Origin of the sequence: Geobacillus sp. YHL (assembly GCF_022341265.1) — a bacterium.
GTDB classification, from domain to species: domain Bacteria; phylum Bacillota; class Bacilli; order Bacillales; family Anoxybacillaceae; genus Geobacillus; species Geobacillus thermoleovorans.
The window spans coordinates 1-57,259 of sequence record NZ_JAEIGB010000010.1 but is presented as its reverse complement, the minus strand read 5'-3'; the positions used below and the strand labels follow the sequence as shown (position 1 = coordinate 57,259).

Here is a 57,259-nt window from a genome sequence, read left to right as displayed (position 1 = left end):
CGTCGGATTTTACATAACAGCATCCGTTCTCGATGAGGACGACGCTGTCTTCTGCTGACATCTCCTTCTTTGCCAGCAACGCTTGGCCAACGATGCTCTGTTGCGCCGCAAAGCGGAACACCGCCTGGCGGTCGCGGGCGGCGATCCAGTGCGCGCTCGCATGGCAAAACAGGCAATCGCCATCAAATAAGATGACAGGATGCATCACGTTCCCTCCATTGACCGGCTGTCGACCGGCTCGATGCAGGCGATCACGTCGTTTTTCGACGAGTTGACCAGCGGCGCCACTTCGTACATGCGCATCTCGCCGCTCGGATACGGCAACAACAACGATTTCAAATACTCGCTGTCATCCAAGCGCGGATCAAGCCAGTCGTCATGCCGCTCGGGAGGCAACATGACCGGCATCCGGTCGTGAATGGGGGCGATGAGCTCGTTCGCCTTTGTCGTGATGATCGCGCACGTCTCAATCGGATCGCTCGCTCCCTCCCAGCGCTCCCACAATCCAGCGAACGCAAATGGCTCGCCCGTTTTGAGGGTGAACCGGTACGGCACTTTTTTCGTTCCTTCCTTTTTCCACTCGTAAAACCCGTCAGCTAAAATGAGGCAGCGCCGCCGCTTGAACGCATGGCGAAAACTCGCCTTTTCATCGACCGTTTCCGCCCGGGCGTTGATCATCTTGGCGCCGATGCGGGCATCTTTCGCCCAAAACGGCACAAGCCCCCAGCGCATCATTTTCCCGACTCTTTCTCCCCCCTCGGCGACGATGGTCAACACATCTTGACCCGGAGCGATGTTGAACCGGGGCGCGAGCAGGCCTTGATAACGGAAACGAAACAGCGTCTGCAATGTTTCCGAATCAGCGGTTAACGTAAACCGGCCACACACAGCATTCACTCCTTGACCAGTTGGCCGATGCCATCTTGATCCTCTATTGCATCCATTATAATACAAAAAGCGGCCGAACACGAATCGCAGCCGTCTCTAGGAAGCAGTCTTTTCCAATGAGCGCAAAAACACCAACACCCGTTCTACATACTCATCGCTGTAGAGAGAAAAACTTTTCACATGATCCGCTTTGTCCGTCAGCCATAGCTGAAACGCATCCGGATGGGTTTTGTACAGTTTTACGCTTTCTTCATACGGAATCGAACGGTCGTCTTTGCTGTGAATGAACAAAATCGGCCTCGGCGCGACACGATCGACGGCATGGATGGGCGAAGACACGCCTAGATCCAAATCGGCCAGCGCCGGAACGATCGCCAAAATCAAATACGTAAACGGCACGTTCGGCAGATGCGTCCATACCGGCATATTGGCTCGCAAATACGATTCGAGGTCGCTGAACGGGCTGTCCGCAATCACCCCGCGCACGTCATTGTCTTCTGCCGCCGCCAAGATCGATGTCGCCGCTCCCATCGAAACGCCGTATAAGGCGACTGGCTCGCGATAGTGCCGCTTCGCGTAATCGATGACGCCAAGCAGATCGTCTTTCTCTTTGACGCCGATCGTAATCATATCGCCTTCCGACTCACCGCTCGCACGAAAGTCAAACAAGATGACGCGGTACCCGTCGTCAACAAGCCGCTTGGCGAGCGGCAAAAACGGCACGTTTTTCTGAATCCGGTTGCCGGCATACCCATGGGCAAAAATGACCGTCATCTTCGCCGCTCCTTTAGGCGGAATGATCCAGCCTTCGAGCGCCGTTTTCCCATCTTTGCTTGTAAATGTCGCACTTTCATACGCCATGCCATAGTCTTTCGGCGTCATGGTAATCGGCTCGCGCGGTTTATGCGTCAGCTGCCAGCCGACATAAACGGACAAACCGACGCAGGCGAGCACCCCCAACATCACGACGCCAATGGCCGCCGAAATCCACACGCGCCGTTTCGTCCGGCGCGGCGTGCGCACCAATTCCATGCGCATTTCCCCCTCTCGCTTTTCCCTTTTCTTTCATCCTACTTGTTCCATTGCTCATTTGGCAATCAAAAAAAGAGATGTCCGCCCAACACGAACATCCCTTTCGCTCACGGCCCGCTTCATGCCGCCAATTTACGAATGGGCAAGCGGGGCAGACGCTCCTTTACATCTGACGATCAAGTCAAACTCACGCACCGACGTCATGCGTTCATCGACGAGCCCGCGCTCCCACACATGACGCACAAACAGCTCGGCGATCCGCTGATTCCGATCGTTTTCCTGCCCACGCTCAAGAGCAATAACGCTCAAATACAAATCGCACATCCGATTGGCGATCGCCTTCGCGTGGAACGTTTGCACGTCTTCCGATTGGCCGTCCAGATGGGCGAGCGCTGACACCAATTCCTTCAACCCTTCTTCAACCGGGCGGGCAAGCGGCTTGACTTCGGCCGTCAACCGCTCAACCTTCTCCTTCATCTCTGTGATGAACCGCTCGTGAATGCGGTATTTGCGCATCAAACGCAGCACCTCGAGCGCCAAAATATTCGCCGTTCCCTCCCAAACGGTCAGCACTTGGGCGTCACGAAGCAGGCGCGGGGTGACAAAATCTTCAATATACCCGTTGCCTCCATGCAGTTCAATCGCCTCATGGCTGAACGCGATCGCCTCTTCTGCGGTGCGCATCTTAAGGAGCGCAATCAGAAGCCTGAGCCATGCTTTCTCCGCCTCGCTCGCTTCATGCGGCGCGGCCATGACGCGGTCAAACAAGGCGATCATGTCAAAGCAGGCGCTCGTTTCCACTTCCTGTCTCGCTGTCAAATTGGCGAGCGTCCCGCGCACCATCGGGTAATTCGTCAACACATGACCAAAGGCCGTGCGCCGCTCGGCGTATTGTTTCGCCTCTTCAAGCGCCCGCTTCATGATGCCGACGGAAGCAACCGCATTGCAGACGCGCGAGAGATTAAGCGCTTCCATCATATAGTAGAAGCCTTTCCGCGGATCGCCGACCACATACGCCTCGGCCCCGTCAAACACGACTTCGGCCGACGGCACGGCGCGCACTCCTAACTTATCTTTCAGGCGGCGAATCGAGATGCCGTTTAACGTCCCATCTTCTTTGCGCCACGGGACAAGGAACAAGCTCAGCCCTTTCGTCCCCGGCCCGCTCCCGTCGATGCGCGCCAATACGAGCGCCACGCCGCAGCGGCCGGCATTGCTGGCAAAATATTTTTCCCCATATAGTTTATAATGGTCGCCGCACGGCACAGCACGCACCGCGTTGGCGCCAACGTCCGACCCTCCTTGGCGCTCGGTTAAAAACGTCGCCCCTTCGTACAACTCGACTTCCCCGGTGGAGATGACATGGGGCAAATACGTCGCCTTCAGCTTTTCATCGGCAAAATGCTCGAGCACATAGGCGGTCGCCATCGTCAGCGTCACCGGGCAGTAAAACCCAGGCTCTGCTTGGGATAAGATATACCCTTGGGCATATGAATAAACATAGTTTCCTTTTCTTCCAAGCTCGGGAATCGGTTTGTGCACATAACCGACAATGCCCGTTTCGTACGTCTGTTTTGCCGTCTGCACGTATCCTTCGTTTACCCATACTTCGGAAATGTCGTTCCCAAACCGGTCGTACTTGATGAGGCGCGGCTGCCCTTCGCGGTCGGTGTGCACGGCGCGGCGGTCGACGTCCGTCAAGCAAAATTCGTAAAACGACGCGAGCTTTTCTTCCGCATACCGATACAATTCGTCATCCAAATGCCGTTTCAAATTCGCCAGCAAATTCGGATCGACTTCATAAAGCGGTTTCATCGTCTCTCCCCTTTCCCCTCTTCTTATCGTCCCTGTGCTCCCTGCGCCGTCGTCTCCCGCGTCCGCAGCACTTGTTTCAACACTTTTCCCGTCGCATTGCGCGGCAGTTCAGCGATCGCCTCATACAGACGCGGAATTTTATAGTCAGCCAGCTTGTCAGATAGGAAACGCTTGCACTCTTCCGCAAGCGGTTCGAGCGGTTGGCTCAATACAACAAACGCTTTTGCCGTTTCGCCCCACTCCGGATGCGGCACGCCGATCACGGCAACATCGGCGATCGCCGGATGCGTTCGCAGCACATCTTCGACTTCCTTTGGATAAATGTTGACACCGCCGGAAATGATGACATCTTTTTTCCGGTCGACGATCCAAATGTAGCCGTCTTCATCGCGGCGCGCCAAATCGCCGGTGTACAGCCAGCCGTCTTTGATCACCTCGTTCGTTTTTTCTTCGTCCTTGTAGTATCCTTTCATGATGCTCTCCCCGCGCAGCACGATCTCCCCGACCTCGCCGGGCGCAACTTCCTGTCCGTTCTCATCGACGAGGGCCACCTCGCAATGAAGAGCGGCATCTCGGCCGACGCTCCCCGCTTTTTCGCCATGCTCCTCAGGAGACAAGTACGTCCCGTTCGGGCCGGCTTCGGTCAAACCGTATAAACACATCATCCGCCCAGCGCCAAACCGGCTGGCGACAAACTTCACTTCCTCACGCGACAGCGGAGCCCCGCCGTACATCCAGCAACGGACCGAAGAAAGGTCGTATTCGTCAAACCGCGGATGCTTCGCCGTCAACAAATACGCCACTGGCGCGCCGAAAAAGTGGGTGATCTTATGGCGCTCAACGAGTTCAAGCAACGCATCCGGGGAAAACGCAGGCGCTAGGACATGGGTCGCACCGACGTACGTGCCGCCTATGAAAAACAAATGAAGCGGCGCTGAGTGGCTGAGCGGCATGAGATGCAGCAGGCGGCTTTGACGGTCGATTTTCGTTTCGATCACGATCATGTCCGCAACCGTGATCACATTGCGATGCGTGAACAACACCCCTTTCGGCCGCCCCGTTGTCCCCGATGTATACAAAATCGTCGCCTCATCATCCTCTTTGGTTGGGCAGACAATCTCTTCTAGATCACCCGAATCGATCAACTCCTCGAGCGACAGCCAGCCGCCTTCCGCCTTCCCGGTCTTCACCCAGATCACATCGCTTCCGCCGACGAGCGGGGCGAGCACTTGATGCACCAAATCGTGGGCGATGAGCGCCTTCGCCTCGCTATGGCTGAGAATGTACTGCACCTCAGCCGCCGTCAGACGGGCGTTGAACGGCACAACAACCGCACCAAGGCGCAAAACGGCAAAGTACGAAACGGCAAACTCCTTGGTATTGGGCATATACAGCGCGACTTTATCGCCGCGTCCGACGCCAAGCCGCGCGAGCGCTGACGCCAGACGGTTGACCGTTCGGTTGACTTCGGCGTAGGAAAGCTCCGTTTCCCCATCGATAATCGCCGGCTTGTCGGGAAATTTCCTCGCATTGCGGGCAAGCAGCTCTGAAATGTTCATCCACCTGATTCCTCCCACTCTCGCAGTCTCCTTTCAAAATCAGAAAGCAGCGCTTCCATCTCCGCCTTCAGCTGCAGCAAATCCTCAATCCGCTCGTTCACCTCCTTCAATTTCCGCCGCCCGTATTCGACCGTTTTTTCCAGCTGTTTCTTCCCCGTTCGGTCCTCATCAAACAGCGAAATCATCTCATGAATCTCGTCAAGCGAAAAGCCGAACCGTTTGCCGCGCAAAATGAGCTTGAGCTTCGCCCGCTCCTTTTTCGTGTACAGCCGCTGCCCTGACTCGGTCCGAATCGGGGAAAGCAATCCGCGTTCTTCATAATAGCGGATCGTCCGGGTGCTCACATCAAACTCGTGCGCCAAATCGGAAATGGTGAAATAGTGCATAGCCATCCCTTTTCTAGAAGTAATATTCTGAATTTTATTTTAATTGACGTTGACGTAAAAGTCAACGAGCAGGAATACAAAGAAGCGGGAGTACGGCCTTCCATTATAGGATGAACATTTTGCCCAAACAACGCTTCCCCTTCAGCCAAAAGCAACGAGTCCGGCAAAAACGGCCGCTTTTTTACGAGCCTTCTAAGTTCATGCGCAACCTAACACGTCTCAAACCATCTGCACAAGCCGGCCACGAACGATGCGCCGCTCGTCACCCCCGCTGACCGACCACTGTCGAGATGCAGGCGAAACAGTGATTGACCAAAGAAAAAAAGCCCTCGTCTAAGAAGGCTTTTCCTCTCACCCGCCCGCTCCCGTATAAAAGCGCAAGGCAAACCGCCAAAAGCGGCGGGAAGCCCATAAAAAGAGCATAGCCACAGCCAAAGCCGCCAGCACCGCAGCCATGCTCCATTTCCCAAGCAGCGCCAAAGCCGGCGTATTGGTGATCAACACCGCCGGCAGAACGTACGTAATCACGAAGCGCACCGCGCCGCGGTACATGCTGCCCGGGAAGCGGGCCGTATCAAAAAACGAATCGAAAATAAACGACAAATCATCAATGCGCACCACCCAAAACGACGTCGTCATGAGCATCATCCATAACGAATAAATAAGCAAGAGTGACGCGGTCATCACGACGAAAAACATCAAGACGTCCGCCGCCGACGGCACGTAGCGTTCGACATACAAGCCGTAGCCGATGACGCCAAAGCCAAGCGCCACATCGATCAACCGCCAAAAGACAAGGTGGCGGAAGCTGACGTAAAACATGCTGTCGACCGGTTTCGTCAAAATATAATCGAGCGTGCCGCGCCGGACATGCTCAAGCAAACGCGGCATGTTCGGCCGAAGCGCGAAATCGATCCATCCGCGCAGCGTATTAAAAACGCCGAGCAGCACAAGCACTTCCCCATACGTCCAGCCGCCTAACCGGTCCGTCTGATAAAAAAAGATATGGATCGTAAGCAGGGCGATGCCGAGGCCAAAAAAGCTGGCGATGAAATTGCCGAAAAATTCGCTTCGATATTCCAATTCCTCAACCAAACAAGCACGGAAAAACTCGCGGAACACCCGCCCATACCGCCGCATATTCACCCACCTACCGCCTGGTTTTTTCGCATTCCTGCTTTCCAAAGCCACTGCACCCCCGCGACAAACACGGCCATCCACCCGACCGCCACCGCAAAGCCGCGCGCCAACTCTCCTCCATCCGCCGCCCCGGTGGCGATTTCAATCGGAAAACTGATCATATAGCGGAACGGCAGCCATTCGCTCCATTCGCGAAGCGCCGGCGGCAAAAACTCAAGCGGCGCAATTCTGCCCGATAAAAACAACGAAATGACATCGATCACGCCGTACACCGCCGCCACCTTTGTGACCCAAAACGCGAGCAGCCCGCACGAGTAGCTCAACAAAAACCGAAGCGCCGCACCCAATACGACCGCCGCCAAAAACAGCACCGCTTGCCCTGCCGTCATATGCGGGCGAAGCGGCGGCCAAAACACCGCCCCCACCAGCCAAACCGGCGCTAAAATGACGGCAAACAGCCATTTGTAAACGATGTTTTCCGCAATCGCCCAATGGATCGGATGAACCGGCCTAAGCAGCAAATTCGAAAACGTCCCTTCGCGAATTTCACGGTCGAGCTCCCATACATCCCACGCGCTCGTCATCCGCTCGACAAAAATGACCGCCATAAAATAGAACAGAAACGACTCGCTCTCTTCCGGATGAATGTTCATCCAGACAAACATCGTAATGAGCGGCTGCGTGATGGCGCCCGTCATCCAGACGAACGTCGCAAGCCGATACGCAAGCATTTCGATGTATTTCATCCGCAATAGGGCGATATATTTGCGAATCATACGTGTTCCTCCCAAAACGCGCGCGCAATCACTTCCTCAAGCGGCGGGTCTTCGATGTTGATGTCGCGGACATCAAACCGTTCCAATAACCGCGCTGCTGTCTCCGCCGCTGTCTCGCGCGCCACCCTGAGCACAATCGTTCCTTCTTCGATTTCCGCGACTTCGCCGTACTCGCTCCAATCGACATTCGGCAGCCGCGAAAACCTGACCTCAAGCCGCTTATACGGAGCCAGCTTCTCCGTCAGCACCGACAAATCCCCGTCGTAAATCAATCGACCGTAGTTAATGATCATCACCCGGTCGCAAAGCGCCGCGACATCCCCCATGTAATGCGACGTCAACAAAATCGTCGTCTCGTGCTCCCGATTGTAGTCGACGATAAAGCGGCGCACGTTTTCCTGCGTATGAACGTCAAGCCCGATCGTCGGCTCATCCAAAAACAACACGTGCGGCCGATGCAAAAGCGCCGCCGCCAGCTCGCAGCGCATCCGCTGCCCAAGCGACAAGCTGCGCGTCGGCTTGTCAAGAAGCGGCGCCAAGTCGAGCAGCTCCGTCAATTCCTCGAGCGTTTGGCGGAACGACCGATCGTCGATGTCATAAATCGCTTTATTGACCAAAAACGTCTCCATCGGCGGAATGTCCCAAATGAGCTGGCTTTTTTGCCCCATCACCAAGCTCATCATTTTTTTAAACTCCGGCTTTTGCTCAAACGGCACAAACCCGCCGACCGTGATCTCCCCTGACGTCGGATGCAAGAGGCCGGCCAACATTTTCATCGTCGTCGTTTTCCCCGCCCCGTTTGGCCCTAAAAAGCCGACGATTTCCCCTTTCTCAATCGTAAACGAAACGTCCTTCACCGCCTCAATGACGCGATAGTCGCGCCGCCATAAATGACGCACCGCCTCAAGCCATCCCGCATCGCGGCGATGGACGCGGAACGATTTATGCAAATGGCTGACACGGATCACAGTGCCCATCCTCCAATAGTGTACTGTTGACATTCTTTTGTTATATCACATCGAGGGGGCGCGCCGCAAAGAAAAACATTTCGCCATCTTTTCTCTATCGTTCCCATCTTTCGTCATGTATAATAGAGAGAGAATCGAACGAGAAAGGGGATTGTCGAATGGGGGACATTACAAATGAAATGATTTGGCAAGCCATTAAAGAACTTGCGGAGCAGCTGCAACAAACGAACGGACAAGTGCAGCAACTGGGCCAACAAGTCCAACACCTTAACAGCCAAGTGCAGCAGCTGAACCACCAAGTACAGCAAACTCATGAGCAAGTCGACCAGCTCGCCAAACAAGTGCAACAAACGAATGAACAACTCAGCCAATTAAGCCAGCAAGTGGCCGACATGGACAAACGGCTCACCGATGTCGCCAACGGCCAAAACATTTTGGTCGAAGAGCTGTTTGAAAACAAAAAGGAGATCAAGCGCGTCAAAACGGCGCTCAATATGTACTAGACGTCAGTCCGCTCCATTTCGTTGATCTCTTCGACGTTTAACGCTTGTTCCATATCCTGTGTGAACATAGCCATCATCAAACAACATCCCCCTGCTTACGTCATACTAAAACTCCGAATCATCGTCGCCGCAAATGAAGCCCGGAAGGTTCTCCTAAACGGATCTTCCGGACTTTCTCATCATGAAAACGGACACGGTCTCGTCTCATCAGCCCAGCATCTCTTTCACCGTCGTTCGCTCCTCAATCACCGATGGATTTCCAAACTAGCCTAGTCCGCTTGCTTTCTTCCATGCCCCCGACTCCTCTACTTATAATTCACTAATACATAGAAAGGTTGTTATTAAGCGTCACCACTTAATAACAACCTTTCGCACGCTTCCAAAAAGGGACTTCAGCTTATCTGTGTCTTTGCCGCCAGTGTCTTCGCCAACTCAATGAAAAAATCAAGCGCCTCCGGATTGGCCATCGAGCCCGGGTTGACCGCCTTTTCGAGCGGGAAGCCTAAGAGCAGCTTGCGGATCGGAATCTCCATTTTCTTGCCGTTTAGCGTTTTCGGAATTTGCTTCACCTCGTAAATTTCATCTGGAACAAAGCGCGGCGAGACGTGTTGCCGAATCGATTGGCGGATGCGTTCTTTCAGCTCGTCATCGAGCACTGCGCCCGGCTTGAGGACGACAAACAGCGGCATGAACGATTGCTTGCCCATCATTTCCAAGTCAACCACAAGACTCTCGAGCACCCCGTCGACCGCTTCGACCGCACGGTAAATTTCGCTCGTGCCCATGCGGACGCCGGCGCGGTTGATCGTCGAGTCGGAGCGTCCGTAAATGACGCATCCCCCTTGTTCGTCAATTTTAATCCAGTCGCCGTGCTTCCAGACGCCCGGGTACGTGTCAAAATAGCTGTTCCGATATCGCTCGCCGTCCGGGTCGTTCCAGAAAAAGAGCGGCATCGACGGCATTGGTTTTGTGATGACAAGTTCGCCGACTTCATTGACAAGCGGCCAACCGTTTTCGTCAAATGCCTGCACATCCGCGCCCAACGCGCGGCACGAGAGGACGCCGGCGCGCACCGGCAAAATGGGGGAGCCGACGACAAACGCGGTGCACACATCCGTTCCCCCGCTGCATGACGCTAGACAAATATCGTCCTTGACGTTTTCATACACCCATGCGAACCCTTCGACCGTCAGCGGCGAACCGGTCGAGAGCACGGCCTCGAGCTTTGACAAGTCATATTGCTCTTTTGGCTTCAGGCCGAGCTTCATGCAGATGTTGATAAACGCCGCGCTTGTGCCAAAATGGGTGATGCCCGCCTTTTCGGCCAAATCCCATAAGACGTTGCCATCTGGATACGTCGGGCTGCCGTCATAGAGCACGATGGTCGACCCGGCCAGCAGTCCGCCGATCAAAAAGTTCCACATCATCCATCCAGTCGTCGTAAACCAGAAAAACGTGCTGTCTTTCGTCAAGTTTTCTGAAATCGTCAATGCTTTCAAATGTTCAAGCAAAATGCCGCCATGCCCCTGGACGATCGGCTTCGGCAAACCGGTCGTTCCCGAGGAATACAAAATCCAAAGCGGATGACGAAACGGAACGTCTTCATAGACGAGTTCCGCCTTGTCCGCCACGACATCATCCCACAGCACGACGCCCTCATCCGGTGCTTCCATCTGCCCGCGCCAATACGGAAGCAGCACCGTCTTTTTCAATGACGGCAATTTGGCGCGCAATTCGGATACGACCGGCATTTTGTCAAATTCTTTGCCGTTGTATTGGCAGCCGTCGACGGCAAACAAGACAGTCGGCTCGATTTGCGCGAACCGGTCAATGACGCTGCCAGCGCCAAAATCCGGCGAGCAGCTTGACCAAATGGCGCCGATCGAGGCGCACGCCAAAAACGCCATCACCGTCTCGGGGATATTCGGCATATAAGCGACGACGCGGTCGCCGCGCTTCACTCCCATCGCTCGCAATGCTTTGGCGATCGCCGCCGTTTTTTCGCCGAGCTCCTGCCAGGACACTTCCCGGTACGGCACGCGCTCTGAACGGAAAATGATGGCCGGGCGGTCGGCGCGCGCATGCCGGAAAATATGTTTCGCATAGTTGAGCGCAGCGCCTGGAAACCACTCCGCCCCTGGCATCTTCCGCTCCCGCAGCACACACTCATACGGCGTTGCCGCCTGAACACCACAATATTCCCAAACCGTTTCCCAAAATGACTCAAGCTCGTCGACCGACCATGTCCACAGCTCGCGGTATGAAGAGAAGGAGAGCCCTTTATGTTCTCTCAACCAATCCATATATCGATGAAGGTTGGAGCTCTTGATTTGTTCCTCCGTCGGCTGCCAAAGAATCGTCCCTTCCGTAATCGCTTTCATTTCATCGTGCGTCAATGGACGCCGTCACCGCCTTTCTGCCGATAATTTGTTCAGACTATTCATATGATAACATGATTTCCTACTGTTTTGAATAGTTGTTGGTTCGACAACTCTGTCAGAAAAAGAAGAAGCAAATGGGTTGACAACAGCGAGGCAACTGGAATATGATAAATTCAAAAGTTGGTCTAATCCAAAAAAATGTCCTTAACAAAAAATATTAACCGGAGGGAAACTTTTATGGCAAAAGCAAAACACTGCCGCCTCTCCGATACGAAACCGGGTGATCGCTTTCGCATCGAAAAGGTTGATGTTCCTGATCCTGTGTTAAAACGACGATTGCTTGATTTGGGATTTGTACCCGGCGGGGAAGTGAAGGTTGGACAAAGAAGCCCGCTTGGCGACCCGACCGCCTATCGCGTTTGTGGCACGACGATCGCATTAAGGAAAGAAGAAAGCGACTATATTTACGGGGAGACGATTGATCATGATGGATAAAACATATACCGTTGCCTTAATGGGAAATCCGAACACCGGCAAAAGCACGTTGTTCAACGTCTTAACGGGCCTGCGCCAACATACCGGCAACTGGCCCGGGAAAACGGTCACTCATGCCGAAGGAGAATGCCGCCACCGCGGCACATTGTACCGGATCGTCGACTTGCCGGGAACGTATTCGCTCTATTCCAATTCAGCCGATGAAGAGGTGGCGCGGGATTTTCTCCTGTTTCAACGTCCTGACGTTACGATCGTTGTGGTCGACGCTACGGCATTAGAACGCAACTTGAATCTAGCGCTTCAAGTATTGGAAATGACCGACCGCGTCATTATCGCTATCAATTTGATGGATGAAGCGAAAAAGAAAGGCATTCATATCAATACAAAAAAATTGGCTGCCAAACTCGGCGTGCCGGTCGTGCCGATCTCGGCCCGCAACCGGGAAGGAATCGATGCACTGCTTGATACAGTGGATGCCATGGCGCACGGCCGCATCAACACCAACCCGCTTTCCATCCGGTACAGCCCGGAAATCGAACGGGGCATTGCCAAACTTCTTCCACTCGTGAAAGACGTGATGGGAGACACGTATCCTGCTCGCTGGATCGCTCTTCGTCTCCTTGACGGCGATACATCGCTGCTTCAAGCGCTGAAACAACCGCCGCAACCATTGATCAAGGAGGGGAACGCGTATGCCTGCTGCGGATCTGTCAAATCAGTTTGACCAGCTAATGAAAGAAGCCAAGTCATTAGCACCGGCTGACACGCGTGAACAGATCGTTTCTGCCATTTTCCAAACGTCAGCTGCGCTTTCTCAAGAATGTGTCACGCATACAGCGGTCGCAAAACGCGATCGAACGGAACAAATTGACCGGATCGTCACGTCGAAGCGGTGGGGATTTCCGATTATACTGGCGCTTCTCGCCGCTGTCCTTTACATGACGATCGCCGGCGCCAACGTATTTTCCGATTCGCTCGCCCTCTTGTTCGGAACGATCGAAACGTATCTCACCATGGCCTTTCAAGCGATTCACGCCCCCGACTGGTTGCACGGCCTCATTGTACTTGGCCTATACCGCGGCACGGCTTGGGTCGTCAGCGTGATGCTGCCGCCGATGGCGATTTTCTTTCCCGTATTCGCTTTGCTCGAAAATTATGGCTACTTGCCGCGTGTCGCCTTTAACATGGATCGCTTGTTTAAAAAAGCGGGGGCGCATGGCAAACAATCACTGACGATGGCCATGGGCTTCGGCTGCAACGCGGCGGCCATCATGTCGACGCGCATTATCGAATCACCGCGCGAACGAATGCTGGCCATTTTGACCAACAACTTCGTCCCCTGCAATGGACGTTGGCCAACGCTGATCCTGCTTTCCTCCTTATTTATGGCAGCCGGCTATACAGGCGGATGGAAAACGTTCGTTACGGCGGGTGTGGTCGTCGCCATGGTGTTGTTTGGCATCGTCGTCACGTTGACCGTTTCATGGGTCTTATCCAAGACGGCCTTGCGCGGCATTCCGACCCATTACACGCTGGAGCTGCCGCCGTACCGACGCCCGAAAATCATGGAGACGATCATCCGGGCCACCCTCGACAAATCACTCTATGTGCTGAAACGGGCGGTAACGGTTGCGGCGCCGGCCGGCATTCTGACATGGGTGCTCGGCAACGTTCACGTGGGAGATACGACCGTGCTGGCGTATTTAGCCGACTGGCTTGACCCATTTGCCAAAGCATTGGGATTGGATGGCTACATTTTGATGGCGTTCATTTTAGGCTTGCCAGCCAATGAAATTGTCGTGCCGATTTTGCTGATGGGCTATTTATCCGCGGGGGCGCTCATCGAAGCCGATGGTCTGCATTCTCTTAAACAACTTTTGCTCGACCACAGCTGGACGTGGCTCACCGCCCTTAATATGATGCTGTTTTCCCTGCTTCACTACCCATGCGGCACGACGCTCGTCAACATTTACAAAGAAACGAAAAGCGCGAAATGGACGTTCGTCGCCTTTGCCTTGCCGACAGCGATTGCCATTGCGGTCACCTTTACGACCGCACAGCTGGCGAGATGGCTCGGGCTCGTATAAACGGCGCAGCCCCGCTTCCCGATCGAGGAAAACGGGGCTGTTTTTTTGGACAACTAGACTTGATAAGAAAAAGCAGTTCTTCACCAAACGTTGTACTGGAAGGCGCCCACTCATAGCTTTCATCCATTTCTTGAATCATGAATGAGGTTGCATGATGGCGCAAGAAACCGATCCGATTGGCCAAGCGCATATTATGGCGATGAACCGAAGAAACAGCGCCGCCTCCAATTCTCCATCCTTCTTCCCTATCTATACTTCCTTGACTTCTTCTAGATGGGAAACATCGCCTTCCACAACCAGGTGAAACACGTCCGCATTCACCTCCACAATCGTCACACTCGTGCCGTACATATACGGCGGCGACCACAGGTGGTCAAGCGGCGTGTCTTTGAACGCCGCCATGAGCGTTTTCAGCACGACGCCGTGAGTGACGATTAACACCGTTTCTCCCTCGTGCCGATCAACGATGCTCTGCACCGCTTCAAGCGCCCGCTGCTGCACGTCACAAAACCGCTCGCCTCGCTGTGGAGCGTACAGATGGGGCGCGTTCCAAAAATGGTCGAACGCGATCGGATCCATTTGCCGAATCTCGTCATGCGTCTTTCCTTCCCAATCGCCAAGATGAATCTCGCGCAGCCGCTCGTCTTGATAGATCGGAATGAGCCGCCCGCCGCGGACAATCTCCGCCGTCTCAAGCGCCCGGCCGCTTGTGCTTGTGTAAATCGCGGCCAATTCCACCGCTTCAAGCCGCTTTCCAAGCCGCATGGCGTCTTGCCGCCCTTTTTCCGTGAGCGGCGAGTCTTGCCAGCCTTGCATCCGCCTTTCGACGTTCCACTTCGTTTCCCCATGTCTGGTCAAATACAAGGTTGTCGCCATGTCTTCCCTCATGTCTCCTCTCTATTAATCTACCTCTCATTCAACCGCCCGCTCAGGCAAGCGAAACGCAACAGATCCGCTTTTGTCCGTTTTCATCTCTGCTTGAATGCCTTTTGGCAACACTGCCATTGGATCTGTATGGCCAAAATCGGCATCATACACAACCGGAAACTCGTACCCGCGTGTCATCCGCTTCGTTTCACGAGTTTCGTTAACTCGATTCTTTCCGGCGTTTCGATGCGCTCGATGGCACGAAACCCATGGCGTTCGTAAAAGCGAATGGCCGGCGCGTTGCCGCTTCCGGTCGTCACGACGATCTCGCTGATCGACGGCTCTTGCTTGATGACAAAGTCGAGCAACGCGCTGGCGATCCCTTGGCGGAAACAATCCGGGTCGACCATCAGCCGGCAAAGGTGAAGCGTCGGGCCGCTTCGCTCATAGGCGATCGCCCCAACGAGCCATTCGCCTTGAAAATAGCCAAAAAAGCGCTCGCCACATCGTTGCAGAGAAGCGATCGTATCGTGAAGCGGCGGGAGCGCTGTGCTGCTGATGAGCTGCGCCTCGATCGCATACGCGCGCCGCTGCAGGCGCAGCACCATAGCGGCCATTTTTTCATCTGCTATGCGGAGTTCCGCAATCATGCTCCTCTCCCTTTCGATGGCGAAAAAGCGGCCGAGCCCGGCCGCTTATCATGAATGAATCACTTCCTCCATCGCCTCTTGCAGCGAATGAAAGCCTTTTTTCTCCCGACCGTCTTTTCGAACGGTCCATTCCTGCTTCTCAAGCGCCAGTTCACCGCGTTCGTTTTTTACAAACGGCATGTGAATGGTGATCATCTCATCGTCTTTGTTGATCGTATAGCCGACATAATAGCGATTGCCTTCACCATGCTCTTCAAAAATGCCGACTTGGTCGAGTCCATAGGCTTCCATCATCGGCTCGAGCGTGTCGATGAACTCCTCAATCACAACGCTTCTTGGCGCAAATTCCATGGTTTTTCCTCCTCTTGCCTAGTCATCAAGTGTAGTTTGCGGCAAGCCGAGGAAACTCATGAGTGGAAATGACCGACTTATGACGAAGGCCCATTGCAAGCCGTGCGGTTGTACTCCTCAAGCCATTGCTGCAACTTTTCCGCTTCGAGCGAGCGGCTGAAGTAAAACCCTTGTGCATAGTCGCAATGCATTTGCGAAAGAAGCGCCACTTGCGATTCACTCTCCACCCCTTCGGCCAATACTTCAATATCCAGGCTTTTTGCTAAATGAATGATCGTATCAACAATCGTTGCATCTTTCGAGTTTTCCGCAATGCCTTCAATGAAACTGCGGTCGATTTTCAACAGCGACACTGGCAAATTGCGGATGTAAGCCAATGATGAAAAACCGGTTCCAAAGTCATCGATCGCCGCCTGCACACCGAGACGTTGCAATTCGGTTAAAATGTGCTGCCCTGTTTCGATGTTTTCCATCAGTCCGCTTTCGGTCACTTCCAAAATGAGCCGATCGGGCGAAAGCCCCGTCTCCCGCAAAATGCGCTTCACATGCTCGATGAGCTCCGGACGATTGAGCAAAAACGGCGACAAGTTGACTGCGAGCTTGAGGCCCGGAAATTTTCTTTCCCACTCTTTCACTTGACGGGACGCCTGTTCCAACACCCATAATGTAATTTCAAAAATAAACCCGCTTTCCTCCGCCAACGGAATGAAATCGAGCGGCGGAATTTCACCGAGCGACGGATGACGCCAGCGCAAAAGCGCCTCAACCCCCATCGCCTTTCCTTTAGCAAGTTGCACTTTCGGCTGATAGCATAAATACAACTGCCCGCGCATAATGGCAAACGGCAAATCTTGCTCGATCACCGCATGCCGATGCTCGGTCGGCCGGTAAAAGGCATAGCCGTTCCGCCCCCGCTCTTTCACTTCGTACAACGCTTGATCGGCATATTTCATCACTTGCTCGATCCGATCGCTGTCTTTCGGGAAAAAAGCGATGCCGATCGACAATGTTGATTGAATCAGCTGTTTTTCGTAATAAAACGGCTCGTGAAACGAACTGACAAGCTGTTCCGCCAAGGCGGTCATCTCTGTTTTCGTTATGTTCGGCAGCAAGAGAACAAACTCATCACCGCCGATGCGGGCAAAAAAGTCGCCGGGACGCAACGCCCGCTCGACGCGCTTGACCGCCTCGCGCAAAAAGTAATCGCCGGCTTGATGGGAAAAATGATCGTTGATCCATTTGAATTTGTCAAAATCCAAATAACAAAGAGCAAACGGCGTCTGACTCGCGATCAGCTCATGAATATGCCGCTCGAAATAGCTGCGGTTGGCGATGCCCGTGAGCGAATCGAAATAGGCAAGTTGGCGCAACTTTTCTTCGTACCGCTTCCGCTCGCTGATGTTTTTCACGGTCACAATGACGCAATCGAGCGTCCCCGCTTCATCGATGATCGCCTTCCCTTGCGCCTCCATCCAAACCCATTCGCCTTTCTCGCCTTGCTTGCGAAATTCGGCGGATTGCGTCTCGTATGTATCGTACAGCTCAGCCAATTTTTGTGCCACGACCGGGGCGTCATCAGGGTGGACAAATGTCAGCACCTCTTCGTATGACACTGGAAGACGCTTGTTTGTTTTTCGCTTCCATGACGGCGGAATGTATGACAACTCACGATTGGGAGAAAAAATCAACACGTAATCGTTCGAATGCTCAACAATCAGCTGCAGACGCCGTTCCGCTTCGGCAAGCCGCGCTTGCAGGCCGCTCTCCTCCGCTTGGCGGCGAAGAACGCATAAGACGGCGGCCGTCTGTCCGTTTTCACCGATGATCGGCGACACGCCCGCAACCAATAAGCCGTCAAGCAACTCCCAGCGAAAGGCAGCCGGGCGCTGTTTCACCCGTTCAACCAACGCCCGTCCTTCGACGGACAGCGTCCTCTGTTCTTCTTCACTCAGCGCCAAGCCGGCAAAAGCCGGATTGTTGTAAATGATCACGCCTTGCAAATTCAAGATGACCACTGCTTCTGTGAAGTGATGGAAAAAGGCCGTATATTTGTCCATGCAATTGCTACCTCGCCGTTTCACCAAAATAAGCGATGTCCACACTTCCATTTTCACGAAAATCACGGCAAAAATCAACAAATTTCGCAAACATTTTGTCAAAAATATGGAACTGCCCACCGGCGGCCTTCCGGTCACCCGGTTTGCCGCTGGCGGGCGCGAGTGGGACACGTTTGGCAGCACGTCCCTCCTTTTGTGTGCACGTACAGGCAGCACGTCGTCCGCTGCATGCCGCTTGCTCCTTTAAAAAAGCGGCGAAGTGGGTTGTCTTTTTGTCCAAACAGGCGGCCGTCTGCTTCATGAATAAGGAAGCGGAAATCATCGCGCAGCCGGTCGGCGACCGGGGCAAGCGACTCATCCTCAAGCCAACGTTCATATACCCAATACACGTAAATCGCAATGTTTTCCCATAAGATAAGCGGCGACACACGAGTCAGGCAACGCAGCTTGGCGACCAGCGGAGCAAACAAGCCAGCAAACACATCGCGCACGACTTGTTCTCGCCAACGACTTCGTTCTCCACGGCACGCCTCCGCTTCCGGCGGCTCAAAGCGAAACCGCGGCATCCACATCTCCCCTTCGCCGTCCGTGTCAAGCCAAATTCGTCCAGGATCGAGCACAAGCCGCTTGTTCCATACCGACATGGCGTATAGCGCCATCGGTGCCAAAAAGCTTAATCGTTTGACGAGCATCGACGCCGAGACGGCATCGTTCGCCGCCCCCATTTCAGCGCGCACATGCGCGACATACTTAACGAGCTGGTCGTCATTATTAAGCAACTGGGCAAACAACATCGATGATGTGGCGCCATCAGCCGCCCCGCTTGAAAAACGGTACGTTTCCAACGCTTTCATTTCGTCTTCACGCAGTCTCATCACGATACGCCTTCTTTCTGTAAAATTCGCCGTCCTTTCCCATACGGAATGCAAAGCGGGGTGCCAAAGATCGGATCGTACGTGATTTGGCAATCCATTTGGAACACATCTTTCACGAGCTGGCGGGAAATGACGTCTTCCGGCTTTCCTTCGGCATACACCGTTTTATCGCGAATGGCGACGAGATGATGGGCGTAACGGCACGCTAAATTCAAATCGTGAAGCACCATGACGATCGTCCGCCGTTCTTTTTCATTCAGCTCAAACAATAAATCTAAAATGTCAATTTGATGCGCGAGATCCAAATACGTCGTCGGCTCGTCAAGCAAAATGATGTCCGTTTCTTGCGCTAATGTCATGGCGATCCATGCGCGTTGGCGCTGTCCGCCGGAAAGCGAATCGACCGGCCGCTCGGCGAATTCGGCGAGTCCAGTTGCCTCTAGGGCCCGCACAACCGCCCGCTCATCTTCGTCACTCCATTGCTTGAACCACGTTTGATACGGGTAGCGTCCTTGCTTCACAAGTTGCAACACGGTCAGTCCTTCCGGAGCCATAGGCGACTGCGGCAAAATGGCGAGCCGGCGGGCGATTTCTTTTGTCGGCTGTTTGGCGATTTCTTTTCCATCCAGCAGCACAGCGCCGCTTGTTGGTTTTAGCAGCCGGGCCAAGGCGCGCAGCAACGTCGACTTGCCGCAGCCGTTCGCGCCGATGAACACCGTGATTTTTCCTTTTGGAATCGTCAAGTCTAAACGGTCAATAACGATCGCCTCGCCATAGGATAGCGTCAACTCTTTCGCCTGCAACCCATGCATGCGCATCCCTCCTTATAATTTCCGACTTCGGTACAATAAATAAATGAAATACGGTGCTCCAATCGCCGCGGTAAACACTCCAGCCGGAATTTCCGTCGGCGCCAAAAGCAGCCGCCCAGCCAAATCCGCCCCCATGACGAACACACCGCCTAACAGCGCAGCGGTCGGAAGAAGAGCGCCAAACGCCGAACCGACAAGGCGGCGCGCCATATGCGGCGCCATCAGCCCGACAAAGCCGATGCCGCCGGCGAAAGCGACCGCGCCGCCGGTGAGCGCGGTGCTAAGCAAAACAAGTCCTAGCCGTTGCCGTTCGACCGCGCCGCCAAGCCCAATCGCCAGCTCATCGCCCAGCTCCTGCACATTGACATGCCGCGCGGCCAATATCGCCACAAGGAGCAGTCCGATGACCCATGGCGCCATGAGCGAAACGTGCTGCCAAGAAGCTCCATACACACTGCCCGTAATCCACACGTTTGCCTGGCTCGCCCGATAGATGGGTCCTGTGATCATCAACAGTGTCGTCAACGCCTGCATGAGCGCAGAAACGCCGATGCCGACAAGCACGAGCCGAAGCGGGGCGAGGCCGTTTTTCCACGCCAGCATATACACGAGCCAAGCAGCGGCCGCTGCGCCGAGAAAGGCGGCAAGCGGCAGCCAGTGGATGCTGACGGTCAAAGAGTTGTTTTCATCGCTAAACAGCGCCAAAAAGCCAACGACCGCGGCCGCCGCTCCGCCGGTGATGCCGAGCACATCCGGCGAAGCGAGCGGATTGCGCACCATTCCTTGCAAAATGGCACCCGCGGCAGCCAGCGCCATCCCCGCCATCCAGGCAACCAATACGCGCGGCAGGCGGAACGTCACAATCACCGTCTGATGAATTTCCTCTCCGTATCCGAACAGCGCGGCAGCGGCCTCAAGCGGGGACATGCGCATTTCGCCGCTGCCAATGCTGATAACGAAAAGGAAGACGGCCGCTGCTATGAGCGCGGCGAGCACCGCAACAGCTTTTTTGTCATAGAAAAACGAGATGTGTTTTCCCATTCGGACCGTGATGTATTTTTTCATTTTGCGGCGATCCCCCTGCGGGCAATGTAGATGAAAAATGGAACGCCGAGCAAGGCGGTGACGATGCCGACCGGCACTTCGCGCGGCATCAGAACGTAGCGCGCCCCAATATCGGCCATAAGAAGCAAAATCCCGCCAAGCAAGGCGCAGTATGGAAGCAGCCAGCGGTGGTCGACGCCGGCCAGCGCCCGCGCCATATGCGGCACCATGATGCCGATAAAGCCGATCGGACCGGCAACAGCGACCGAACCGCCGGCGAGCAGGACAACTAAGAGAGCGGCGGCCGCTTTAATGAAGGTTGTCCGCTGCCCGAGCCCTTTCGCTACATCGTCTCCCATCATTAAGATGTTGACATGGCGCGCCAGCAGCATGGACCCAAGCCAGGCGGCGGCCAAATACGGAAAGACGGCTGCCAACAGCTCGAGCTTCCGGCCGGCGACCGACCCGGCCAGCCAAAAGAGCACTTCTTCAAGCGCTTTTTCATTCATCGCCAGCATCCCTTGCGTCAGCGAGGCAAATAAAGCCGCGACCGCCGTGCCGGCGAGCGTCATTTTGAGCGGGGTCAGCCCGTCCTTCCCCGCGGCGCTGATCACAAACACGATCAACGCCGCCATCGCCGCCCCCATAAATGCGACCCAAGACAACATTTGCAATGAAGAAATGGAAAAAAAGGTGACCATCACAACAATCAAAAAACCGGCCCCGGCGTTAATGCCGAAAATGCCTGGCGAAGCGAGCGGGTTTCGCGTCAGCGCTTGCATGAGCGCTCCGGCCATCGCCAAGCTGGCGCCAACGGCAGCCGCAATCAACGCTCGCGGCAGCCGAACCGTCGCCACGACTAAATGGGCATTCGATCCATCATTGTCGATGAGAGCCGCCACCGCCTGCCGCCAACTCGTATCGGTATATCCGCAAACGATGCTCATCCACATGGCGGCAAGCAGCACAATCAGCAAACCGATGAGGCCAACCATTTTTTGACGGTTTGTCACCAGCATCTCTGAGATCTCCCTTGCTTCATTTTCTATATCTCTATCGTCAAGTCTATTTGATAATGACTCTCATCGTCAATGTTTTTTCACGTTTTCTCATGATTTTTTTATCATTTTTTCGTTTTATAGTTGACAATGATTCTCACTTTTATTACTATATAACACGGAAATGAAATTCATTATCAAATACAAAGGGGGATTGGCTAGTGAAATCACGACATCTCACCCTTTTTTCCGCCTTCATTCTTTCTCTCCTGCTTCTCGCGGGCTGCGGCGGAAAACAGGAAGAAACAGCCAAGCCGGCAAAAAACAAGGAACCGAAAGCGGAAGAAAGCTATACGATTGAACACGCCATGGGCCCGACCGAAATCAAAGGAACACCCAAACGGGTCGTCATTTTGACGAACGAAGGAACAGAAGCGCTTCTTGCGCTAGGCGTGAAGCCGGTCGGCGCCGTCAAATCGTGGACGGGCGATCCGTGGTACGACCACATTAAAGACCAAATGGAGGGCGTCAAAGAGCTCGGTCTCGAATCGGAGCCAAACGTGGAAGCGATCGCCGCCTTGAAACCGGATTTGATCATCGGCAACAAAATGCGCCATGAAAAAATTTACGAACAACTGAAACAAATCGCCCCGACCGTGTTCTCAGAAACGCTGCGCGGCAACTGGAAAGACAACTTTATGCTGTATGCGAAAGCGGTGAACCAAGAAGAGAAAGGAAAACAAATCATTGCGGAATATGACAAGCGCATTGAAGACTTAAAAGCGAAACTCGGCGACAAGTTAAACATGAAAGTCTCGATCGTCCGCTTTATGGCCGGCGACGTGCGCATTTACCATAAAGACTCGTTCTCCGGCGTCATTTTGGATCAACTTGGCTTCGCCCGCCCGGAATCGCAAAACGTAAACGACTTTGCGGAAACCGGCGTGACGAAAGAACGCATTCCAGCAATGGATGGCGACATCCTGTTCTACTTTACATATGAGACGGGGGACGGCAAAGCGAGCGAACTTGAAAAAGAATGGATCAACGACCCGCTCTTTCAAAACTTAAATGTCGCTAAACAAGGAAAAGTATACAAAGTGAGCGACACGATTTGGAACACGGCTGGCGGTGTGCTCGCGGCTCATTTGATGTTGGATGATATTGAGAAATATTTCTTGCAAAGGCAATAATCGCCCGCTAACGAAAGGCAGAAGCGGTCAGCTGCTTCTGCCTTTTTCCTCTTCCATCATTCCTGCCCTGTGGCTCGTCTCGACGCTAACTTCATTTCCCAAGGGCAAAAATATATAGATGCAATTTAAAGCTTTAACATTTTTCGTCTTTGCCGGTCATTGCATCCGACTGTCGAGTGACCGAACAACGCCGCTTCCAGACCCATGAATGGGTCTGTGAAGCGAGTCGTTGTTCGGTCTTCCGTCACGCTAAGGCGTGACGGAGGCAAGCCACACGCTTGCCTTCGACAGTCGAAAATGGGCAAACCACTTTTCTGTCAAGGATATGTTAAACTTCTTTGTTGCATCTATATAGTTGCTGCTTATCCATCGGTATGGTACATTCAAAATGCAAACCTCGCACGGAAAGGAAGAAAGATGGTGAAACGCTCTACCTTCATCACCGCATGTGTATTGTCATTCAGCGTTCTGCTCTCAAGCTGCACCGATGACGGCGTTCAGGAACAAAGCCACTCGCAGATGACGAAAACCGCCACCGGCGATATTCGGGAGACGACAAAATCGATCGAGCATTTGCCAAGCTTTTTGAGCGCGTTTGAAGAAGAGATGGCTGTCTTGTACCAACAGGCTGCTGAACACCGCGAGCTGCTTGAGAATATCCCTTGCTATTGCGGCTGCGGGCAATCAGCTGGCCATAAGAACAATTATGACTGCTTTGTCTATGAAAATAAAAAAGACGGCTCGGTCGTCTGGGATGATCATGCGACCAAATGCGGCGTCTGCCTCGACATCGCCGCTGAATCGATCGCCGCTTACGATCAAGGGAAATCGATCAAAGACATTCGGCATATGATCGATGAAAAATATAAAGAAGGCTACGCCGAACCGACGCCGACAAAGCCGCTCTAATACGAACGAAAAAAAGCGCCAAATCCGGCGCTTTTTTCATTGCAGCCAGTCCCCCGTTTGCCCCACCGAGCGCCCACTGCTTTTCGATCAACAGAAACAAGGCTGCTGAAACTGGATTTCGCTCCTCTCAAGGAGAGTTCACAAAGGCTTCGCACAGGCAACATCAACACCGGCTGAGCGCGGCGTACAAGTCATGCAATGTTTCGATGCCGCGCTGGCGGAATTCATCAAGCAAGATCGCCCATAGCTTCGCCATCGCTTCGACGTCGCCATCCGCCGTATGGCGGCGCGGGCAACGGATGCCATAACAAGCTAACGCATCGTCAAACGTCGGGCACGAATGGCCGATCAGCGTCATCATCGGCTGCAAGTCGACAAAACGTCCGCTCCATTTTTGCCGATAATGGCGCCAAAGGGCATGGCGCAAAAACGCCAAATCATGGCCGATATGATAGCCAATTAAGACGCCGGCGGCAATAAACGGCACAAACGTGCGCAGCGCCTCGGCAAGCGGCGGAGCGAACACCACATCCTTCGCCTCAATGCCGGTCAAGGCGGAGATGTGTTGCGGGATCGGCTTTTCCGGCTTGACGAGCGTCATGTACGCATCCGTCACGACTCCTCCAACCGTTTTCGCTGCCGCCATGGCCAAAATTTCATCGCCTTGCTCCGGGGAAAAGCCGGTCGTTTCCATATCGATGATGACAAACGGGATGTCAGTCAAACGGTCATGCCAATTGATGATGTGCTGTTTTTCCTTTTGCAGCGAGCGCAGCCACATTTCCTGCTGCAGCGAATGGTCATGCCCAAATAAGGCGGATGATGCCTCGCGCGGAACGCCGAGCGACAACAAGCGGAGCGCCCGCTGCCAAAACCGGTGCCGCTCATGCATGAATGCGAGCCACCTGCCGGGCGACAAAGCGCTGCAACCGTTTTGCGGTGCGCATCGCTTGTTTCAGCTGCTTTTGTTCCGTCCGCTCAAGCGCCCGCCATAACACATATTCACGTCCGTCCCCCGCCTCAGTGCTGTACTTAAGGCGAATCGAATAGTAAACAGAAAGCGCCTCGCAAACGGCGTCGGAAAGCGGCGCCGTCAATACGCCCGCCGCCTCAAGCGCCCGCCGCCGCTCTGCCGTGTCCGCCGCTGGGACTCGCGCAAAACAGGCCAACCATTTCAGAGCGTTAGTGAGTTGCACGTAGCCGCTTTGTTTCATATGAACGGCCCCACTGTGCGGCCCCCATCGCTCCGTTTGCACGTTGCCCAGCCAACCGAGCGGAACCGGAGGGAATTGAACGTGCTCCCCCATGCGCGCCAACAGCGGCGGCCGTTTGGCCACCGCCGCAAACAGCGCCTTTCTTGCCTTCTCAGCCAATTCTGCTTCCCCATAAAGAGGCCGCATATCCATTGCAATCAACAAAAAACGAATGTCGTTCGGCCACCCGCTTTCGAAATAGGAAGAAAGTTGTTGCTCCCAACCGCGGACCGACTGCGCCCACCGCTTGTTCGTCGCCATCACGTAACCGGAGCAGTACGGATAGCCGGCCTCATGCAACATGTCCACCCCAACCGCCGCCATATGGCGGATGAATTCATAACAAGCCGCCTCCTCTTCCTCAGGACAGTCGAATAAAATGCCGTGGTCCTGGTCCGTCCAAATCGTCGGCTCACACCGGCCGATGCTTCCCATCACATACCAGCACCACGCCGGGGGACGAATGCCGACCGACCGTTTCATCGTCTCCCGCTCCGCAAGGAAGAACGCGCGGCGAAGGATGGCTTCATGCACACAAACGACGTCGCCTGCAAGCTGCTTCATTTGTTCAGGTGCTAGACAGCGCCGCAGTTCGCGCGCCAGTTCATCATGACAAAAACGAAGTTCGGCGGCCGACTCGGCTGCACTTAGCCGTTCGGCCACCTTTTCCGCCAACGATTCCATCACCTTTCCCCTCCTGGCTACTGCTGGGCGAGGGTCTTGGGCTGATACGCGGGATCGAGCTGTTCCGGATAGCCATAAGAGCCGTGCTCGCTAATATCAAGACCTGAAATTTCTTGTTCCGCCGTCACACGCAGTCCGATCGTTTTCTTCATGGCATATAAGATGATAAACGAAACGGCAGCGACATACACCGCAGCGCCGAGCACCCCGACCGTTTGCACAATCAGCTGATCAAATCCGCCGCCGTAAAACAGTCCGGCCTTCCCGATGCCCGTGATCTCGACTAAACGCGGCGAAGCGAAAAACCCAGTTGAAATCGTGCCGATAATGCCGGCAATGCCGTGGACGGAAAAGGCGTAAATTGGATCATCAATCCCTTTGCGTTCGAAGTAGATGGACGTCCAGAACGTGAACGATCCCGCCACTGCCCCGATGATGACCGCCGCCCACGGTTCAACGAACGCGCACGCCGCTGTAATGGCAACCAATGCCGCCAACACACCGTTGACCATCGCCGGAATGTCCGCTTTGCCGACCAAAATTTTCGCCGTCAAGATCGCAGCAACCGCCCCTGCCGCAGCAGCCAAATTCGTCGTCAGCGCGACATAGCCGAAAAATCCGTCGCCAACCGCCATCGTGCTGCCAGCGTTAAAGCCGAACCAGCCGATCCATAAAATCAAACCGCCAATCACGGTATAAACTTGGTTATGCCCAGGAATGACATTCGGTGTTTTGTCTTTATTGAACTTACCGATGCGCGGGCCGAGCAAGACCGTGGCGATGAGCGCCGCAATCGCCCCCTGCAAATGGACGACCGTCGAACCGGCAAAATCTTGCATCCCGAGTTGCCCGAGCCAGCCGCCGCCCCACACCCAATGGCCGACCACCGGATAAATGGCAATCGTGAAAATCGCCCCGAACAGAAAATAGACCGACAACTTCGCCCGCTCAGCGAAACCGCCCCAAGCAATGGCGAGCGATACACCGGCAAACCCAAGCTGGAACAAAAATTTCAGCTCGAGCGGCACATTCGCCCATGCCAGCGAATCAAACGTCCCTTCTCCGGCCTTTAAAAACCAGCCTTCCGTCCCGATCAACCCGTTTCCGGCGCCAAACGTAATGGCGAAACCGAACGCCCAAAACGCCAACGAAGCGATGGCAAAACTCAATATTTGTTTGCCGGCCACATGCCCGGAGTTTTTCATGCGCGTCGACCCCGCCTCAAGCAAGGCAAATCCGGCCTGCATGCCGATGACGAGCACCGCCGAAAGCATGACCCAGAGGGCATCCAGCCCAAGCGTCAACGTTTTTTCATCCATTTTACGCATCCCCCTTTTGTCATTTATCATCCCTTTTATATGTCATAATATATAACATAAACCAACCAAAAGCAACACGTGTTTTTGGTTGAAATCGGTTTCAAACACAAAAAGTTTGTTAAATTTCTTAACAAAAAAAGAATGCCCCTCATCACGAGGGGCATTCCTCACAGTGTTACGCCACACGAATGGGCTTGCCAAACGGCACGCGCGGCATATAATCGTCCGGCACAAGCCAAAACACTTCATAGTCGACTTGCAGTTCTTCATAAAAATAGCCGGTTACATCGGTGATGTAAAACAACGTATCGATTTTTTGCGCAGCGGCCCATTCCAGCACTTCGGTGTACGACGATTTCCCGTGCTTGAAATATTTAATCGTCGCCACGCCAACCGGAGAGACATCGCGAATTTTAAAATCCGCTTGGACGAGCAGCGTGTCCGGGCGCAGCTTTTCAAACAGCTTCACAATGTTTTGAATGAGCATTGGCCGCTCCGGACGGTTTGATGTGTCGATCGCCAACGCGATGGAATGGTCTTTCCGCTCTTTGAGCAACGCCAATAAAGCCCGCTGCCATCTCACGATGATCATCCCCCTTATATCGGTGAATCGCCGTGCGCACTACTAGTATAGACGACGATGGGGGAAAGTACGAACTGTTTTTCTTTCCTTTTTCCCCTCCCGTTTCACAAACATAAACCAAAACGCCAAGGAACAGCTCCTTGACGTTTCTTACTACTGCGAAAGGGGGATGTTCGAACCATTTTCTTGATTCACTGCCGCCTCAATCGTTCCTTCTGCATACACATCGCTTACCTGTTCGCGCGTCTCAGAGAGCGCCTCATACACAAACGACTCGTCCCCGCCATCTGCCGGATCGTATTGCTGCCCCGCAATCGCAACGGGCCGTTTCTTTTTCGTCATCCACCATTCCTCCTACATGAATGCTGTTTCGTGATTAGTGTGAAAACAAGAGCGAAAAATGAACAGAGGAAGTTTATGGATGATGAATGCATATAGAAAGGCAAACGTGGCAAACTAACGAATAAACAACGATCAAGAGAGGATGATAGCCCCGATGAGAAAGCCAACACGAAACGACAGCGTTGAACAGCAACAAAAAAAGCAGCAACCGGACAAAGACAGGGAAAAACAGCCGGGGTACGGCGATAAAAAACTAGAAGGTCCAAACCATCCAGCAGAATAAAGGCGGCGAATCCCAATGAGACATTTGCTTGCGTTAGTGCTGAAATATTTGCTGACCGCCACGGTGATGTTTGCCATTTTACCGCTGTTTTTGCGCATTTCATCGGCAGAGATTTTATGGTTCAGCCTTTGGCTGACGCTTGTCGCCTATGCGCTCGGCGACTTGTACGTTCTGCGGCGCCTTGGCAACGTCTCAGCGACGATTGCCGACTTTGGACTTGTGTTTGTGGCGGTATGGATCGGCATCGGTGCGTTTTATGACATCGCCGGCGCCGCCATATTAAACGCGGCGTTTTTCTCTGCTCTGCTTACAGCGTTCGGAGAATTGCTGTTTCACGCCTATGTGCTGCGATTTGTCACTGTCGAGCACGGTGAAAAAGACGCCCCGCTCATCGGCCGCCAATGGCAAACGGAGGCGGCAGAAGAGTTTGATGTCCGCGCCGCCCGCCCGGACGGCAACGATCGTGAACGAGCGGAACAAGAGGATGAACAGCATCATCAAGAGCCTCCCCATCCCCCCATCCTATGAAGGAGGAACAAATGTTGGCGGCTGCAGTCTGAGACGCCAGCCGCTTCTCCTTCCTTCCAAACAGGGCTTCAACGTGAATGACTCCACCTTTGTTTGGAACATTCAATGGCTGCATCTCCACTTCGTTTTGGGTTGCGCCCTGTACAAAAGGGAAGTGGGGGAGCTTCAATTGGGAAATCATAACACAGATGGCGAACGAAAAAACGGGTGTCTTCTCGTTCGCTAGACACCCGTTTCGCATGAGGATCTTTGGTTTTTCGGCGCTTTCTTCTACAGCCATGGGCGGATCCATCGGACGTTTGGCCGCAAGCCGAAACAGGACGATCTCCTATCCGCCCTTATTGCTCCGGTCGCTTCAGCGCAAGCAGCGTCTGTTTCAATTCCGCTTCCATCGCCGCCAGCTCGCGTTCGGCCTGCTGCCGTTTTAAGCGGCCTTCCGCTTGGATTTTCAACGTTTCTTCGAGCGTAGCGATCAAATTTTCTTGTGTTCGCTTCAACGTTTCGATATCAACCAAGCCACGCTCGTTTTCCTTGGCGATTTCGATGCTGTTTGTTTTTAACATCTCCGAATTGCGCAATAACAGCTCATTCGTCGTTTCGGCGACCTGCTTTTGCGCCGCAGCCGCCCTTTGCTGCCGAAACAGCGTCAAGGCAATCACGACTTGATTTTTCCAAAGGGGGATGGCATGCAAAATCGACGATTGAATCCGCTCGACAAGCGTTTCGTTCATATGCTGAATCATGCGGATTTGCGGTGCCGTTTGAATCGTCACTTGCCGGCTGAGCTTTAGGTCATGCACCCGCTTCTCAAGCCGCTCGGCAAACTGCCGCAAATCCTGTACATCCTGCCATGCCATTTGGTCGCCGGAGCGCTCCGCTTCCGCTTGCTTTTCTGGAATCGTCTTCGTCCGCAGCTCTTCGAGTTTGTATTCCGCTGCCGCAATATAAATATTGAGCGCTTCAAAATAGTCTTTGTTTTTTTCATAGAGCTTCTCAAGCATCATGATGTCGCGAAGCAACAAATGCCGGTGCTTCTCAAGCCGATCAGCGATTTTGTCAATTTCAACGCCGATTTTTTGGTATTTCGCCACCATCTCTTGCAGCGGCTTGGCCACTGCGCCGAACAAGCGGGACAGCCACCCTTTTTTCGCCGGCATTAGGTCATCGGGGTTGACCTCCTTAATTTTGGCCATCAGTTCGCTGATCACTTCGCCGACCGGCCCAGCGTCTTTCGTTTGCACATGATGCAAAATCGCATGAGAAAACTTCGACAGCTCGGCTTGCGCCGCCACACCGTATTGCAAGACGGCCTGATGGTTGGCCGGGTCGATTTGTTTGGCGAGCGCAAGCGCTTTTTCCCGATGCTCAGGCTTCAACGCATCAAGCGCGCGCGCCGGCTTTTCTTCCTCCTTGAGCCGCGGTTCGGCCGGCGAAGAAAACGGCTTTGCAAGCAGCTCATCAAGGGAACTTGTCCGTTCCAGCCCTTGCAGCCAATCCGTCGATTCCATCCCGTGATTCCGTTCGTCCATCGTCATTCTCCTTTCTTTGACAGCGGCAGACGAAGCCCATCCGATTGTCGGAGCGATCGCTCGAGCCATTTCGCTTCCGTTTGCAGCGACCAGATGTCGTTCGATAACACCTCAAGCAACTGCCGTTCAGCCGCTGAAGTCAGCTCGTCAAGCACTCTTTCCGTCTCCTGCAACGCTTTTGCCATATCGGCGCTTTGCACCGGCTGCTGCGCCAAATAAACGTATTTCTCCACCATCTCCACCGCCGTCGGCCATTCGTTTAAGAAAAATGGCTGGGCGAGGCGCAGTTGATGTGGTTGTTGCTCGATGGCGCGAATGATTCGATCGACGATGGCACTCAACCGGGAAACCGTTTGCCACATCACCACAGAACGAAGCCGATAGCGAGCGCGACGCAGCCGCTTCCATAACGCGCGCGCTTCGCCAAGCTGGCTGCGAACGTAGACAAGCTCCTCAGCGGACACATCAGCCGGCAGGCGATGATGCCGCCTTTTCATGATGGCGGACACCCCCCACATCGCCCCCATTCCGGATAAAATCGAAGGCCAAAAGCGAAAATCAGCAGTGATGAATACGATCACCGCGACGATGACCCCTGCGTTCCATGAGACAAACCAACGCCATATCGTACGAAGCAGCTGCTTCATTGTCCCTCTCCTTCTTTATCTTTTCTTTCATTATAGCATGTCCATTCCATGATACGTACAAGCGCCCAAAGAAGTTTCATCGCCAACTGGACGGCGCGCATAGGACAATGGCCGTTTCGAATAGGCTATAGTAACAGGGCCATCGAAAGGGGAATCGGGATGAAAGCGATCAATTGGCAGCTTGTCTCCTTTGTCGCGATCTCGCTGTTGAAAGAATATTGGTGCTATGCCGGACTGCCGCGCGTCTACTATTGGCAGGCGGCGGATGATGACAAAAAAACTGCCTAACAGCAGAAGGAGGGAACACGATGCAGCCTTGGCACCGCCCCACACCGCCAACCGCCTCCCGCGCCGCACTGACCGTCACCGGCCAAGGGACAGTCATCGCCAAGCCAGACACCGTCCTCATTGCGCTCGGGGTGCGCACCGAACACGTCCATATTCAAGAAGCGCTTGCTGACAACGCGAAACGCACCGACGCAGTCATTGGAGCACTCAAGGCGCTTGGCGTGCAAACAGAAGATTTGGAGACGACGGCGTTTTCCATCTATCCCCAATACGAACATCACAATGGAGCCGACGTATTATCCAGCTATGGAGTCGAACATTGGCTTGAAATCACCGTCCGCGACCCTAAAAAAGCCGGCGCCATTTACGAGGCGGCCGTTGCCCATGGAGCAAACCTCGCCCGCGGCTTGGAATTCCGTCTAGCAAACGAACAAGCCTATTACCAGCAGGCATTGGCGTTGGCCGTGAAAAACGCCAAAGAAAAAGCGCTGGCCATCGCCCGCGCTCTCAGCTTGCCTCTTTATGACACGCCGATTGAACTGAAAGAACAGTCATCGATCCGGCCGACGCCATACGGTCCGGCTGTTCTCAGCGTTCCCTCATCAGCGCCGCCTGTGCAGACGCAAGATGTTGTCATTACCGCCGTCGTGGAAGCGGTATTTGCTTATTCGTTCATTTCGTGATATCGACTTCATGGACACGAGCGCCGCCAAACAGCTCGACGCGGGTGGTTTTCTTTTTCCCGTTCGAATGGACGATGGTCACAGCGTACGCGCCCGGCAAATACGGGCCGATTTTTTTGACAAATGGGTCTTTCGTCGCCTCCTCTTCCGTTTTCACCCCATTGACGACAAGCGACGCCTCCGGATCATCGACGCGCACATGGAGAAAATAGAGGGCTGGCTCAAACACATACCGGTCCTCAAACACATGAATCGTAAACACCGGCGGGTAAGATGTCAATCCTTTAATATACACGTGGCCGCTCTTGCGCTGGCGGGCAAACTCCCGATCTAGCTGTTTATACGCTTCTGGGTGCCGTTCCACATACGCGAACAACGGCGCCAACGTTTTCTCGTTGATCGGCACGCTTTCCTCCGTCACCCGCAGCATCGCCTGCAAAGCGGCCACATCGCGGTCTTCGATCGCATCTTTTAAACGCATAATGGCCATTTCTCGGCTCGCGGCCGTCTTCAACGCCCCATACCCGCTCCAAAGAAGCGTGCTCGCCCCCCACAGAACGACGATGGCGACAAGCAGCCAGCCGATGAGACGGTATTGCTTTTTTCTCCTCTTTTCCCGAGACAAAACGCGCGCCTGCTGCCTCTTTTCGCTACGCGCCAACGCCGCGGCGCCGTTCTGACCGCCGCGGCTTCCCGTTTCCCCCTCAATGGCATCCGGTTCGAACACGCGCGGTTTCATGAGCGCTTCCCCTCTCCTTCTCGCTGTCTAGTTCCACTTTATGTCAGAGACAGGGAATATATGTTACACGAACAACGGTGCGCTTTTTATTATACCCGCCTGAGCGAAAAACGGATAGCCGTTTGCACCGCCCATTATCGCGAAAACGAAGCGTTCGGTCGCTCCATTCGCCGCCCGACTTGTTGAAACATCCAGGCGTATAAGGCCGCGCTTCCTAGCGCCAGCATCCCAAGGACAACAAACGTCCATGCATAGCCGATCCATTCCGCCGCGGCGAGCGACAGCGGCGCCAACATCCGCCCAATCGTAAAACGGAGACTGGCGGCGGCAAAATATTGGCCGCGCATCGCCTCCGGAGCCAAGCGGGAAATGAACGATTGCTGCAAGCCAGCTGTCATCAACTCAGCCAGCGTAAACAGCGCCATGACCGCGATCAATCCGAGCAGCGAAGACGTTTGACTAAACAGCCACATCGAGATGCCGTATAAGACGGATGAACCCACAAACGCCTGCCGCTCCGAGTAGCGAGACATCCAACGCGTCACAGCCACCGTGCATAGTGCGACCAACAGACCGTTTTCGGCAATGAGCCAACTAAAGGCGCTCGCGCCGTCAATCGTCCATCCTGCCCATGTTTCGGCTTCGACCGTTTCTTTTGTATATACCGGGATCAGCAAGTCAAGCTGTGTAAACGTTTGTGCCACCAACACTCCAGCAACGATAAACAGGAAAAAGACACGGTCGCGTACAATGATGGCATACTGCTTGAACTGCGTGCGCAAAAAAGACTGCCATGTCCCTCTCCTTTGTTGGCCGGCTGCGGCTAGAGGCGCCGTCTCACGCAACGTTTTGGAGAGCAGTGTTGCCATCGCAAAACATGAACATGCCGCCAAAAGCAATAAGGCAAACCGATGCTCAGCATAAAAAAGACCGCCAATTGTCGGGCCGATGACAACAGAAATATTGATGGATGTGTAAAACACAGCAAACACATCGCTCCGGTCTTTCTCCGGAACCACATCGGACACCATCGCCTGGCTCGCCGGCCAATAAAATGACCCGCAAATGCCAGCCAGCGTAAAACTAAGAAATCCAACAAACGGCGACGACCACCACGGGGAGCTGGCCAAGGCGAAAACGAAAAACGCCGCCCCCTGTCCGTAGGCGGATAACACCATCATCCGCTTGCGTCCGAATACATCAGCACAATAGCCGCCCATTAAATTGGTGATGACCGAGAACAACTGCGAAACAATCAACAACAACCCCGCTGTCTCTTTGCCAAAGGCATCGGCAAAATAAATCGATATAAACGGAAAAAACATCCAAAAGGTCGTATTCATGAGCGCCTCGCCAAACAGGCGCACTTTTAGGTTGCGGTCCCAATCGCGTATTCGCATCCGCTGTCCCCCTAATCTTTCGTCTTTCGAATTTCTTTGGAAATTATATCATATTTTTATAGGGGATCGGAGAAATATTTTTCAAATAAAAAAGGGCTGACCCAAAAGGGTGTTTTTCCTTAAACCAAACACAACATATTGTTTCATGCCTATATACATAATAAAAAAAAGTGTCCCGATCCTTTTGGGACACCCTCGACTTGCATTTCTTTTGTCTCTTACTTGCGGATGAATTGCTGCGTCCAAATATATCCATTTTCTTCAAAACCAACGCCGATGTGCGTAAAGTTTTTGTTCAAAATGTTCGCGCGGTGGCCTTCACTGTTCATCCACGCATTGACGACTTCCTGTGGTGTGCGTTGGCCTTTGGCGATGTTTTCCCCGGCAGCCGTGTACGAGATGCCGAATTTTTTCATCATCTCAAATGGAGAACCGTACGTCGGGCTGTTGTGCGAGAAGTAGTGGTTCACGGCCATATCGCGCGATTTTTCGCGTGCGACTTTGCTGAGGGCCAAGTCAACTTGAAGCGGCGGCAAGCCGTATTTTGCCCGCTCTTTATTCGTCAGTTCAACGACTTGTTGCTCATAGGCGTTTAAGCCAGTTGCTTTTTGCGGTGCTGCTGTTGGGGCCGTCGCTGGCGTTTTCGCCGGTGCTGGCGTATTCGCAGCCGGTTTCGTCGCTGGCTGTTTGACCGTTGCCGGCGCCTGCGGTTTTGTCGTTGGCTGTTTTGCCGCCGGTTGTTGTGTTGCCGGTTTTACGGGTTGAAACGACACGAACGGGAAGTATTGTTGCAGCCATTTCTCAAAATCTTGAACGTTTGTGCTGACATATTTTACTTGATACGCATTCGCTGTCGGACACGTCGTCCCAGCTGCTTCCGTTTTCGTTGCCGCGAACGAAGCGCCGGCGAGTGCGACCGAAGCTGCGATTGTTGCTACCATTTTTTTCTTCATCGGAATTCCTCCTTGTATCCTCTATTTGAAAGTTTCAGAGATATTGCGTCCGTCAGTCATGCCTACACGATGAGATTCGAAGAGGAACGGTTTCGTTGTTCCCTTGCCTTCGCCCTCATTATAACACGGGTTTTTTGTAATATTTTTGGGCTAAAATGGAAAAAAACGCAGGCTGGCAACACCCGGAAAAACAAGCGCTTGTTTTCATTGCCAGTTGGCTGCCCATCACGGCAGTTGCAACGATTGGAAGCGGCATCCTTTCACTAACTGCCCTTCCTTTTTCCCCTCTATTATTCTAGCCACCCACATTTTTCTAGGAAAAAGGGAGTTGACAGCCTCTTTTTTGGACCATTTCGTTTAACAATTGTTACAGCTGTGTTACAAAACAGGGGAGATATTCACATTCTTGTTTTAAAAAAGAAGCTGGTGGCGATCAGCCCCAGCTTCTGTCATGATCTTTTTCGTTCCTAGTCGACAACGAGCACCGTTTGCACTTCATTCGGCTTCACCTCGACGGCAAACGTCCCGCATTCGTCCGCCGCGAGCGAGTCAAGCGGCTCCTCGTTGAGATTCGCGCGAAAAACGCCCGAAAACGGCTTGTTCCATTGGAACGCCGCCGTCGTTATCGTTGGCGTTGAATTGTAAAAAAGGAGCTTATCGGCATACAGCCGCACCCGTTCGACAAAGCGCATCGATCTCCATCCCCCACCGTCTCATCGTTTGCTACTATTTTAGCAAGAACGGATGGCGGTTGGCTATAGAGCGCCTCTTCTATTGCGATAGTTGATGCCCCTCAACCAACACCGGAATGCGTTCTTTATATTTCTCCACCCATCGGCGGTTATGTTCGTCCGCCCCCTCAATGTTGCCGCTTAAAAAGATCGGCGGTTCTATTCCATTTTCCGCCATGAGGACAATCGCCTCGGCGAAAACGGCGTTTAAAATCGCGCTGCCGATCACGGTCGAAGTAGGGGCAAATGGAACGGAAACATTCGGATGAGCTAAAATCGCGTCTCCTCTCACACAATGATTGTCAATCACCAAGTCCACCACTTCATACAATAACCGACCGCTCTTATGCCGCGACGGTTGACTCTTCGAATATTCCAAAGATGTAATCGCGATCGTGTACGCCCCTTTCTCCTTTGCTGCCAACGCCACATCAATCGGAACAGGATTGCGCCCCGATGTGGACAAAACAAAAAACACATCTTCAGGACGGATATCCTCATGATTGATAAAATTTTGTGCCAAATCATTCATTCTCTCCAACATGGACGACCGCACCGCCCCTTCGTGAAGCATCAGCGGCTCGACAAAGATCGGTTTCACCGGAACAAGCCCTCCCGCCCGGTAAAACACTTCCTCCGTCAAAATATGGGAATGGCCGCATCCGAATAACTGAATGATTCCGCCGTTTTGAATCGCTTCGCTTACCATATGGGCGGCCTTTTTTAGATTGTCCTTTTCATGGCTTAAAACGAGTTCCAGATGTTCATTGATTTTTTGGAAATATTGATTGATCATCGGCCATTCGCCCCTTAAGCGCTTGATTTCCTATCCCTAAACTAGATTTAGCCCGCCGCAGCCACGGTTAGACCCGCTCCTGCAGCCAAAAAAACGGCTTCCCCTATAAAGGAAGCCGTCCGTCGGTTCCATCGCATTCCTTGCTTTACTGCCCTGTATATCCGCCAACCGGGATATTGTCCTTCCGCGCCACCCCAGTGCGGTAAGCGGCTTCGATGACCGCTTGTCTGACGCGTTCAACGACTTTGCTGTTGAAGACGCTCGGGATGATGTATGTTTCGTTCAATTCATCCTCCGTCACGACAGAGGCAATCGCCTTCGCAGCGGCAAGCTTCATTTCCTCGTTAATTTCTCTCGCCCGGCAGTCGAGCGCCCCGCGGAAAATGCCCGGGAAGCAAAGGACGTTGTTAATTTGGTTCGGATAATCAGAACGTCCGGTCGCCATAACGCGCACGTACGGTTCGGCCAGCTCCGGATCAATTTCCGGAATCGGGTTGGCCATCGCAAACACGATCGGGTCGCGCGCCATTTTTTTCACATCTTCCACTTTTAAAATGCCGGGAGCTGAGACGCCAATAAACACATCTGCGCCGGCGATGACATCGGACAAGCTTCCTTTCAGATTATCCGGGTTCGTGATTTGCGCATATTCTTGCCAATACGGATTTTCATACGTTTCATCGCGATGGATGGCGCCGTGGCGGTCGACCCCGATAATGTTGCGTACGCCGGCCGCAAGCAAAATTTTCGTGCAGGCGATGCCAGCGGCGCCAATGCCGGTGAGAACCACTTTAATGTCCTCGAGTTTTTTGTCGACGATTTTCAACGCATTAAGCAATCCGGCCAAGAGCACGACCGCCGTGCCGTGTTGGTCGTCATGGAACACCGGGATGTCGAGCTCTTCCTTCAACCGCTTTTCAATCTCAAAGCAGCGCGGAGCGGAAATGTCTTCGAGGTTAATGCCGCCAAACGCCGGGGCGATCGCTTTCACAATTTGGATGATCTCTTCCGTATCTTTCGTGTTCAAGCAAATCGGAAACGCGTCCACTCCGGCAAATTCCTTAAACAGCATCGCTTTCCCTTCCATGACCGGCATCGCCGCATACGGGCCGATGTCGCCCAGCCCGAGCACCGCGGTGCCGTCCGAAACCACGGCTACCGTATTCCGTTTAATCGTCAACGAATACGCCTTGCGCGGATCTTCAGCGATGGCCGTGCAGACGCGCGCCACGCCAGGCGTATACACCCGCGACAAGTCGTCCCGCGTTTTCACTGGGATTTTTGAATTTGTTTCAATTTTCCCCCCGATGTGCATCAAAAACGTGCGGTCGGAAACGTTGATGATTTTGACGCCGCGAATTTTTTTCAGCGCCTCAATGATCAAATCGCACTGCTTCGTGTCGAGGGCGCTGACGGTGATGTCGCGCACCGTGTGAACTTTGCTTGATGAAATGACGTCAATTCCGACAATGTCCCCGCCCGCTTTGCCGATTGCGGCGGCGATATCGCTGAACGAGACGATATCTTTTTCGAACTGGAGACGAATCGTAATGTTCATCGCTGCCCCGCCTGGTAATGCCATAACAATCGTCCTTCCTTTTCTCTATTTTTGTTTAAATCAGTAAATCATCTTACGGTACAAATGTTATCCTATGAACCGGAAAAAGACAACCCTTATTGTACACCCCTTTCGGCAAACACATGCATCTTTCCGCCGAACGTGAAACAGCATGCGTCCTGAGCCAGCGCAGCCTTCTTCCCACCGTTCATGTTCCGCTGTTGGCAAAACAGCAACAGGGGTGGCTGACGGCAGAAAAACAACATGCAAGAAGGAAATCAGAGCAGCAATGAAGTAAACGTAAAAGAAAGGAAAAACTAGACAGGAGCGAAAAAGAATGAGAGAAAAGCTGTTTCTCGTGCTGGCCAACTTGTTTTGGGCCGGCAATTACGTCATCGGGAAGTCCATCATTGCGGAAACGGGCCCATTTTGGCTGACGTTGATCCGTTGGTGCGCCGCTTTTATCGTGTTGGCGCCCGTATCGTACTGGCTTGAGCGGCCGCGCTACCAGGACATCATCAAACAATATTGGCTGCCGCTCGCTGCAGCCGGAATTCTTGGCGTCATCGGCTATAATTTGCTTTTATACGGCGCGCTCGCCTATACATCGCCGATGAACGCAGCGATCGTCAATTCGCTCAATCCGGCGATCATCGTCGTGTTGTCGTATGCGCTGCTGCGGGAGCGGCTGTCAAAAACCAATATTGCCGGCTTTTTGTTGTCGCTGGCCGGTGTATTGTTTATTTTAACGGATGGGCATATAGCACACGTCTTCCGAATGAACTACAACCGCGGTGATTTGATGATGCTCGCCGCCGGTGTCGTCTGGGCGCTTTATTCGATCATCGGCAAAAAACTACCCGTCCCACCGATTACAGCGACAACGTGCTCCGTTTTTTTTAGCTTGCTGCTGCTGTGGCCGTTCGCATTCTTTTATCCGTTTCCAGCTGATCACATAAGTGCAGCTGGGCTCGCCGGATTGGTCTATATTTGCTTGTTTCCGTCCATTCTTTCCTTCTTATTTTGGAACATCTCAGTGCAAAAAGTCGGTCCGAGCCATGCCGGTGTATATTTAAACTTAATTGCCGTATTTACCGCTGTGATCACGTTTTTGCTTGGCGGTGCTCTATCCGTCCTGCAGCTGGCCGGCGGCGCAATCGTCTTGTTCGGCGTCTATTTGGCGACAAAAGCGCCGAAAGTGAAGACGGAACAAGTGGATATCGCAGGATGACGGCCGGGCCGTTTGGCGGACAGCATCATCAAAAATAAAACCCGCCATCACAAGCGGGAACCTTTAGCCATGAAAAACAGCGCCGCCCGCCGCACCCAAAACCCTGTTGCATGCACAAGCGGTCTCCCCTCACCCAAAGGGAGACCGCTTTTTGGCTATTGGAGCAATCGAAGGAACTCACGCATAAACGCCGGCAAATCCGGCCACGCATGGGCGGAGACGAGGTTGCCGTCAACGTGGACTGTATGGTCAGACACATACGTCGCTCCTAGCGCCTCAACCCCCGGCTTGCAGGCAATATACGCTGTCAAACTCCGTCCTTTCAACAAATCCGGCATCGTTTCAAAAATGAGCGAGGCGTGGCAAATTGCGGCAATCGGCTTATTCGCCTCAAAGAAATGACGGACGATGCGCTGCACGTTTTCATCAAGGCGAATGTATTCCGGCGCCCGCCCGCCTGGAATGACTAACGCATCGTATTGCGTCGGGTCGATCTCGGCGAACGATGCATGGGCGTCGATCAAATAGCCTTGTTTTTCCACATACGTATCCCAGTCGGCAAAATCATGGACAACGGTGTGCAGTTTCTTTTTCTTCGGCGCGGCAATCGTTACGTCATGCCCTTCCTCCAACAAACGATAATACGGATAATACACCTCCAGCGCCTCAACAGCGTCGCCGGTGATGATCAACACTTTTTTGCTCATGGATTCCCGCCTCCTTGTCCATTTTTTTCTTTCATTTCTATCATACTGGAAACGAGTGAAAAGGAAAAGTAAAATGATTGGTGGAAAGGTATGAAGCAGCAGAAACGAGAGTCGCTATGGTTGCGACAGTAAGGAGGGAAACAGAATGACCATCACCTCATGGCTGGCCGCCTCGCGCCACACCGTCGTGCTGACCGGCGCCGGCATGTCAACCGAAAGCGGGCTGCCCGATTTCCGCTCGCCGCGCACCGGGCTGTGGGCGCGTTTTAACCCGAGCGAACTCGCTACCATCGATGCGCTGTACCATCGCCGTGAATCGTTCGTCGAGTTTTACCAATATCGCATTCGCACCTTGCAACAATGCCAACCGCATGACGGACACCGCTTATTGGCCGATTGGGAGCGGCGCGGGATCGTGCAAACGATTGTGACGCAAAATGTCGATGGCTTTCACCAAGAAGCGGGAAGCCGACGCGTCATCGAACTTCATGGCTCGCTCCGCACCGTCCATTGTCAGCGGTGCGGGGAGTCAAAACCCAGCTTTGTCTATTTGCACGGTGTGTTGACGTGCGAATGCGGCGGAGTTTTGCGCCCGTCGGTCGTGCTGTTTGGCGAGCCGCTGCCGGAGAAAGCCATCGATCAAGCGTGGGAAGCGGCCCGCCAAGCGGACTTGTTCGTTGTGCTCGGCTCCTCTCTGCAGGTATCCCCAGCCAACCAGCTGCCGCTTGTTGCCAAGCGGAGTGGGGCTAAACTCGTGATCATCAATTGGGAACCGACGGAACTGGACGATCTCGCCGATGCTGTCATCCATCAGCGAAAAATCGGTGAAGTGCTGAACGAGCTCAATGAGCAGTTGGCGGAGGTGGATCCATGACCAAAGAAACGATGTTGCAAATGGCGCTCGAATCGATCGGCGACCACTCCCACATCCGCCATTGGCGCCGCGTATCAGGCGGCGACATCAATGACGTCTATCGCGTCCAAAGCGGCAAACAAACGTACTTTATCAAAATGCAACGTTTCCCGCCGAGTGGATTTTTCGCTGCCGAACAGATGGGCCTCGAGCTGATCAGGCAAGCACGCGCCATCAACGTTCCGCATACCTTCGGCTTCGGGGAAGCGGACGGCTGGGGCTGGCTCGTCTTGGAGTGGATCGAAGGAACAGAAACGGAACAGACGGCCGAACAGCTCGGCCGCGGCCTTGCCCGCCTCCATCAATGCCGCGGACCGGCGTTCGGGCTTGACCGCGATACCTATATCGGCATGCTGCCGCAGCGCAACGGCTGGTACGGCCGCTGGACCGACTATTACCGCGACGCCCGCCTTAGACCACAAATAACGCGAGCGGCGGAGAGAGGCCTCCTGCCCGTCAAGCGGCGCAAACGTCTCGAATGGCTGCTCGAGCGGCTTGACCAATGGCTCCCGGATGACTGTTTTCCGTCGCTTTTGCATGGCGATTTATGGAGCGGCAACTGGATTCCAGGACCAGACGGAGTGCCGTATTTGATCGATCCGTCTGTTTTATATGGCCATCATGAGTTTGAGATCGCGTTTACCGAGCTGTTTGGCGGCTTCCCAGTCCGGTTTTATGAGAGCTATCGCGAGCTTATGCCGCTCTCGGCTGATTATCATGGCCGAAAACCACTCTACCAGCTGTTTTACTTGCTCGTTCATCTAAATTTATTTGGCGAAACATACGGCAGCGCGGTTGACCGCGTGCTGGATCGTTACGCGGGGGAGTAGTTTTTCCTGCTTCCCCCGCCATCCTTATTCAGCACGGATCGCTTCGAGCAGCGCATCACCGTTTTCGCTCACGCGCACATAGGCAAACCGAACATTCTCTTGCCGTTTCATCCCCGTTTTTTCCGGAATGAAATACGATTCAATGCCATACACGACTTGCGGGCCGTGAAACGTACCGGTGATGATCACATCCCCCGGTTGCGGCGTGTATCCCGGCCTTTTTTCCCCATTGACCATATATACGCCAGCCAAACGGTGCACCCCGTCCTCTCCTTTTCGCAGCCCGACTTGCACCCGTCCGCTTCCGTCAAGCGACGGAATGGTGGAAATATCGTACCGAAGCTGAATATAATCCCCTTGCAACATGGAACGTGGATCCAACGGTTCAAGTTCCAACTTTACTACATCACCATATCGCAACAATCGTTCTTTTTGCCACACGGTATAACCTAAAAATGAAAATTGAGCGATCACGACTATGAGCGTCAACAACGAAACGCGCCGCCCCCAGCGCACGCCCAGCCTCCATGTGAAGCCATTTCGTTTCTCAAGCCATACCGCCCATGCGAGCAACACCGCTCCCGCCGCCAGCAAACTGACCGATTTATGAAGCAAATTCCATGCGAGTTCATAATATTTCAGCACGAGATAAAGCGCTGTGTACACCCAAGCGGTCTTCCGCTCCAGTTGCCGACCGCGGAAAAGAAAGAAGGCAAGCGCCAAAATCATGGCGATATTCAACGTCACGTACAGTCCATCAGCCGCAAACACATCAACGCTTGTCGCAATCCCAAGCGCGCCGAACGCCAAGACAAGCGGAGTGAGAAACGGCGTTTCGCGAAAGCGGCCATACGCATACAACCCGCCGTTGACCAAAGCCAAGGTGAGCAACACCATCCGGCCGTCATCCATCACTGAACTTAAGGCGATCCCTAAATAGACCGTCAGCGCCGCCGTCGTCAACCGGCGCACTCCGCTGTCTGATGATCGGATGACGCCAATCGCAAGCCCAATGGCATAGAGGAACAGAGTCGACCGCGAGACCTCCCACGCCATCGCCACCCCGAGCCCGTAACCAATAGCAAGCAGTGTATAACGAACGACCGGATTCCAACGCCGGCCAAATGAGGCGGGAACGACAAATCCAAAGATGGAAATGAAAAAGAGCACGTAAGGCGACCATGACTCTGTCCAAAGGAAATACAAGCCAAGCAGGCTTTGTATGGCCAACGCGGAAGCCGCAAGCGTGACAATCGCTTGAAACGACGCCAAAAAACGCCTTCCAGCTTTCGTCTCCGCTGAAAACAGCCCAGCCCGCCGCAATAGCACAACGCCGCCGCACAGCACAGCAGCGGCCGCCATAAGCCCAATGAGAAGCAGCCACGTTTCAAAATGATCTGCGAGCAAGCGAATGTATTGAATGAACAAAAACAGTCCAGCAAACAAACTCGTCAACAACACGTACGGCCGCTGCTTGGCGATGACAAGAAAATAATAAAGCAACACGGCGAGCAACACGGTATACACGTATGGCCACCATGCGTCGCGCCCATAGGAAAAACCGGTTACGTCAATCACAAGCAGCCAACCTTGCATGGCAATATAAGCGAGATGGGCGACTAACGGCGTACGGCTGACACCAACCAGCACGCCGTTGATCGCTGCAAACAATAAGAGCAAACCAAACGACGACCATTCCGTCCACTCAATCCGATAAGCGGACGGAAAATAATAAAACCAGCACGCAAGCTGCAACAACCCAATCGCGATCACGGACAGCACCCGTTCTTTTGTCAGCAGCGCCAACAAAGCGGTCGGCGCAAGCCAGGCAAGAAACAGCCAATAACTGTCAGCATGCGAATTGTAAATTTGTCCAAGCAACGCCAACGCAATGCCAAATGACAACACCCCGCCGATCAGCATCCAGCGCCCTAAGAAACGATGGCGGCCCCAAAGCGCCGCGCTTGCGATGTAAAATGCCGCCATCATGCCGATGCTGATTCCGACTTTCACCTCTCGCCCCATCCCCGGCCAGTTGGCGGCAAAAAAATACACAATGCCGGCAATGATGCACAAAAACGCCAACGCATACCCCGTTTTCACGATCCGGGCCGCCATATCGCTTCCTCCCTGTGACTCAGATCTTTCCTCTATAAAGCATATGCTGAAAAAGCTGTCTAGAAGACCAGTGAAAACACGCCTTATTCCATCGCATTTTCCTAGTTACCACCGGCCTTTTAGACTTTTTTCTTTGTTGCGGTGAAGAACATTATGGTTGGAGATAATTTTTTAAGTGGAAAATTTCCATATCATGCTCTGTCACTTTTTTCATCAAATAATCGATGGATGCCTGTTTGGAAGAGAACTCGCGCGAAGCCAGATCAAGAGCGGCCTGATGCTTATGAAGCATGTTCTCGATGTGGCGAAAGTGGCTCCGCATTTCTGTTGCGAGGTTGTCAACTTTTTCTTCGACCCGTTCAACTTTCGCTTCAAGCCGTTGTTGCCCTTCTTTGAGCGTTTGCACGTCGCCCTTGATCATGTCCATGTCCGCTTTCAACGTTTGCACGTCACCTTTGACCGCGTCCATGTCCGCTTTCAACGTTTGCACGTCACCTTTGACCGCGTCCATGTCCGCTTTCAACGTTTGCACGTCGCCTTTGACCGCGTCCATGTCCGCTTTCAACGTTTGCACGTCACCTTTGACCGCGTCCATGTCCGCTTTCAACGTTTGCACGTCACCTTTGACCGCGTCCATGTCCGCTTTCAACGTTTGCACGTCGCCTTTGACCATGTCCATGTCCGCTTTTAATGTGCGCACATCCTCTTCCACCCGGTGAAGCCGCTGTTCCAAGCGGGCTTGCCCCTCTTGCAACAACTGCACTTCACCTTCCAAGCGCGCCTGTCCTTCTTTCAGCGCTTGGATCTCGCCTTCCAAACGCGCTTGTCCTTCTTGAAGGGCCCGGACATCGCCTTCGATCCGATCGAGCCGCATGTGGATCGGATTCAACTTTTGGTCAAGCAATTCAGCCATTAGTTGCACGAGTTCGGCTTGGCTCATCGTTTCTCACCTCCTTTCCCCCATTGTATCATTGTCCCACACAACGTCATAGTATAGAAAAAGAGATTTTCTTCTCCTTTTCGACAAGATCAGACGCTAAATCAAACCGATGAATCGGCTTCATCATCAAATCAACATGGGGCAAAAAATGATTTTTTGATGATCAGCTACAAACGGCCGCCTCGATGAATCCACATCCGATAAAGAGCAAGACAGGCCGCCAAGTAAGCACCGCCAAGCACAAACCCGCCAAGCACATCAGACGGATAATGCACTTGCAAGCTTAACCGGCTTAAGCCAGTTAAGAGCGCCAGCGCCGCAAACACGCCGTAAATGGCCGCCCGTTCTCCACGCTTGGTGCGCGTTTGCGCCAAAAAATACGCTAAAAGCAGCAAGTAAATCGTCCCGATCATCGCGTGGCCGCTCGGAAAACTGAACCCCCCGATCTCGGCATGCGGCGGGCGCTCCCGCCCCACAACATGCTTGATCCATTCGTTGATGCCATACCCCCCACCAACAGCGACGACAACCAACACCATTCCATAGACATCGCGGCGGAAAAACCATAAACCAATGACAAGCATCACACTGATGATGCCTATTGTTTTCCCATTGCCGAGAAACGTAAACGGATCGAGCCATTGCCATGAATCAAACAGCTGCAGCCCACCTTCGTCAGCCGCCTTTGTCACCCCGGCTGCCACGCTTGCCCAAACAGCCAAAAAAAAGACCGCGCCGACAGCCGCTATCATCCATAATCGTCGGTTCACTCTGACTCACTCCTTGTTGATGCTTCCTCACAACCGCATCAGTCGGTTGCCCACCACTGGATATCAAAGTCGATTTGTACGGAGATCAAACCAAAAGGAAACATTGAAAGTTCCTCATTATAACTTAATATATTTTCATGAACAAAAGAAAAATCCTCCTTAAAAAGCAACACTTTTTAAGGAGGAAACAACCGTTACGACGGCAGCTTCGTCTCTCCCATCAGGAACCGGTCCACTTCACGGGCCGCCCCCCGGCCCTCGTGGATCGCCCAAACGATCAGGCTTTGGCCGCGGCGGGCGTCGCCAGCCGCAAACACGCCCTCGATGTTTGTTGTATATTTGCCGTATGGGGCTTTCACTTTGTTGTTGATCGTTTCAACGCCAAACTGCTTCAACAACGGCTGCTCTGGCCCTTCAAACCCGATGGCGATAAACACCAAATCACACGGCCATACTTGTTCCGTCCCCGGAATTTCTTTAAAGATCGCTTTGCCGTTTTCATCAATGATTTTTTCCATTTGAATCGTATGCAGCTCTTTCACGCGGCCGTGCTCGTCGCCTACGATTTTTTTCGTTTGAATGCAATATTGACGCGGGTCTGCCCCAAATTTCGCCTTCGCTTCCTCATACGCATAATCAAGCGTGAAAACGAGCGGATATTGCGGCCAAGGGTTATTGTCTGGGCGCTTGTCCGGCAAAGCCGGGTGTTTGCCAAACTGGACGACGCTTTTGCAGCCTTGGCGCAGCGCGGTCGCCACGCAGTCGGCCCCCGTGTCGCCGCCCCCGATCACGATGACACGTTTTCCCTTGGCATCGATAAACTGGCCGTCGGCAAAATTCGAATCCAATAAACTTTTCGTCACGCCGGTCAAATAATCCATCGCAAAATGGACCCCCTCAAGCTCCCGGCCTTCAATGGCCAAATCGCGCTGCTTTTGCGCACCGATGCACAAGACGACGGCGTCGTACTGAGCACGAAGTTCGTCAGCCATAATATCTTTGCCGACTTCGGTGTTCGTAATAAACGTGATGCCTTCCTCTTCGAGCAGACGCACCCGCCGCTCGACCACTTCTTTTTCCAACTTCATATTCGGAATGCCGTACATCAATAAGCCGCCGATGCGGTCAGCCCGCTCATACACCGTCACCGAATGGCCGGCTTGGTTGAGTTGGTCAGCGCAGGCCAACCCGGCCGGGCCGGAGCCGACGATGGCCACCTTTTTCCCCGTGCGCGTCTTCGGGATGCGCGGTTTCACCCATCCTTCAGCAAACCCTTTATCAATAATGGCCCGTTCGATTCCTTTAATCGCAACCGCTGGGTCGGAAATGGCCACCGTGCACGATCCTTCGCACGGCGCCGGACAGACGCGGCCGGTAAATTCTGGGAAGTTGTTGGTCTTTAAAAGTCGGTCAAGCGCTTCTTTCCAACGGCCTCGGTACACCAAATCGTTCCATTCTGGGATCAAGTTGTGCACCGGACACCCCGAGGTAAGGCCGTTTAGCTCCAATCCCATATGACAAAACGGCGTTCCACAGTCCATACAGCGGGCGCCTTGGCGGGCCAGCACCTCTTCCGAAAACGGCTGTGTATATTCTTTCCAATCATCAAGACGGGAAAGCGGGTCGCGCTTTTTTTCTTCCTCGCGTGCATATTCCATAAACCCTGTTGCTTTTCCCACGATGGTTCCCCTCCTTCTTTCCGTACACGTCCTCTCTTCTCCCCGATGCGGCCTTCCCGCCTGTTAGGCCAGTTAAAAAGCGAGCCCCGCGCGGCCGCGGGGCCAAAGCGGCGCCGTCGCCCTGCGGCCGTCCGCAAGCTGCGGCGTTACTTCGCTACCGCCTCGAGCTGATGGGCGCCGCCGACAGCCGCCGCTTTTTTCCGTTTCGCCACCGTTTCAAACGCCGCCATGACAGCTTCTTCGTGCGAAAGCCCGGACTGTTCGAGCGTTTCGATCGTCTCAATCATCAGTTTGTAATTGCGCGGAATGACTTTGACAAACCGGCGGACATACGCATCCCACTCTTCGAGCACTAACGCCGCCCGCGGGCTTCCCGTATAGCGGTAATGGTTTTCGATCATCCGACGCACGTCGCGAATTTCTTCCTCGTCTTCGAGCCGCTCAAACGAGACGAGCTCAAGGTTGGCGGTTTGCTGCCAGCTGTCTTCATCGGCAAGAACGTAAGCGATGCCCCCGGACATGCCAGCGGCGAAGTTTTTGCCAACCGAACCGAGGATGACGACGCGGCCGCCGGTCATATATTCACACCCGTGATCGCCGACTCCTTCGACAACAGCATGGACGCCGCTGTTGCGCACACAGAACCGTTCACCGGCGCGGCCGCGAATGTACGCCTCGCCGCTCGTCGCCCCGTAGAAAGCGACGTTGCCGATAATGACATTGTCCGCTGCGGCAAACGGCGCCTCATGCGGCGGACGGACGATCACTTTGCCGCCGGAAAGCCCTTTGCCGACGTAGTCGTTCGCGTCACCGACGAGCTCGAGCGTCATCCCTTTCGGCACAAACGCCGCAAAACTTTGCCCAGCCGATCCGGTGAAATGGAGGCGGATCGTATCATCCGGCAACCCTTCCTCACCGTAGCGTTTCGAAATCTCGCTGCCGGTCATCGCCCCGACCGTGCGGTGGACGTTGCGGATGGCGAGGTGAAGTTCGACCGGCTCCTGCCGTTCAAGCGCTGGCTGCACCGCCGGCAAAATTTCTGTATGATCAAGCGTCTCTTCCAAACGATGGTTTTGCCCTTTGATGCAAGTGCGCGGTCCATCGACTTGGTACAGAAGACGCGACAGATCGAGATGTTTCGCTTTCCAATGCGCTTTCGCCCGCTCGCTTACCTTCAAGACATCGACGCGGCCGACCATTTCGTCGATCGTGCGGAAGCCGAGCTCCGCCATAATTTCCCGCACTTCTTGAGCGACAAAGTACATAAAGTTGACGACATGTTCTGGCTTCCCGGTGAATTTTTTGCGCAGTTCCGGATTTTGCGTCGCCACGCCGACCGGGCATGTATCCAAATGGCAGACGCGCATCATGACACAGCCTAAAACGACGAGCGGTGCCGTCGCAAATCCGAATTCTTCGGCCCCAAACAGCGCCGCCATCACAACGTCACGGCCGGTCATCAATTTGCCGTCGGTTTCTAGAACGACGCGGTCGCGCAACCCATTGAGCATGAGCGTCTGATGCGTTTCCGCCAAACCAAGCTCCCACGGCAGGCCGGCATGTTTAATACTCGTTTTCGGCGAAGCGCCCGTGCCGCCGTCATAGCCGCTGATGACAATGACATCGGCGTTCCCTTTCGCCACGCCAGCGGCGATCGTGCCAACGCCGGCTTTGGCGACGAGCTTCACGCTGATGCGCGCATCTTTGTTGGCGTTTTTCAAGTCATAAATGAGCTGGGCCAAATCTTCAATCGAGTAAATGTCATGGTGCGGCGGCGGCGAAATGAGCTCCACCCCTGGCGTTGAGCCGCGCACTTTGCCGACCCACGGATACACTTTGTTGGCCGGAAGCTGCCCGCCTTCACCCGGTTTTGCTCCTTGGGCCATTTTGATTTGCAATTCATCGGCATTGACCAAATAATGGCTTTTTACGCCAAAACGTCCGGACGCCACTTGTTTGATCGCGCTGCGGCGCCAGTCGCCGTTTTCATCTTTCACATAGCGGGCCGGGTCTTCGCCGCCCTCGCCGCTGTTGCTTTTTCCGCCGATCCGGTTCATGGCGATCGCCAGCGCCTCATGGGCTTCCTGGCTGATCGAACCGAACGACATGGCCCCTGTTTTAAAGCGGCGGACGATCGACTCGACCGGTTCGACTTCCTCAATCGGCACCGGTTGCCGGCTCGAATCGAAATCGAACAAATTGCGCAAGAACGTCAACTGTTCTTCATTGGCCAGTTTCGAATATTGTTTATAGAGATTGTAGTCGTTTTTCCGGCACGCCCACTGCAGCAAATGGATCGTCTTCGGGTTGAATGCATGATGTTCGCCGTTGCGCCGCCATTGCAACTCGCTGCCCGTATCGAGCACATCGTCTTCATGCCGCGCGCCGAAAGCGGCTTCGTGGCGCATTTTCGCTTCTTTTGCAATTTCCGCAAGCCCGATGCCGCCAATTTGCGATGCCGTGCCGGTAAAGTATTCCTCAATGACATCGTTGCCGATGCCGACCGCTTCAAAAATTTGTGCGCCGCGGTAGCTTTGCACAGTCGAAATCCCCATTTTCGACATCACTTTGACAACGCCGTCAACGGCTGCCTTCATATACGTTTTCACCGCTTCACGGTAAGACAAGGCGATCGTGCCGTTTTCTGACGCTTGGCGGATCGTCTCGAGCGCCAAGTACGGGTTGATGGCGTCCGCCCCGTAGCCGATGAGCGCCGCAAAATGATGCACTTCACGCGCTTCGCCGCTTTCGACCAGCAGGCTGACGTTCGTGCGCGTCCCTTTGCGGACAAGGTGTTGATGAAGCCCGCTTACCGCCAGCAACACCGGAATCGCCACATGCGTTTCATCGACGCCGCGGTCGGACAACACGAGGAGCGCCGCGCCGTTTGCAATGGCTTCATCCGCTTTGGCAAACAGCTCATCAAGCGCCTGTTTCAAGTCATCCGTAAACAGCGTCGGCAACACCACACAGGCAAACTCCGGATACGGATTGGCTTTTAACGCCGCCAGTTCCTCGTTCGTCAACAGCGGCGTCTCAAGGCGGATGCGCCGCGCCGCTTTGGCGTCCGGATGCAAAATGTTCCCTTCTTTGCCAAGCAACGTCATCGTTGACGTGACGACATATTCGCGAATCGCATCAATCGGCGGATTTGTCACTTGGGCGAACAGCTGCTTGAAGTAGTTGAACAAACTTTGCGGCCGCTCCGACAGCACGGCAAGCGGCGCGTCCATGCCCATGGCGCCCGTCGGATCTTTCCCTTCCGTCGCCATCGGCAAAATCGTTTTTTCCACATCTTCAAACGTGTAGCCGAACGCTTTTTGCAGTTTGACAAGCTGCTTCGGCGCTTCGACGTCCTCCGGAATTTCCAGATCGCCAAGCGTGATCATTTGCTCGTTGATCCATTGGCGATATGGCTTTTCATGAGCCATTTCTTCCTTGATTTCCTGGTCGGAGATGATGCGCCCTTGCTCGAGGTCAACCAAAAGCATTTTCCCCGGGCTCAGCCGTTCCTTATATAAAATGTTGTTCGGGTCGACATCAATGACGCCGACTTCGGATGAGAAAATAATGTAGTCGTCTTTGGTGACGTAATAGCGGGCCGGACGCAAGCCGTTCCGGTCCAAAATGGCGCCGATTTGCTTGCCGTCGGTGAACGAAATCGCCGTCGGTCCATCCCACGGCTCCATGAGACAGCTATGGTACTCGTAAAACGCCTTTTTCGCCCCGTCCATCTGCTCATCCCAAAACCACGGTTCCGGAATGAGCATCATCGCGACATGGGCCGGCTTCCGGCCAGCAAGAACGAAAAATTCGAACGCATTGTCCAAAATCGATGAGTCGCTGCCGTTTGTATCCAAAATCGGCACGACTTTTTCCAAATCCGCGCCGAACGCTTCGGACACAAATTGTTTCTCGCGCGCCGCCATCCAGTTGACGTTGCCGCGCAGCGTGTTGATCTCGCCGTTATGGATCAAGTAGCGGTTCGGATGGGCCCGCTCCCAGCTCGGAAACGTGTTCGTGCTGAAGCGCGAGTGCACGAGAGCAAACGCCGAACGGAACCGTTCATCTTGCAAATCCAAATAAAACGCATCGATTTGTTCCGGCGTAAGCAACCCTTTATAAACGATCGTCCGGCTCGAGAAGCTCGCTACATAGCACTCGTTGTTTTCCACACATTTTTCGAATTGTTTGCGGATCACATACAGCTTCCGTTCAAACGCCAACTCATCAGCCACGTCATCACTTGCCGCGACAAACACTTGGCGGATGAACGGCTGGCTTTGCCGCGCCAGTTTGCCAAGCTTTTCACGATCAACTGGAACTGTCCGCCATCCGAGCAGCCGTTGCCCTTCTTGAGCGACGATCTCATTGAACATCGATTCATAGTACGCCCGTTTCGCTTCCTCTTCCGGCAAAAAGAACATCCCGACCCCGTAGCGCCCTTTTTCCGGCAAGTTCATCCCGCCGCACACCGCTTGAAAATACTCATGCGGAATTTGCGTCATAATGCCCGCGCCATCGCCCGTTTCCGGATCGCTCCCTTGTCCGCCGCGGTGTTCAAGCTGGCGAAGCATATGAAGTGCCTTTTTGATAATGTCGTGCGACGGTTTTCCTTTCAAATGCGCATAAAACCCGATCCCGCATGCATCATGCTCAAATTCCGGGCGATATAACCCTTGCGCTTCCGGTAATCCGTAGTGTTTCATGCTGCCTTCCCCTCCCGTTCCGAATTGTCTGTAATATTCATTGTAGTTTTCAAAATTAATATAAACAATATATAATTTAGATAAAATCCATCTCTTTTTGCGATCAATCAAAAGGAGGGAGAAAAATGGAGCTGCGGCAACTGCAATATTTCGTGGAAGTCGCCCGGCGCGAACACGTCTCCGAAGCCGCCGACGCCCTCCATGTCGCGCAGTCGGCGATCAGCCGGCAAATTGCCAACCTCGAAGCGGAGCTTGGCGTGCAGCTGTTTGAACGGGAAGGGCGAAACGTGAAGCTCACCCCGATCGGCCGCCATTTTTTGCCGCACGCCGAAGCGGTGTTGAAGGCGGTCGAGGATGCAAAGCAACAAATCGAAGAGTATTTGGACCCGGAACGCGGAACGATTAAAATCGGGTTTCCGACAAGCCTGGCAAGCCACATGATGCCGATGGTCATCTCCGCCTTTAAAGCGGAACACCCAAACGTCTCGTTCCATCTCCGCCAAGGGTCGTACTATTATTTAATCGAAGCGGTGAAAAAACGGGAGATCGACCTTGCCTTTCTCGGACCGATTCCGGTTCGTGAAATCGGCATTAAAGGAGAAATTTTGTTTTCCGAACCGTTTGCCGCCCTCCTGCCGAACAGCCATCCGCTCGCCCGCCGCGACCGGATCGTATTGAACGAACTGCGCCATGATCCATTTGTAACGTTTCCAAAAGGATACATTTTGCATCAAATCGTTATTGACGCTTGCCACCAAGCCGGATTTTCGCCCAACATTTCATCGGAAGGCGAAGATCTCGATGCCATTAAAGGGCTTGTCTCCGCTGGCATCGGCGTGACCCTCCTGCCGGAAAGCGCCTTGTCGGAAAGCCTCCTTCGCTACGCCGCCAAAGTGCCGATTGAGATGCCGCAAGTAAAGCGAAACGTCGGCATTATCATTTCCGACCACCACGAACTCGCTCCGTCGGTGAAAGTGTTTTACCAGTTTGTGAAAGACTTTTTCGCGGAGCTCGAGCGGTATCAATTGAGGGGGTGAACGCTCCCCCGCCTACGCTCACGTCGAAAAACGGATTCGAGATCACAAAAAAAAGACGCAGGTGCTTCACTCTGCGTCTTTCCTTTCTTCTTCTGCACACTTCCCCTTTCCGTCGCCTTCACTCATCAAGGATCATTCAAAAAGAAGATGTGGAGAGCACCAAGTTCGGACGCTGCTTCCGTTCGATTGCGTCCGAACGTCATCCTAACCGCACGACCGTCCGGCCGCGCAGCTCGCCGCGCAAAATGCGCTCAAGCGCTTGCGGCAATTCAGCGAGCGAAATTTCTTGAACAATCCGCTCCAAATCTGGCTTTAAGTCGCCAGCGAGCCGCTCCCAAATGCGCAAACGCAAATCCATTGGACAATAGACGGAATCAATGCCAAACAAGCTGACGCCGCGCAAAATGAATGGATGGACGGTTGTCGGCACCTCGACGCCGCCTGTCAACCCGCTCACCGCCACCGCTCCGCCGTAGCGGATGCGGCTTAACACCGTCGCCAGCGTCCGGCCGCCGACCGGGTCGACCGCCGCGGCCCAGCGCTGCTTATCAAGCGGACGAATGCGTTCAGCCGTGACGTCTTCGCGCATCAACACTTCCTTGGCGCCGAGGGCGCGCAAATAGTCGTGCTCCGCCGTTTTGCCTGTGCTCGCTTCCACCGTATAGCCGCGCTTCGATAGCATCGACACGGCCAGACTCCCGACGCCGCCCGTCGCCCCCGTGACAAGCACCGGTCCGCGTTCCGGCGTCAACCCATGCTCCTCAAGACGGTGAATGGACAGCGCCGCTGTAAACCCAGCCGTCCCAATCGCCATCGCTTCTTTCAACGTCAACCCTTTTGGCAGCGGCACGAGCCAATCGCCATGCAGCCGGGCGTACTCGCTGTAGCCTCCGAAATGCGTCACGCCGATTTCATAGCCAGTCGCAATCACCTCATCCCCTTCGCGGAAACGCGGATGGTGCGACGAAACAACCACCCCGGCCAAATCAATTCCCGGCACAAATGGATACGTTTTCACAATTTTGCCGTCCGGAATGGACGCCAATCCATCTTTGTAGTTGACGCTTGAATAATGGACGCGGACAACGACGTCTCCTTCCGGCAAATCATCCATGGAAATCGTCTGCACACCGGCAGTAAATTCTGTTTCGGTTTTGTTGACAACGAACGCTTGAAATACGGACATCATTCTCTCCCTTTCCCATACATTTTTCACTCATGTCATTCGACAACCAAACGCCAGATTCCTTTTCTGAACCAAAAAGCCCCTCACTTCCACCTGTGAGCGTAAGCGAACGATGAATAAACGTCTAATGAAAGGTCCTCCCTACACTTCCTTGATTTCTTTTGGTACACTGTAAACAAGCGTATCTTTAAAATGAAAGAGGGTGGAACAATGGGCAATATCCCTGACTCGAACAAAATTTACACGTACGCTGACTGGGAAACGTGGGAAGGCCGCTGGGAACTGATAAATGGAAAAGCCTATAATATGACACCTGCTCCATCTTCGGAACATCAATTTGCCGTCGGAGAATTGTATTTTGCTTTGCGCCATTTTTTCCAAAACAAACATTGTTATGTCTTTATGGCGCCGTTTGATGTATTCCTTAGCAAAAATGAAACGTATGAAACCCCTGATGACATTGTCCAACCCGATATTGCCGTGATTTGCAATAAAAAACAGATTGTCCAAAAAGGATGTTACGGGGCGCCTGCACTGGTTGTTGAAGTTTTGTCACCTTCAACCGCTTTAAAAGATTACAACGAAAAATTTTACACGTACCAACACTATGGCATTGCAGAATATTGGATCGTCGATACGGCTAACAAAATGATTCATGTATACCATTTGCACGAAGGAGCCTATCAACGGCATGCCACATACGGGCAACAAGACACGCTGCATTCCGCACAATTTGAGGACTTAGCTATTCCACTAACGTATGTATTTGGATGGAGTTAAAACGGTTCTGACCATTCAGTGTTCATGATCGATCTTTCGTCAAACGCACAGGAATCGATGATCGGGCAGCCGGCCCTAAGGCAGATGTCTAAGAATCTCCCATCTCGAAACCGGGAGAACGTCCAACCCTAGCGACAGCGGCCTGCTTCTATGTTTTTCCGAATGTCTGCACGAAGGCAAACAAAACGCCAGCCTGTCGATCCGGCTGACGTTTGTCGTTCTTCTTATTGAATGGCCGCTAGCGCCCCGCTCAAGACGCGGACCACAAACGAAAGTTCATCATCCGTGATGCAAAGCGGCGGCGACAAGGTGAGCACGTTGTTGTACCCGGCGACTGTCGTTCCGTTTTTGCCGATGATGAGGCCGTTCTCTTTGCATCGATGGATCACTTGATTGACAAGCGACACATCGAGCGGCTCTTTCGTCGCTTTGTCAGCGACAAGCTCAATGCCGACAAGCAGCCCTTTGCCCCGCACATCGCCGACATACGGGTGGCCGGCTAGGTTCGTTTTGAGCTCATCAAGCAGCCATTCCCCAGCCTCGCGCGAGCGGTCAAACAGCCGCTCTTCCTCCATAATCTCGATGTTTTTCAGCGCCACCGCGCACGAAGCCGGGTGGCCGCCAAACGTATTGACATGGCGGAAGTAGTCGTATTCATCCGTTCCCTTGAACGCTTCATAAATCTCTTTTCGCACCGCCGTTGCCGCCAGCGGCAAATACGCGCTCGTAATGCCTTTTGCCATCGTGATGATGTCCGGCTTGACGCCGTAGTGTTGAAATCCGAACGCCGCTCCCGTCCGGCCGAAGCCGCAGATGACTTCATCGACAATCAGCAAAGCCCCGTGTTTTTCACACACTTCTTTGACCGCTTTCATATACCCGTCCAGAGGAATGAGCACACCGCCCCCGGTGATGATCGGCTCCATAATGACGGCCGCAATCGTTTCACTCAACTCCCACGTCATGACATCATCAATGGCCTTGACCGCCCGCAACCGGCGCGGGTCATCCGCCGCATCCGGGTCGCGGTACACATCCGGCGGCGGCACGTGGATGAACCCTGGCGCGAGCGGTTCGTATTTGTATTTCCGTTGCGCCTGCCCGGTCGCTGAGAGCGCCCCCATCGAATTCCCATGGTACGCCCGGTAGCGGGAAATGATTTTGTACCGGTGATGCTCCCCGCGTTGCTGATGGTATTGGCGGGCGATTTTAAACGCCGTTTCGTTCGCTTCCGACCCGCTGTTGGAAAAGAAAATCACATACTCATCGCCTAACAGTTCGTTGAGCTTTTCCCCGAGCTGAATCGCCGACAAGTGGCTTTGCGTCAACGGGAAATACGCCAGCGTCTTCAGCTGCTCATACGCCGCTTCGGCGAGTTCCTCGCGCCCGTAGCCGACGTTGACGCACCAGAGCCCCGCCATCGCATCCAAATACTGATGGCCAGCTGCATCCGTCACCCAGCAGCCTTTCGCTTCGGCGGCAATCAGCGTTGCTTGTGGGTTATATGGCTTCATCGAATGCCAGATATATCGGTCATCTTTGTCGAGCCACAGTTGGTGGGTTTGTTCAGTTTGCATGATTCTCTGCCCCTTTCACCCAACACAGGTTAAAAATCAAACCGGGAAGTAATCATCTTTTTGCGCGTGTAAAAATTCACGCCATCTTTTCCATTCACATGAAGATCGCCGTAAAACGAATCTTTCCAGCCAGAGAACGGGAAAAACGCCATCGTCGCCGGCACGCCGACGTTAATGCCCAACATCCCCGCATCGGCCTCTTCACGGAATTTCCGGACGGCCTTCGCATCCTTTGTATAAATCGTCGCCCCGTTCCCATACCGAGACTTCCGAATATAGCTGAGCGCTTCATCTAAATCATTGGCCCTCAGCAAACTTAATACAGGTGCGAAGATCTCTTCTTTCGCGATCGTCATATCCGGGGTGACATAATCAAAAATCGTGGGACCTAAAAAATTGCCTTCGGGTCTATCATCCATTTCCTTTCGCCCATCGCGCAGCAATACCGCGCCCTCTTCAATCCCCTTCTGAATGTAGCCTAGCACCTTTTCACGGTGAGACTGCCGAATGACCGGGGTTAATAACACTTCCGGATCCATACCACCTGTAAATTATCACTTTATTTCCGCACAAAAAAGACTCTTTTTTGCACATTCCTTCGGAATATCCCTCTCCCCCTTTCCGAAAGAATGTGCTAAATTTTTTGTGAATTATTTCAGAATGGGACATGGGTGATTTCC

55 protein-coding genes and 1 pseudogene (1 of these 56 cut by a window edge) are annotated in these 57,259 nt (G+C 53.7%); 15 read left to right on the top strand and 41 right to left on the bottom strand.

Annotation, left to right across the window (positions count from 1 at the left end; all coding sequences use genetic code 11):
- The 9 genes from JCR24_RS10645 to JCR24_RS10605 all read right to left on the bottom strand — a co-directional run.
- Positions 1-205, bottom strand: the 5' portion of a protein-coding gene (locus JCR24_RS10645; protein ID WP_238980596.1) for a thiol-disulfide oxidoreductase DCC family protein. 200 nt of this gene lie to the left of the window's left edge; the window shows 205 of its 405 coding nt (coding positions 1-205); it begins with the start codon at positions 203-205; its stop codon lies beyond the left edge, outside the window.
- Positions 205-888 carry an SOS response-associated peptidase gene (locus JCR24_RS10640; protein WP_238980595.1) on the bottom strand — a complete coding sequence of 228 codons (684 nt, stop codon included), beginning with the start codon at positions 886-888 and terminating at the stop codon, positions 205-207. The genes JCR24_RS10645 and JCR24_RS10640 overlap by 1 nt, the downstream gene beginning before the upstream one ends.
- Before the next feature lie 96 nt (positions 889-984).
- Entirely contained in the window at positions 985-1,926 is a 942-nt protein-coding gene (locus JCR24_RS10635) for an alpha/beta hydrolase (protein WP_060788290.1), read from the bottom strand.
- Positions 1,927-2,052: 126 nt separating this feature from the next.
- Complete coding sequence (locus JCR24_RS10630) at positions 2,053-3,735, bottom strand: acyl-CoA dehydrogenase family protein (RefSeq protein WP_238980594.1); 1,683 nt, start codon at positions 3,733-3,735, stop codon at positions 2,053-2,055.
- 23 nt (positions 3,736-3,758) lie between these two features.
- The gene (locus JCR24_RS10625; RefSeq protein ID WP_238980593.1) at positions 3,759-5,294 is read right to left on the bottom strand and encodes a class I adenylate-forming enzyme family protein; all 1,536 of its coding nucleotides are present in this window, start codon (positions 5,292-5,294) and stop codon (positions 3,759-3,761) included.
- Positions 5,291-5,680: a MerR family transcriptional regulator gene (locus JCR24_RS10620; RefSeq protein ID WP_160269330.1), complete on the bottom strand. Its 390-nt coding sequence runs from the start codon at positions 5,678-5,680 to the stop codon at positions 5,291-5,293. Before JCR24_RS10620 ends, JCR24_RS10625 begins: the two co-directional genes overlap by 4 nt.
- A 351-nt stretch (positions 5,681-6,031) precedes the next feature.
- Complete coding sequence (locus JCR24_RS10615; protein ID WP_238980592.1) at positions 6,032-6,820, bottom strand: ABC transporter permease; 789 nt, start codon at positions 6,818-6,820, stop codon at positions 6,032-6,034.
- A gap of 2 nt (positions 6,821-6,822) precedes the next feature.
- Positions 6,823-7,596, bottom strand: a complete 774-nt coding sequence (locus JCR24_RS10610) for an ABC transporter permease (protein WP_238980591.1) — start codon at positions 7,594-7,596, stop codon at positions 6,823-6,825.
- The gene (locus tag JCR24_RS10605) at positions 7,593-8,564 is read right to left on the bottom strand and encodes an ABC transporter ATP-binding protein (RefSeq protein WP_081132509.1); all 972 of its coding nucleotides are present in this window, start codon (positions 8,562-8,564) and stop codon (positions 7,593-7,595) included. The genes JCR24_RS10610 and JCR24_RS10605 overlap by 4 nt, the downstream gene beginning before the upstream one ends.
- A gap of 158 nt (positions 8,565-8,722) precedes the next feature.
- Between JCR24_RS10605 and JCR24_RS10600 the strand changes: the two genes are divergently transcribed.
- The gene (locus JCR24_RS10600) at positions 8,723-9,067 is read left to right on the top strand and encodes a hypothetical protein (RefSeq protein WP_081132508.1); all 345 of its coding nucleotides are present in this window, start codon (positions 8,723-8,725) and stop codon (positions 9,065-9,067) included.
- 392 nt (positions 9,068-9,459) lie between these two features.
- On the opposite strand, the gene JCR24_RS10595 is transcribed toward JCR24_RS10600, so the two are convergent.
- Positions 9,460-11,448 carry an acetoacetate--CoA ligase gene (locus JCR24_RS10595; protein WP_238980611.1) on the bottom strand — a complete coding sequence of 663 codons (1,989 nt, stop codon included), beginning with the start codon at positions 11,446-11,448 and terminating at the stop codon, positions 9,460-9,462.
- A gap of 237 nt (positions 11,449-11,685) precedes the next feature.
- Here JCR24_RS10595 and JCR24_RS10590 point away from each other — a divergent pair, with 237 nt between their 5' ends.
- Genes JCR24_RS10590 through JCR24_RS10580 form a run of 3 tightly spaced genes read left to right on the top strand, consistent with a single transcriptional unit; the run spans position 11,686 to position 14,030 of the window.
- Positions 11,686-11,943 carry a FeoA family protein gene (locus JCR24_RS10590; protein ID WP_033008739.1) on the top strand — a complete coding sequence of 86 codons (258 nt, stop codon included), beginning with the start codon at positions 11,686-11,688 and terminating at the stop codon, positions 11,941-11,943.
- Positions 11,933-12,667, top strand: coding sequence for a FeoB small GTPase domain-containing protein (locus JCR24_RS10585; protein WP_033005361.1), 735 nt, complete (start codon positions 11,933-11,935; stop codon positions 12,665-12,667). Before JCR24_RS10590 ends, JCR24_RS10585 begins: the two co-directional genes overlap by 11 nt.
- On the top strand, positions 12,636-14,030 hold the full coding sequence (locus JCR24_RS10580) for a nucleoside recognition domain-containing protein (RefSeq protein WP_238980590.1): 1,395 nt from the start codon (positions 12,636-12,638) through the stop codon (positions 14,028-14,030). The genes JCR24_RS10585 and JCR24_RS10580 overlap by 32 nt, the downstream gene beginning before the upstream one ends.
- A gap of 249 nt (positions 14,031-14,279) precedes the next feature.
- Here the strand turns inward: JCR24_RS10580 and JCR24_RS10575 are convergent, their stop codons facing one another.
- The 9 genes from JCR24_RS10575 to JCR24_RS10535 all read right to left on the bottom strand — a co-directional run bounded on the left by JCR24_RS10575 (position 14,280) and on the right by JCR24_RS10535 (position 21,705).
- On the bottom strand, positions 14,280-14,906 hold the full coding sequence (locus JCR24_RS10575) for a histidine phosphatase family protein (RefSeq protein ID WP_025039197.1): 627 nt from the start codon (positions 14,904-14,906) through the stop codon (positions 14,280-14,282).
- Positions 14,907-14,942: 36 nt separating this feature from the next.
- The gene (locus JCR24_RS10570) at positions 14,943-15,095 is read right to left on the bottom strand and encodes a peptidase U61 (protein ID WP_013145567.1); all 153 of its coding nucleotides are present in this window, start codon (positions 15,093-15,095) and stop codon (positions 14,943-14,945) included.
- Positions 15,092-15,547, bottom strand: coding sequence for a GNAT family N-acetyltransferase (locus JCR24_RS10565; protein WP_238980589.1), 456 nt, complete (start codon positions 15,545-15,547; stop codon positions 15,092-15,094). Before JCR24_RS10565 ends, JCR24_RS10570 begins: the two co-directional genes overlap by 4 nt.
- A gap of 48 nt (positions 15,548-15,595) precedes the next feature.
- Complete coding sequence (locus JCR24_RS10560; RefSeq protein ID WP_013145569.1) at positions 15,596-15,898, bottom strand: DUF5634 family protein; 303 nt, start codon at positions 15,896-15,898, stop codon at positions 15,596-15,598.
- 77 nt (positions 15,899-15,975) lie between these two features.
- Complete coding sequence (locus JCR24_RS10555; RefSeq protein WP_025039196.1) at positions 15,976-17,955, bottom strand: putative bifunctional diguanylate cyclase/phosphodiesterase; 1,980 nt, start codon at positions 17,953-17,955, stop codon at positions 15,976-15,978.
- A gap of 134 nt (positions 17,956-18,089) precedes the next feature.
- Positions 18,090-18,830, bottom strand: coding sequence for an IucA/IucC family C-terminal-domain containing protein (locus JCR24_RS10550; protein WP_238980588.1), 741 nt, complete (start codon positions 18,828-18,830; stop codon positions 18,090-18,092).
- Positions 18,830-19,642, bottom strand: a complete 813-nt coding sequence (locus tag JCR24_RS10545; RefSeq protein WP_011230957.1) for an ABC transporter ATP-binding protein — start codon at positions 19,640-19,642, stop codon at positions 18,830-18,832. The genes JCR24_RS10550 and JCR24_RS10545 overlap by 1 nt, the downstream gene beginning before the upstream one ends.
- Before the next feature lie 12 nt (positions 19,643-19,654).
- Positions 19,655-20,707: a FecCD family ABC transporter permease gene (locus tag JCR24_RS10540; protein WP_238980587.1), complete on the bottom strand. Its 1,053-nt coding sequence runs from the start codon at positions 20,705-20,707 to the stop codon at positions 19,655-19,657.
- On the bottom strand, positions 20,704-21,705 hold the full coding sequence (locus tag JCR24_RS10535; protein ID WP_014195635.1) for a FecCD family ABC transporter permease: 1,002 nt from the start codon (positions 21,703-21,705) through the stop codon (positions 20,704-20,706). The genes JCR24_RS10540 and JCR24_RS10535 overlap by 4 nt, the downstream gene beginning before the upstream one ends.
- A gap of 200 nt (positions 21,706-21,905) precedes the next feature.
- Between JCR24_RS10535 and JCR24_RS10530 the strand changes: the two genes are divergently transcribed.
- Positions 21,906-22,877 (top strand): ABC transporter substrate-binding protein, encoded by a 972-nt coding sequence (locus tag JCR24_RS10530; RefSeq protein WP_238980586.1) that lies wholly within the window; start codon positions 21,906-21,908, stop codon positions 22,875-22,877.
- Positions 22,878-23,294: 417 nt separating this feature from the next.
- Positions 23,295-23,786 carry a PCYCGC motif-containing (lipo)protein gene (locus JCR24_RS10525; RefSeq protein ID WP_174435194.1) on the top strand — a complete coding sequence of 164 codons (492 nt, stop codon included), beginning with the start codon at positions 23,295-23,297 and terminating at the stop codon, positions 23,784-23,786.
- 163 nt (positions 23,787-23,949) lie between these two features.
- On the opposite strand, the gene JCR24_RS10520 is transcribed toward JCR24_RS10525, so the two are convergent.
- The 5 genes from JCR24_RS10520 to JCR24_RS10500 form a co-directional block, all read right to left on the bottom strand.
- Positions 23,950-24,678, bottom strand: coding sequence for a 3'-5' exonuclease (locus tag JCR24_RS10520; RefSeq protein WP_238980585.1), 729 nt, complete (start codon positions 24,676-24,678; stop codon positions 23,950-23,952).
- A complete protein-coding gene (locus JCR24_RS10515) occupies positions 24,671-25,723 on the bottom strand; it encodes a DUF294 nucleotidyltransferase-like domain-containing protein (protein ID WP_238980610.1) in 1,053 nt (350 codons plus the stop codon). The genes JCR24_RS10520 and JCR24_RS10515 overlap by 8 nt, the downstream gene beginning before the upstream one ends.
- Positions 25,724-25,740: 17 nt before the next feature.
- Positions 25,741-27,042, bottom strand: coding sequence for an ammonium transporter (locus tag JCR24_RS10510; RefSeq protein ID WP_238980584.1), 1,302 nt, complete (start codon positions 27,040-27,042; stop codon positions 25,741-25,743).
- A gap of 175 nt (positions 27,043-27,217) precedes the next feature.
- Positions 27,218-27,625: a VWA-like domain-containing protein gene (locus JCR24_RS10505; protein WP_013523547.1), complete on the bottom strand. Its 408-nt coding sequence runs from the start codon at positions 27,623-27,625 to the stop codon at positions 27,218-27,220.
- 153 nt (positions 27,626-27,778) lie between these two features.
- Positions 27,779-27,967 carry a YozQ family protein gene (locus tag JCR24_RS10500; RefSeq protein WP_014195626.1) on the bottom strand — a complete coding sequence of 63 codons (189 nt, stop codon included), beginning with the start codon at positions 27,965-27,967 and terminating at the stop codon, positions 27,779-27,781.
- 154 nt (positions 27,968-28,121) lie between these two features.
- On the opposite strand from JCR24_RS10500, the gene JCR24_RS17485 reads away from it, so the two are divergent.
- Positions 28,122-28,250 carry a hypothetical protein gene (locus JCR24_RS17485; RefSeq protein WP_255781797.1) on the top strand — a complete coding sequence of 43 codons (129 nt, stop codon included), beginning with the start codon at positions 28,122-28,124 and terminating at the stop codon, positions 28,248-28,250.
- 15 nt (positions 28,251-28,265) lie between these two features.
- Positions 28,266-28,778: a YndM family protein gene (locus tag JCR24_RS10495; RefSeq protein ID WP_013145584.1), complete on the top strand. Its 513-nt coding sequence runs from the start codon at positions 28,266-28,268 to the stop codon at positions 28,776-28,778.
- Positions 28,779-29,116: 338 nt separating this feature from the next.
- On the opposite strand, the gene JCR24_RS10490 is transcribed toward JCR24_RS10495, so the two are convergent.
- Both JCR24_RS10490 and JCR24_RS10485 read right to left on the bottom strand, forming a co-directional pair.
- On the bottom strand, positions 29,117-30,307 hold the full coding sequence (locus JCR24_RS10490) for a toxic anion resistance protein (RefSeq protein WP_238980583.1): 1,191 nt from the start codon (positions 30,305-30,307) through the stop codon (positions 29,117-29,119).
- A gap of 2 nt (positions 30,308-30,309) precedes the next feature.
- The gene (locus JCR24_RS10485; RefSeq protein WP_014195622.1) at positions 30,310-30,954 is read right to left on the bottom strand and encodes a 5-bromo-4-chloroindolyl phosphate hydrolysis family protein; all 645 of its coding nucleotides are present in this window, start codon (positions 30,952-30,954) and stop codon (positions 30,310-30,312) included.
- A 159-nt stretch (positions 30,955-31,113) separates the two neighbouring features.
- Here JCR24_RS10485 and JCR24_RS17480 point away from each other — a divergent pair, with 159 nt between their 5' ends.
- Both JCR24_RS17480 and JCR24_RS10480 read left to right on the top strand, forming a co-directional pair.
- Entirely contained in the window at positions 31,114-31,242 is a 129-nt protein-coding gene (locus JCR24_RS17480) for a hypothetical protein (RefSeq protein ID WP_013145587.1), read from the top strand.
- A gap of 20 nt (positions 31,243-31,262) precedes the next feature.
- The gene (locus tag JCR24_RS10480) at positions 31,263-31,925 is read left to right on the top strand and encodes an SIMPL domain-containing protein (protein ID WP_014195621.1); all 663 of its coding nucleotides are present in this window, start codon (positions 31,263-31,265) and stop codon (positions 31,923-31,925) included.
- On the opposite strand, the gene JCR24_RS10475 is transcribed toward JCR24_RS10480, so the two are convergent.
- From JCR24_RS10475 to JCR24_RS10450, 6 genes are all read right to left on the bottom strand, one after another.
- The gene (locus JCR24_RS10475; RefSeq protein ID WP_011230940.1) at positions 31,915-32,664 is read right to left on the bottom strand and encodes a zinc ribbon domain-containing protein; all 750 of its coding nucleotides are present in this window, start codon (positions 32,662-32,664) and stop codon (positions 31,915-31,917) included. The two genes, JCR24_RS10480 and JCR24_RS10475, sit on opposite strands and share 11 nt — an antisense overlap.
- A gap of 134 nt (positions 32,665-32,798) precedes the next feature.
- Positions 32,799-34,064 carry an MDR family MFS transporter gene (locus JCR24_RS10470; protein WP_238980582.1) on the bottom strand — a complete coding sequence of 422 codons (1,266 nt, stop codon included), beginning with the start codon at positions 34,062-34,064 and terminating at the stop codon, positions 32,799-32,801.
- A gap of 218 nt (positions 34,065-34,282) precedes the next feature.
- Entirely contained in the window at positions 34,283-35,017 is a 735-nt protein-coding gene (locus JCR24_RS10465) for a CAP domain-containing protein (RefSeq protein ID WP_011230938.1), read from the bottom strand.
- A gap of 467 nt (positions 35,018-35,484) precedes the next feature.
- On the bottom strand, positions 35,485-35,709 hold the full coding sequence (locus JCR24_RS10460; protein ID WP_129447279.1) for a glycosyl hydrolase-related protein: 225 nt from the start codon (positions 35,707-35,709) through the stop codon (positions 35,485-35,487).
- 79 nt (positions 35,710-35,788) lie between these two features.
- The gene (locus JCR24_RS10455) at positions 35,789-36,544 is read right to left on the bottom strand and encodes an SIS domain-containing protein (protein ID WP_238980581.1); all 756 of its coding nucleotides are present in this window, start codon (positions 36,542-36,544) and stop codon (positions 35,789-35,791) included.
- A 145-nt stretch (positions 36,545-36,689) separates the two neighbouring features.
- Positions 36,690-38,126, bottom strand: a complete 1,437-nt coding sequence (locus JCR24_RS10450; RefSeq protein WP_033025224.1) for an NAD-dependent malic enzyme — start codon at positions 38,124-38,126, stop codon at positions 36,690-36,692.
- Positions 38,127-38,439: 313 nt separating this feature from the next.
- Here JCR24_RS10450 and JCR24_RS10445 point away from each other — a divergent pair, with 313 nt between their 5' ends.
- Positions 38,440-39,333 carry a DMT family transporter gene (locus JCR24_RS10445; RefSeq protein ID WP_023634139.1) on the top strand — a complete coding sequence of 298 codons (894 nt, stop codon included), beginning with the start codon at positions 38,440-38,442 and terminating at the stop codon, positions 39,331-39,333.
- A 155-nt stretch (positions 39,334-39,488) separates the two neighbouring features.
- On the opposite strand, the gene JCR24_RS10440 is transcribed toward JCR24_RS10445, so the two are convergent.
- Positions 39,489-40,040, bottom strand: a complete 552-nt coding sequence (locus JCR24_RS10440) for a DJ-1/PfpI family protein (protein ID WP_033025223.1) — start codon at positions 40,038-40,040, stop codon at positions 39,489-39,491.
- Positions 40,041-40,185: 145 nt separating this feature from the next.
- On the opposite strand from JCR24_RS10440, the gene JCR24_RS10435 reads away from it, so the two are divergent.
- Together JCR24_RS10435 and JCR24_RS10430 are read left to right on the top strand one after the other, a co-directional pair.
- Positions 40,186-40,914 (top strand): NAD-dependent deacylase, encoded by a 729-nt coding sequence (locus JCR24_RS10435; RefSeq protein WP_014195614.1) that lies wholly within the window; start codon positions 40,186-40,188, stop codon positions 40,912-40,914.
- A complete protein-coding gene (locus tag JCR24_RS10430) occupies positions 40,911-41,783 on the top strand; it encodes a fructosamine kinase family protein (RefSeq protein WP_014195613.1) in 873 nt (290 codons plus the stop codon). The genes JCR24_RS10435 and JCR24_RS10430 overlap by 4 nt, the downstream gene beginning before the upstream one ends.
- Positions 41,784-41,807: 24 nt before the next feature.
- Here JCR24_RS10430 and JCR24_RS10425 read toward each other — a convergent pair whose 3' ends face one another.
- The 5 genes from JCR24_RS10425 to gltB form a co-directional block, all read right to left on the bottom strand.
- Positions 41,808-43,901, bottom strand: a complete 2,094-nt coding sequence (locus tag JCR24_RS10425) for a GDYXXLXY domain-containing protein (protein ID WP_033025220.1) — start codon at positions 43,899-43,901, stop codon at positions 41,808-41,810.
- A 151-nt stretch (positions 43,902-44,052) separates the two neighbouring features.
- Entirely contained in the window at positions 44,053-44,841 is a 789-nt protein-coding gene (locus tag JCR24_RS10420) for an ATP-binding protein (protein ID WP_062898572.1), read from the bottom strand.
- Positions 44,842-45,008: 167 nt separating this feature from the next.
- On the bottom strand, positions 45,009-45,593 hold the full coding sequence (locus JCR24_RS10415; protein WP_020278734.1) for a phosphatase PAP2 family protein: 585 nt from the start codon (positions 45,591-45,593) through the stop codon (positions 45,009-45,011).
- 212 nt (positions 45,594-45,805) lie between these two features.
- Complete coding sequence (locus tag JCR24_RS10410; RefSeq protein WP_011230928.1) at positions 45,806-47,290, bottom strand: glutamate synthase subunit beta; 1,485 nt, start codon at positions 47,288-47,290, stop codon at positions 45,806-45,808.
- Between the two features lie 146 nt (positions 47,291-47,436).
- The gene (gene gltB / locus JCR24_RS10405; protein ID WP_238980580.1) at positions 47,437-51,999 is read right to left on the bottom strand and encodes a glutamate synthase large subunit; all 4,563 of its coding nucleotides are present in this window, start codon (positions 51,997-51,999) and stop codon (positions 47,437-47,439) included.
- Between the two features lie 125 nt (positions 52,000-52,124).
- On the opposite strand from gltB, the gene gltC reads away from it, so the two are divergent.
- A complete protein-coding gene (gltC, locus tag JCR24_RS10400) occupies positions 52,125-53,036 on the top strand; it encodes a glutamate biosynthesis transcriptional regulator GltC (protein ID WP_020755536.1) in 912 nt (303 codons plus the stop codon).
- A gap of 199 nt (positions 53,037-53,235) precedes the next feature.
- Here gltC and JCR24_RS10395 read toward each other — a convergent pair whose 3' ends face one another.
- On the bottom strand, positions 53,236-54,222 hold the full coding sequence (locus JCR24_RS10395; RefSeq protein WP_238980579.1) for an NADPH:quinone oxidoreductase family protein: 987 nt from the start codon (positions 54,220-54,222) through the stop codon (positions 53,236-53,238).
- A 210-nt stretch (positions 54,223-54,432) separates the two neighbouring features.
- On the opposite strand from JCR24_RS10395, the gene JCR24_RS10390 reads away from it, so the two are divergent.
- Positions 54,433-55,002, top strand: a complete 570-nt coding sequence (locus tag JCR24_RS10390; protein ID WP_238980578.1) for a Uma2 family endonuclease — start codon at positions 54,433-54,435, stop codon at positions 55,000-55,002.
- Positions 55,003-55,226: 224 nt separating this feature from the next.
- Here JCR24_RS10390 and JCR24_RS10385 read toward each other — a convergent pair whose 3' ends face one another.
- Together JCR24_RS10385 and JCR24_RS10380 are read right to left on the bottom strand one after the other, a co-directional pair.
- Positions 55,227-56,579: an aspartate aminotransferase family protein gene (locus JCR24_RS10385; protein WP_238980577.1), complete on the bottom strand. Its 1,353-nt coding sequence runs from the start codon at positions 56,577-56,579 to the stop codon at positions 55,227-55,229.
- A gap of 29 nt (positions 56,580-56,608) precedes the next feature.
- Positions 56,609-57,121, bottom strand: a pseudogene (locus tag JCR24_RS10380) (aldehyde dehydrogenase family protein); the annotation flags it as partial.
- Positions 57,122-57,259: the final 138 nt, after the last annotated feature.

Coding starts and splice junctions, on each gene's coding strand:
- JCR24_RS10635 (WP_060788290.1), bottom strand. CDS start 1,926: ATGCGCATGGAATTGGTGCGCACGCCGCGCCGGACGAAACGGCGCGTG.
- JCR24_RS10630 (WP_238980594.1), bottom strand. CDS start 3,735: ATGAAACCGCTTTATGAAGTCGATCCGAATTTGCTGGCGAATTTGAAA.
- JCR24_RS10625 (WP_238980593.1), bottom strand. CDS start 5,294: ATGAACATTTCAGAGCTGCTTGCCCGCAATGCGAGGAAATTTCCCGAC.
- JCR24_RS10620 (WP_160269330.1), bottom strand. CDS start 5,680: ATGCACTATTTCACCATTTCCGATTTGGCGCACGAGTTTGATGTGAGC.
- JCR24_RS10615 (WP_238980592.1), bottom strand. CDS start 6,820: ATGCGGCGGTATGGGCGGGTGTTCCGCGAGTTTTTCCGTGCTTGTTTG.
- JCR24_RS10610 (WP_238980591.1), bottom strand. CDS start 7,596: ATGATTCGCAAATATATCGCCCTATTGCGGATGAAATACATCGAAATG.
- JCR24_RS10600 (WP_081132508.1), top strand. CDS start 8,723: ATGGGGGACATTACAAATGAAATGATTTGGCAAGCCATTAAAGAACTT.
- JCR24_RS10595 (WP_238980611.1), bottom strand. CDS start 11,448: ATGAAAGCGATTACGGAAGGGACGATTCTTTGGCAGCCGACGGAGGAA.
- JCR24_RS10590 (WP_033008739.1), top strand. CDS start 11,686: ATGGCAAAAGCAAAACACTGCCGCCTCTCCGATACGAAACCGGGTGAT.
- JCR24_RS10585 (WP_033005361.1), top strand. CDS start 11,933: ATGATGGATAAAACATATACCGTTGCCTTAATGGGAAATCCGAACACC.
- JCR24_RS10580 (WP_238980590.1), top strand. CDS start 12,636: ATGCCTGCTGCGGATCTGTCAAATCAGTTTGACCAGCTAATGAAAGAA.
- JCR24_RS10575 (WP_025039197.1), bottom strand. CDS start 14,906: ATGGCGACAACCTTGTATTTGACCAGACATGGGGAAACGAAGTGGAAC.
- JCR24_RS10570 (WP_013145567.1), bottom strand. CDS start 15,095: ATGACACGCGGGTACGAGTTTCCGGTTGTGTATGATGCCGATTTTGGC.
- JCR24_RS10565 (WP_238980589.1), bottom strand. CDS start 15,547: ATGATTGCGGAACTCCGCATAGCAGATGAAAAAATGGCCGCTATGGTG.
- JCR24_RS10560 (WP_013145569.1), bottom strand. CDS start 15,898: ATGGAATTTGCGCCAAGAAGCGTTGTGATTGAGGAGTTCATCGACACG.
- JCR24_RS10555 (WP_025039196.1), bottom strand. CDS start 17,955: ATGGACAAATATACGGCCTTTTTCCATCACTTCACAGAAGCAGTGGTC.
- JCR24_RS10550 (WP_238980588.1), bottom strand. CDS start 18,830: ATGAGACTGCGTGAAGACGAAATGAAAGCGTTGGAAACGTACCGTTTT.
- JCR24_RS10545 (WP_011230957.1), bottom strand. CDS start 19,642: ATGCATGGGTTGCAGGCGAAAGAGTTGACGCTATCCTATGGCGAGGCG.
- JCR24_RS10540 (WP_238980587.1), bottom strand. CDS start 20,707: ATGAAAAAATACATCACGGTCCGAATGGGAAAACACATCTCGTTTTTC.
- JCR24_RS10535 (WP_014195635.1), bottom strand. CDS start 21,705: ATGCTGGTGACAAACCGTCAAAAAATGGTTGGCCTCATCGGTTTGCTG.
- JCR24_RS10525 (WP_174435194.1), top strand. CDS start 23,295: ATGGTGAAACGCTCTACCTTCATCACCGCATGTGTATTGTCATTCAGC.
- JCR24_RS10520 (WP_238980585.1), bottom strand. CDS start 24,678: ATGCATGAGCGGCACCGGTTTTGGCAGCGGGCGCTCCGCTTGTTGTCG.
- JCR24_RS10515 (WP_238980610.1), bottom strand. CDS start 25,723: ATGGAATCGTTGGCGGAAAAGGTGGCCGAACGGCTAAGTGCAGCCGAG.
- JCR24_RS10510 (WP_238980584.1), bottom strand. CDS start 27,042: ATGGATGAAAAAACGTTGACGCTTGGGCTGGATGCCCTCTGGGTCATG.
- JCR24_RS10500 (WP_014195626.1), bottom strand. CDS start 27,967: ATGACGAAAAAGAAACGGCCCGTTGCGATTGCGGGGCAGCAATACGAT.
- JCR24_RS17485 (WP_255781797.1), top strand. CDS start 28,122: ATGAGAAAGCCAACACGAAACGACAGCGTTGAACAGCAACAAAAAAAG.
- JCR24_RS10495 (WP_013145584.1), top strand. CDS start 28,266: ATGAGACATTTGCTTGCGTTAGTGCTGAAATATTTGCTGACCGCCACG.
- JCR24_RS10490 (WP_238980583.1), bottom strand. CDS start 30,307: ATGGACGAACGGAATCACGGGATGGAATCGACGGATTGGCTGCAAGGG.
- JCR24_RS10485 (WP_014195622.1), bottom strand. CDS start 30,954: ATGAAGCAGCTGCTTCGTACGATATGGCGTTGGTTTGTCTCATGGAAC.
- JCR24_RS17480 (WP_013145587.1), top strand. CDS start 31,114: ATGAAAGCGATCAATTGGCAGCTTGTCTCCTTTGTCGCGATCTCGCTG.
- JCR24_RS10480 (WP_014195621.1), top strand. CDS start 31,263: ATGCAGCCTTGGCACCGCCCCACACCGCCAACCGCCTCCCGCGCCGCA.
- JCR24_RS10475 (WP_011230940.1), bottom strand. CDS start 32,664: ATGAAACCGCGCGTGTTCGAACCGGATGCCATTGAGGGGGAAACGGGA.
- JCR24_RS10470 (WP_238980582.1), bottom strand. CDS start 34,064: ATGCGAATACGCGATTGGGACCGCAACCTAAAAGTGCGCCTGTTTGGC.
- JCR24_RS10465 (WP_011230938.1), bottom strand. CDS start 35,017: ATGAAGAAAAAAATGGTAGCAACAATCGCAGCTTCGGTCGCACTCGCC.
- JCR24_RS10460 (WP_129447279.1), bottom strand. CDS start 35,709: ATGCGCTTTGTCGAACGGGTGCGGCTGTATGCCGATAAGCTCCTTTTT.
- JCR24_RS10455 (WP_238980581.1), bottom strand. CDS start 36,544: ATGATCAATCAATATTTCCAAAAAATCAATGAACATCTGGAACTCGTT.
- JCR24_RS10450 (WP_033025224.1), bottom strand. CDS start 38,126: ATGGCATTACCAGGCGGGGCAGCGATGAACATTACGATTCGTCTCCAG.
- JCR24_RS10445 (WP_023634139.1), top strand. CDS start 38,440: ATGAGAGAAAAGCTGTTTCTCGTGCTGGCCAACTTGTTTTGGGCCGGC.
- JCR24_RS10440 (WP_033025223.1), bottom strand. CDS start 40,040: ATGAGCAAAAAAGTGTTGATCATCACCGGCGACGCTGTTGAGGCGCTG.
- JCR24_RS10435 (WP_014195614.1), top strand. CDS start 40,186: ATGACCATCACCTCATGGCTGGCCGCCTCGCGCCACACCGTCGTGCTG.
- JCR24_RS10430 (WP_014195613.1), top strand. CDS start 40,911: ATGACCAAAGAAACGATGTTGCAAATGGCGCTCGAATCGATCGGCGAC.
- JCR24_RS10425 (WP_033025220.1), bottom strand. CDS start 43,901: ATGGCGGCCCGGATCGTGAAAACGGGGTATGCGTTGGCGTTTTTGTGC.
- JCR24_RS10420 (WP_062898572.1), bottom strand. CDS start 44,841: ATGAGCCAAGCCGAACTCGTGCAACTAATGGCTGAATTGCTTGACCAA.
- JCR24_RS10415 (WP_020278734.1), bottom strand. CDS start 45,593: ATGATAGCGGCTGTCGGCGCGGTCTTTTTTTTGGCTGTTTGGGCAAGC.
- gltB (WP_238980580.1), bottom strand. CDS start 51,999: ATGAAACACTACGGATTACCGGAAGCGCAAGGGTTATATCGCCCGGAA.
- gltC (WP_020755536.1), top strand. CDS start 52,125: ATGGAGCTGCGGCAACTGCAATATTTCGTGGAAGTCGCCCGGCGCGAA.
- JCR24_RS10395 (WP_238980579.1), bottom strand. CDS start 54,222: ATGTCCGTATTTCAAGCGTTCGTTGTCAACAAAACCGAAACAGAATTT.
- JCR24_RS10390 (WP_238980578.1), top strand. CDS start 54,433: ATGGGCAATATCCCTGACTCGAACAAAATTTACACGTACGCTGACTGG.
- JCR24_RS10385 (WP_238980577.1), bottom strand. CDS start 56,579: ATGCAAACTGAACAAACCCACCAACTGTGGCTCGACAAAGATGACCGA.